This window comes from Cryobacterium sp. Hb1 (assembly GCF_004403585.1).
In the GTDB taxonomy this organism is placed as follows: domain Bacteria; phylum Actinomycetota; class Actinomycetes; order Actinomycetales; family Microbacteriaceae; genus Cryobacterium; species Cryobacterium lyxosi.
On record NZ_SOHI01000024.1, the window covers coordinates 226,357 to 284,027 of the forward strand.

The 57,671-nt window shown below is 65.2% G+C and carries 51 protein-coding genes and 1 pseudogene (1 of these 52 running past the window's edge); 32 read left to right on the forward strand and 20 right to left on the reverse strand.

Features of this window, described 5'->3' with window-relative positions:
• On the forward strand, positions 1 to 2,414 hold the end of the coding sequence (locus tag E3T38_RS08525) for a peroxidase family protein (protein WP_134547843.1). Its footprint begins 3,490 nt before the window's first position; only the last 2,414 of its 5,904 coding nucleotides appear in the window; the start codon falls outside the window, past its left edge; the stop codon is at positions 2,412 to 2,414.
• A gap of 320 nt (positions 2,415 to 2,734) precedes the next feature.
• Here E3T38_RS08525 and E3T38_RS08530 read toward each other — a convergent pair whose 3' ends face one another.
• From E3T38_RS08530 to E3T38_RS08550, 6 genes and pseudogenes are all read right to left on the reverse strand, one after another.
• On the reverse strand, positions 2,735 to 4,090 hold the full coding sequence (locus E3T38_RS08530) for a sensor histidine kinase (protein ID WP_134547844.1): 1,356 nt from the start codon (positions 4,088 to 4,090) through the stop codon (positions 2,735 to 2,737).
• Positions 4,083 to 4,826 (reverse strand): response regulator transcription factor, encoded by a 744-nt coding sequence (locus E3T38_RS08535; RefSeq protein ID WP_134547845.1) that lies wholly within the window; start codon positions 4,824 to 4,826, stop codon positions 4,083 to 4,085. The genes E3T38_RS08530 and E3T38_RS08535 overlap by 8 nt, the downstream gene beginning before the upstream one ends.
• 159 nt (positions 4,827 to 4,985) lie before the next feature.
• Positions 4,986 to 5,978: a BTAD domain-containing putative transcriptional regulator gene (locus E3T38_RS08540; protein WP_134547846.1), complete on the reverse strand. Its 993-nt coding sequence runs from the start codon at positions 5,976 to 5,978 to the stop codon at positions 4,986 to 4,988.
• A gap of 204 nt (positions 5,979 to 6,182) precedes the next feature.
• Positions 6,183 to 6,729, reverse strand: a pseudogene (locus tag E3T38_RS08545) (phosphomethylpyrimidine synthase ThiC); the annotation flags it as partial.
• 34 nt (positions 6,730 to 6,763) lie between these two features.
• Complete coding sequence (locus tag E3T38_RS17480; RefSeq protein WP_198417330.1) at positions 6,764 to 6,919, reverse strand: hypothetical protein; 156 nt, start codon at positions 6,917 to 6,919, stop codon at positions 6,764 to 6,766.
• A 94-nt stretch (positions 6,920 to 7,013) separates the two neighbouring features.
• On the reverse strand, positions 7,014 to 7,880 hold the full coding sequence (locus E3T38_RS08550; protein WP_134547847.1) for a response regulator transcription factor family protein: 867 nt from the start codon (positions 7,878 to 7,880) through the stop codon (positions 7,014 to 7,016).
• 113 nt (positions 7,881 to 7,993) lie between these two features.
• Between E3T38_RS08550 and hxlB the strand changes: the two genes are divergently transcribed.
• The 3 genes from hxlB (at position 7,994) to E3T38_RS08565 (ending at position 10,060) form a co-directional block, all read left to right on the forward strand.
• Positions 7,994 to 8,578: a 6-phospho-3-hexuloisomerase gene (gene hxlB / locus E3T38_RS08555; RefSeq protein ID WP_370449010.1), complete on the forward strand. Its 585-nt coding sequence runs from the start codon at positions 7,994 to 7,996 to the stop codon at positions 8,576 to 8,578.
• Positions 8,579 to 8,635: 57 nt separating this feature from the next.
• Complete coding sequence (hxlA, locus tag E3T38_RS08560) at positions 8,636 to 9,259, forward strand: 3-hexulose-6-phosphate synthase (RefSeq protein ID WP_104197223.1); 624 nt, start codon at positions 8,636 to 8,638, stop codon at positions 9,257 to 9,259.
• 147 nt (positions 9,260 to 9,406) lie between these two features.
• Positions 9,407 to 10,060, forward strand: coding sequence for a hypothetical protein (locus E3T38_RS08565; protein WP_134547848.1), 654 nt, complete (start codon positions 9,407 to 9,409; stop codon positions 10,058 to 10,060).
• Here E3T38_RS08565 and E3T38_RS08570 read toward each other — a convergent pair.
• The 4 genes from E3T38_RS08570 to E3T38_RS08585 form a co-directional block, all read right to left on the reverse strand.
• Entirely contained in the window at positions 10,046 to 10,714 is a 669-nt protein-coding gene (locus E3T38_RS08570) for an HAD hydrolase-like protein (protein WP_134547849.1), read from the reverse strand. The genes E3T38_RS08565 and E3T38_RS08570 overlap by 15 nt on opposite strands.
• A gap of 99 nt (positions 10,715 to 10,813) precedes the next feature.
• Positions 10,814 to 11,509 (reverse strand): endonuclease NucS, encoded by a 696-nt coding sequence (nucS, locus tag E3T38_RS08575; protein WP_104197220.1) that lies wholly within the window; start codon positions 11,507 to 11,509, stop codon positions 10,814 to 10,816.
• A gap of 109 nt (positions 11,510 to 11,618) precedes the next feature.
• Complete coding sequence (locus E3T38_RS08580) at positions 11,619 to 12,860, reverse strand: MFS transporter (RefSeq protein ID WP_241984372.1); 1,242 nt, start codon at positions 12,858 to 12,860, stop codon at positions 11,619 to 11,621.
• A gap of 95 nt (positions 12,861 to 12,955) precedes the next feature.
• Complete coding sequence (locus tag E3T38_RS08585; protein WP_166805477.1) at positions 12,956 to 13,765, reverse strand: SDR family oxidoreductase; 810 nt, start codon at positions 13,763 to 13,765, stop codon at positions 12,956 to 12,958.
• Positions 13,766 to 14,011: 246 nt separating this feature from the next.
• On the opposite strand from E3T38_RS08585, the gene E3T38_RS08590 reads away from it, so the two are divergent.
• The 4 genes from E3T38_RS08590 to E3T38_RS08605 all read left to right on the forward strand — a co-directional run bounded on the left by E3T38_RS08590 (position 14,012) and on the right by E3T38_RS08605 (position 19,625).
• Positions 14,012 to 15,043, forward strand: a complete 1,032-nt coding sequence (locus E3T38_RS08590) for an extracellular solute-binding protein (protein ID WP_134547851.1) — start codon at positions 14,012 to 14,014, stop codon at positions 15,041 to 15,043.
• 72 nt (positions 15,044 to 15,115) lie between these two features.
• On the forward strand, positions 15,116 to 16,696 hold the full coding sequence (locus E3T38_RS16950; protein WP_198417331.1) for an iron ABC transporter permease: 1,581 nt from the start codon (positions 15,116 to 15,118) through the stop codon (positions 16,694 to 16,696).
• Entirely contained in the window at positions 16,696 to 17,931 is a 1,236-nt protein-coding gene (locus E3T38_RS08600) for an ABC transporter ATP-binding protein (protein WP_198417332.1), read from the forward strand. Before E3T38_RS16950 ends, E3T38_RS08600 begins: the two co-directional genes overlap by 1 nt.
• Before the next feature lie 242 nt (positions 17,932 to 18,173).
• Complete coding sequence (locus E3T38_RS08605) at positions 18,174 to 19,625, forward strand: amino acid permease (RefSeq protein ID WP_134547853.1); 1,452 nt, start codon at positions 18,174 to 18,176, stop codon at positions 19,623 to 19,625.
• Between the two features lie 56 nt (positions 19,626 to 19,681).
• On the opposite strand, the gene E3T38_RS08610 is transcribed toward E3T38_RS08605, so the two are convergent.
• Entirely contained in the window at positions 19,682 to 21,004 is a 1,323-nt protein-coding gene (locus E3T38_RS08610; protein ID WP_134547854.1) for an MATE family efflux transporter, read from the reverse strand.
• A 358-nt stretch (positions 21,005 to 21,362) separates the two neighbouring features.
• Here E3T38_RS08610 and E3T38_RS08615 point away from each other — a divergent pair, with 358 nt between their 5' ends.
• A complete protein-coding gene (locus tag E3T38_RS08615) occupies positions 21,363 to 22,394 on the forward strand; it encodes a bile acid:sodium symporter family protein (RefSeq protein WP_241984373.1) in 1,032 nt (343 codons plus the stop codon).
• A 116-nt stretch (positions 22,395 to 22,510) separates the two neighbouring features.
• Here E3T38_RS08615 and E3T38_RS08620 read toward each other — a convergent pair whose 3' ends face one another.
• On the reverse strand, positions 22,511 to 23,071 hold the full coding sequence (locus tag E3T38_RS08620) for a TetR/AcrR family transcriptional regulator (protein WP_134547855.1): 561 nt from the start codon (positions 23,069 to 23,071) through the stop codon (positions 22,511 to 22,513).
• 71 nt (positions 23,072 to 23,142) lie between these two features.
• On the opposite strand from E3T38_RS08620, the gene E3T38_RS08625 reads away from it, so the two are divergent.
• The 7 genes from E3T38_RS08625 (at position 23,143) to xylB (ending at position 30,054) form a co-directional block, all read left to right on the forward strand.
• On the forward strand, positions 23,143 to 23,499 hold the full coding sequence (locus E3T38_RS08625) for a DsrE family protein (protein WP_134547856.1): 357 nt from the start codon (positions 23,143 to 23,145) through the stop codon (positions 23,497 to 23,499).
• Positions 23,500 to 23,542: 43 nt separating this feature from the next.
• Positions 23,543 to 23,836: a putative quinol monooxygenase gene (locus E3T38_RS08630; protein ID WP_104197212.1), complete on the forward strand. Its 294-nt coding sequence runs from the start codon at positions 23,543 to 23,545 to the stop codon at positions 23,834 to 23,836.
• Between the two features lie 221 nt (positions 23,837 to 24,057).
• On the forward strand, positions 24,058 to 26,022 hold the full coding sequence (locus tag E3T38_RS08635) for a M13 family metallopeptidase (RefSeq protein ID WP_134547857.1): 1,965 nt from the start codon (positions 24,058 to 24,060) through the stop codon (positions 26,020 to 26,022).
• 98 nt (positions 26,023 to 26,120) lie between these two features.
• The gene (locus E3T38_RS08640) at positions 26,121 to 27,068 is read left to right on the forward strand and encodes a serine hydrolase (RefSeq protein WP_241984374.1); all 948 of its coding nucleotides are present in this window, start codon (positions 26,121 to 26,123) and stop codon (positions 27,066 to 27,068) included.
• A 71-nt stretch (positions 27,069 to 27,139) separates the two neighbouring features.
• Positions 27,140 to 28,033 carry a 3-hydroxyisobutyrate dehydrogenase gene (gene mmsB, locus E3T38_RS08645; RefSeq protein WP_134547858.1) on the forward strand — a complete coding sequence of 298 codons (894 nt, stop codon included), beginning with the start codon at positions 27,140 to 27,142 and terminating at the stop codon, positions 28,031 to 28,033.
• Positions 28,034 to 28,106: 73 nt separating this feature from the next.
• Positions 28,107 to 28,451, forward strand: coding sequence for a PadR family transcriptional regulator (locus tag E3T38_RS08650; protein WP_134547859.1), 345 nt, complete (start codon positions 28,107 to 28,109; stop codon positions 28,449 to 28,451).
• A gap of 193 nt (positions 28,452 to 28,644) precedes the next feature.
• Positions 28,645 to 30,054 carry a xylulokinase gene (gene xylB, locus E3T38_RS08655; protein ID WP_241984375.1) on the forward strand — a complete coding sequence of 470 codons (1,410 nt, stop codon included), beginning with the start codon at positions 28,645 to 28,647 and terminating at the stop codon, positions 30,052 to 30,054.
• A gap of 293 nt (positions 30,055 to 30,347) precedes the next feature.
• Here the strand turns inward: xylB and E3T38_RS08660 are convergent, their stop codons facing one another.
• Positions 30,348 to 30,575 carry a YbdD/YjiX family protein gene (locus E3T38_RS08660; protein WP_134547860.1) on the reverse strand — a complete coding sequence of 76 codons (228 nt, stop codon included), beginning with the start codon at positions 30,573 to 30,575 and terminating at the stop codon, positions 30,348 to 30,350.
• A complete protein-coding gene (locus E3T38_RS08665) occupies positions 30,575 to 32,860 on the reverse strand; it encodes a carbon starvation CstA family protein (protein ID WP_134547861.1) in 2,286 nt (761 codons plus the stop codon). Before E3T38_RS08665 ends, E3T38_RS08660 begins: the two co-directional genes overlap by 1 nt.
• A gap of 163 nt (positions 32,861 to 33,023) precedes the next feature.
• Between E3T38_RS08665 and E3T38_RS08670 the strand changes: the two genes are divergently transcribed.
• Both E3T38_RS08670 and E3T38_RS08675 read left to right on the forward strand, forming a co-directional pair.
• Positions 33,024 to 34,409, forward strand: a complete 1,386-nt coding sequence (locus E3T38_RS08670; RefSeq protein WP_104197206.1) for a glycine--tRNA ligase — start codon at positions 33,024 to 33,026, stop codon at positions 34,407 to 34,409.
• Between the two features lie 46 nt (positions 34,410 to 34,455).
• Complete coding sequence (locus tag E3T38_RS08675) at positions 34,456 to 35,496, forward strand: alcohol dehydrogenase catalytic domain-containing protein (RefSeq protein ID WP_134547862.1); 1,041 nt, start codon at positions 34,456 to 34,458, stop codon at positions 35,494 to 35,496.
• On the opposite strand, the gene E3T38_RS08680 is transcribed toward E3T38_RS08675, so the two are convergent.
• Complete coding sequence (locus E3T38_RS08680) at positions 35,493 to 36,866, reverse strand: glutamyl-tRNA reductase (protein WP_134547863.1); 1,374 nt, start codon at positions 36,864 to 36,866, stop codon at positions 35,493 to 35,495. The genes E3T38_RS08675 and E3T38_RS08680 overlap by 4 nt on opposite strands.
• A 72-nt stretch (positions 36,867 to 36,938) precedes the next feature.
• Between E3T38_RS08680 and hemE the strand changes: the two genes are divergently transcribed.
• From hemE to E3T38_RS08740, 12 genes are all read left to right on the forward strand, one after another.
• Entirely contained in the window at positions 36,939 to 38,060 is a 1,122-nt protein-coding gene (hemE, locus tag E3T38_RS08685) for a uroporphyrinogen decarboxylase (protein WP_134547959.1), read from the forward strand.
• A 10-nt stretch (positions 38,061 to 38,070) separates the two neighbouring features.
• Positions 38,071 to 39,630 (forward strand): NAD(P)/FAD-dependent oxidoreductase, encoded by a 1,560-nt coding sequence (locus E3T38_RS08690; protein ID WP_134547864.1) that lies wholly within the window; start codon positions 38,071 to 38,073, stop codon positions 39,628 to 39,630.
• Positions 39,631 to 39,744: 114 nt separating this feature from the next.
• Positions 39,745 to 40,119 (forward strand): hypothetical protein, encoded by a 375-nt coding sequence (locus tag E3T38_RS08695; protein WP_134547865.1) that lies wholly within the window; start codon positions 39,745 to 39,747, stop codon positions 40,117 to 40,119.
• 66 nt (positions 40,120 to 40,185) lie between these two features.
• Entirely contained in the window at positions 40,186 to 40,605 is a 420-nt protein-coding gene (locus E3T38_RS08700) for a phage holin family protein (protein WP_104197202.1), read from the forward strand.
• Positions 40,592 to 40,885: a DUF3618 domain-containing protein gene (locus E3T38_RS08705; protein WP_241984376.1), complete on the forward strand. Its 294-nt coding sequence runs from the start codon at positions 40,592 to 40,594 to the stop codon at positions 40,883 to 40,885. The genes E3T38_RS08700 and E3T38_RS08705 overlap by 14 nt, the downstream gene beginning before the upstream one ends.
• An 84-nt stretch (positions 40,886 to 40,969) precedes the next feature.
• Positions 40,970 to 41,722: a hydrogen peroxide-dependent heme synthase gene (hemQ, locus tag E3T38_RS08710; protein WP_134547866.1), complete on the forward strand. Its 753-nt coding sequence runs from the start codon at positions 40,970 to 40,972 to the stop codon at positions 41,720 to 41,722.
• Positions 41,722 to 42,846 carry a ferrochelatase gene (locus tag E3T38_RS08715; protein ID WP_134547867.1) on the forward strand — a complete coding sequence of 375 codons (1,125 nt, stop codon included), beginning with the start codon at positions 41,722 to 41,724 and terminating at the stop codon, positions 42,844 to 42,846. Before hemQ ends, E3T38_RS08715 begins: the two co-directional genes overlap by 1 nt.
• Entirely contained in the window at positions 42,843 to 43,796 is a 954-nt protein-coding gene (hemC, locus tag E3T38_RS08720) for a hydroxymethylbilane synthase (protein ID WP_134547868.1), read from the forward strand. Before E3T38_RS08715 ends, hemC begins: the two co-directional genes overlap by 4 nt.
• A 4-nt stretch (positions 43,797 to 43,800) precedes the next feature.
• Positions 43,801 to 44,589, forward strand: coding sequence for a uroporphyrinogen-III synthase (locus tag E3T38_RS08725; RefSeq protein WP_104197198.1), 789 nt, complete (start codon positions 43,801 to 43,803; stop codon positions 44,587 to 44,589).
• A gap of 57 nt (positions 44,590 to 44,646) precedes the next feature.
• Positions 44,647 to 45,630 (forward strand): porphobilinogen synthase, encoded by a 984-nt coding sequence (hemB, locus tag E3T38_RS08730; RefSeq protein WP_134547869.1) that lies wholly within the window; start codon positions 44,647 to 44,649, stop codon positions 45,628 to 45,630.
• Complete coding sequence (gene hemL, locus E3T38_RS08735; protein WP_241984377.1) at positions 45,627 to 47,000, forward strand: glutamate-1-semialdehyde 2,1-aminomutase; 1,374 nt, start codon at positions 45,627 to 45,629, stop codon at positions 46,998 to 47,000. Before hemB ends, hemL begins: the two co-directional genes overlap by 4 nt.
• A 129-nt stretch (positions 47,001 to 47,129) precedes the next feature.
• Positions 47,130 to 47,480 (forward strand): hypothetical protein, encoded by a 351-nt coding sequence (locus tag E3T38_RS08740; RefSeq protein WP_104128816.1) that lies wholly within the window; start codon positions 47,130 to 47,132, stop codon positions 47,478 to 47,480.
• A 32-nt stretch (positions 47,481 to 47,512) separates the two neighbouring features.
• Here E3T38_RS08740 and E3T38_RS08745 read toward each other — a convergent pair whose 3' ends face one another.
• From E3T38_RS08745 to E3T38_RS08765, 5 genes are all read right to left on the reverse strand, one after another.
• A complete protein-coding gene (locus tag E3T38_RS08745) occupies positions 47,513 to 51,457 on the reverse strand; it encodes a LamG-like jellyroll fold domain-containing protein (protein WP_174775224.1) in 3,945 nt (1,314 codons plus the stop codon).
• A 132-nt stretch (positions 51,458 to 51,589) separates the two neighbouring features.
• A complete protein-coding gene (locus E3T38_RS08750) occupies positions 51,590 to 52,423 on the reverse strand; it encodes an ABC transporter permease (protein WP_241984378.1) in 834 nt (277 codons plus the stop codon).
• Positions 52,420 to 53,322: an ATP-binding cassette domain-containing protein gene (locus E3T38_RS08755; RefSeq protein ID WP_134547870.1), complete on the reverse strand. Its 903-nt coding sequence runs from the start codon at positions 53,320 to 53,322 to the stop codon at positions 52,420 to 52,422. Before E3T38_RS08755 ends, E3T38_RS08750 begins: the two co-directional genes overlap by 4 nt.
• A gap of 82 nt (positions 53,323 to 53,404) precedes the next feature.
• Positions 53,405 to 54,628 carry a cysteine desulfurase-like protein gene (locus tag E3T38_RS08760; RefSeq protein ID WP_134547871.1) on the reverse strand — a complete coding sequence of 408 codons (1,224 nt, stop codon included), beginning with the start codon at positions 54,626 to 54,628 and terminating at the stop codon, positions 53,405 to 53,407.
• Positions 54,629 to 54,711: 83 nt separating this feature from the next.
• Positions 54,712 to 55,641 (reverse strand): rhodanese-related sulfurtransferase, encoded by a 930-nt coding sequence (locus E3T38_RS08765; RefSeq protein WP_134547872.1) that lies wholly within the window; start codon positions 55,639 to 55,641, stop codon positions 54,712 to 54,714.
• Positions 55,642 to 55,839: 198 nt separating this feature from the next.
• Here E3T38_RS08765 and E3T38_RS08770 point away from each other — a divergent pair, with 198 nt between their 5' ends.
• Both E3T38_RS08770 and E3T38_RS08775 read left to right on the forward strand, forming a co-directional pair.
• A complete protein-coding gene (locus tag E3T38_RS08770; RefSeq protein WP_134547873.1) occupies positions 55,840 to 56,364 on the forward strand; it encodes a YbhB/YbcL family Raf kinase inhibitor-like protein in 525 nt (174 codons plus the stop codon).
• 93 nt (positions 56,365 to 56,457) lie between these two features.
• Entirely contained in the window at positions 56,458 to 57,600 is a 1,143-nt protein-coding gene (locus E3T38_RS08775) for an alpha/beta hydrolase (RefSeq protein ID WP_241984379.1), read from the forward strand.
• Positions 57,601 to 57,671 lie beyond the last annotated feature (71 nt).

The window sequence follows — 57,671 nt, forward strand, 5'->3', positions numbered from 1 at the left end:
AGGGCGGCGACGACATTGGCGTCGGTGGCCCCGGCATTGAAAAGGTTGCCGGCGGTTCCGGCTACGACTGGATGATCGGCCAGGGTGACCCCCAGGCGCAGGACTCCGATCTGTCTCTACCGATCGCTCCGCTGGACATCCTGCAGGTCGGCGTACGCGACAAGTACAACGAAGTCGAGGCACTCTCGGGCTGGAAGCTGAATGACACTCTCCGCGGTGACGACCTGGTTCCCAGCGCCGTGGGCGGCGGCGGCTTTATCGGCTGTGACGTTGTGGACCAAGCCGGAGTAGACCGCATCGCGGGCCTCGACGCGCTGATTCCAGAATTCACGACCACGCTGGCATCGGTAGTCGCACAGTCGGCACAGGGCGACTGCCCGATCCTGACCGGCCCGAACGTCTGGGGCGCCGGCAACGTGCTCCTCGGCGGCGCGGGCAGCGACCTGATCGAGGGACGAGGAGCCGATGACATCATTGACGGTGACGCGTACCTCAGCCTGCGACTGAGCGTTCGGACCAACCCGAGCGACCCGGCGACGGAGATCGGCAGTGCCAGCATCACCGGCACGAACCAGAGTGCAATGGCCAGCCAGTACCTCTCCGACGGCGCCGGGGGATTCTTCGGTCCGACCCTGCAGCAAGCTGTCTTCGCTGGCTCGGTCGACCCGGGTGACATCGTGGCGGTACGCGAGATCCTCTATGGATCTGGGGGCATCGACACGGCACGGTTCTCTGGACTGACCAGCGACTATGCGATCACCACCACCGGTGGCGATGGCACGCTCGGCTCGGCCGGATCGACCACGACCGTGCTCGACAACCGCGGCACCGACGGTACCGACACCCTGCGCAACATCGAACGCCTGCAGTTCAGTGACACCGTGGCCCCGGGAACCCCCACCACAGTCTCTGCGGTCGCCGGAAACGGTCAGGCGACTGTCGACTGGGTACCCGCCACGACCGGCATCCCCACCAGCTTCTCGGTGAAGGTGCTCGATTCGGCCGGAGTCCAGGTGGACGCGCTGCGTCCCGCACCGGGAACCGCCATCAACCTTGTTGTCACCGGGTTGACCAACGGTTCCAGCTACACCTTCCAGGTATCGGCGACCAACGCGGAAGGAACAAGCGCATTCTCGGCTTCGTCCAACGCGGTGACACCGTCGGCGCCGGTCGTGCAGGTCGTGCCCGGCGCACCAACGATCGGTACCTCGGTCGCTGGCAATGCCCAGGTCACCGTGAACTGGCTGGCACCGGGCGCGGTTCCCAACGCCCCGCCGGTCACCGGCTACGTCGTTCGCACCTTCATCGGAGCGGGCGCGACGGCTACCGGTACCACGACGGTGGCTGATGTCACGAGCACGGTGATCGGGTCGCTAATCAACGGAACCGGCTACACCTTCGATGTCGCCGCGATCAACGAGGTCGGGACCGGAGCGCCCTCGGCTCGGTCGGTGGTCGTCACACCGACCGCGCCGGTTGTACAGGTGGTCGCGGGAGCTCCGACGATCGGAAGTTCGGTCGCGGGGAATGCGTCGGTCACCGTGAACTGGGCTGCCCCGGCACCGGTCGCCAATGTGGCACCGATCACGGGCTACCAGGTTCGCACCTTCATCGGTGCCGGCGCCACGGCCACGGGCACCACAACGGTGGCGAACGTGACCGCCGCGGTGATCGGGTCACTGACGAACGGAACCGGGTACACCTTCGATGTCGCTGCGATCAACGAGGTCGGTACCGGAGCAGCCTCGGCTCGCTCGATTGTCGTCACGCCACGCACGGAGTTCGTGCTGCCGACCGTGACAACGCGCACCCCGGCATCGGGTACTCGTTCGGTCAGCCAGACCGGCAACCTGACGGCAACGTTCAGCGAACCGGTCACGGGCGTCAGCCGCACGACGTTCGTGCTCCGGCTGGGTACCACGGCGGTCTCTGCTTCGGTGTCGTACAACGCCACGACTCAGGTCGCGACGCTGAACCCGAGCGCGACCCTGCTCGCCGATCGCACCTACACGGCCACCCTCTCGGGTATCCGTGACGTGGCGGGCAACACGATGGTGGCTAGCTCGTGGACCTTCATCACAGGCCCGGCTCCGAGGATCCTTAATAGGACTCCCGCACCCGGAGCTGTCGCGGTACGCCGAAACGCCAACGTCATCACAACCTTCAGTGAAGACATCACCGGAGTCAACGCCACCACGGTTCGTATTACGCGGGTCTCCACCGGGGCGGTCGTCACATCGGCGGCAGCGTTCAATGCCACCACCAACGTGTTGACCATCAATCCCTCGGTGAGCCTCAGCTCCAACGTTCAATACCGGGTAACAATTACCGGCGGCAACACGGGCGTTCGGGACCTGGCGGGTAACCCCCTGGTGACGAGTACGTGGACCTTCACGACCGGCGCAGCGCTCTAACCGACCACCAGCAACAACTCGAAGCCGGCCGGCGATTGGATCTCAGTCGCCGGCCGGCTTTCTCCATGTTCTGCAGTACAACGAACATCAGTGGAAAGCCTTGAGGAGATGTCATGACATCAGGCAGGGACGCTCTCCAGCGGGGCGCATTCCGTATGCTTGGTCTGGTCGGAATGGATGATCTCGGTGACTATGGCAGTTTGATCGGTGCCGGAACGCCGGGTGGAGGCGGCGTGGACATGGCCACAGAGCCCGAGCCGCTCGAGGTAGCCGTCGCTGGTCGGGGTCACGCTTTCTACGAGCCAGCGCCGGGCAGTCGACTAACGCGCGCGAACCGGAACTGCACGATCGAGAGTAGCCATGACGGAGGTACCGCGGCCTGCCCAGGAGCGAACCTCAAGCGAGCCGCCGGCAACATGGACGGTGTCGCGCATGATGCGCAGGCCCAGATGGTTGCCTGGGGGATCGGCACTCAAATCAAAGCCGCAGCCGTTGTCATGAATGAGCAAGATGGTGCGATCATCGTCTTGCATCAGGGTGAGCTCGAGAATGCCGGCCTTGGCATGTTTAACAGTGTTGGCGAGCACCTCCCTGGCCACCCGATAGAACATCGCTGACCGGTCGCGGTCAAGGTTACAACTGGAGGGCACGTGTAGCTTCACCTGAATTCCCTGCTCGAGCAGCGGGGCGGTGAGGCGGGCCAGTGCTTCGGGCAGCCCAAGTTCTTCCAGGTCGGGGGGATAAAGTTCGGTCGTCATGGCCCGGAGGGTGCGCACGTTCTTCTGGAGGATGGCTCTAGCCTGGCTGAACAATGGACGATTCTCGGGCGAGCAGTGCATTTCCTCGGCCTCGAGGGCATAAGACAAACCGGCCAGATCTTGGATGACTTCGTCGTGCAGGTCGCGCGCGATACGCTGGCGTTCGAGATCGGAAGCGTCGATCGCGTGCTGCAACAATTCACGCTTGGTCGATTGATGCTTTTGGATGCGGCGAGCCAGTTGCACCGCCGGAACGAGCTGGGCAAGTTGCAGGGCACCCAGCGCAAGCAGGAACGCCGGGATGAGCCCGAACAGAACGGAATCCTGTTCCTGACGCACGCCATCGTCGTTGAAGTAAGCCTCAAGAATGAACGTTTCGCCGGTGGCGGCGATTGTCCGCACGTAGACCTCGACGAGTTCGCCCGAATTGGATTCATACCGGTCATCGGGAGCTGTCTGCGTCTCCAGAGTGGCCCGCCCCTTGCCATCGGCCAGCAATTCGGGGGCCCAGCTGGGCAGGGAGAAGGTCTGACCGATCAACAACGGCAGATCGGAGTAGACGATGGTGCCGCTGGTATTCCACACCTTGACGCGCACCATAGAACCGTCGGCGATGCGCGGAGCCAGCCGTTCGTCGAGCTGCCGACGCGCACCGGGGTCGCCGGCAATGACGGCATCGGTGATGAGCGGCCCGATCGAATAGTCGGCCAGCCGCTGGGTGAGCAGCACCGCATTGGCCATGGCATTGTGTGCGGACTGCGCGCGCACCCAGAGCGCCACCGGCACGGCGACCAGCACCATCGCGATGAGTCCCATGAGTAGAAATCGCTGCACCGCGGCGCGAACCCCGGAGTATTCGGCGGCCTGAGCGTCGTCGTGCCAATTGGGCAGTGACGAGCCCGGCCGCCGTTTAGACATGCTGGGCCGGTACCAAGCCGAGTCTGGTCGCGATCACGACGGCCTCCAATTGCGAGTGTGCGCCGAGCTTGCCCAGGATTGCCTTGACATAGCCACGGCAGGTGTTCTCCGAGATGCCTAGAACTTTGGCGTTGGCGCGCACGTCGGAGCCCTCGCCCATGAGCCGAAGCACGGCGAGCTCGCGCTTGGTCAGCTCGGGAAAGGGGATCTCTTCGCTGCGCTTACGGTGCCGGGCGCTGAGCAGCCCGACGAGGGATGGGTGCACGATGAAGCCACCGTTGCGCGCGTGCCGCAGGGTGTCAAGCACCGTCGCGAGCGATCCGTCCTTGGGCAGGAACGCGCACACTCCGATTGCGGCGGCCTGTTCAAGCGCCTCGAGGGCAGGGTCGCCTGTGAGGATGACAATTCGCGTGTGAGGCGCTCGGGCGAGGATCGCCGCGGCCGCGACGAGGCCGCTGCCGTCGGGCAGGTGGTAGTCCATGACGACAACGTCGGGGACCAGCTCTAAACAGGCGGCGATGCCGCTGGCCACGCTGTTGGCCGAACCTACGCTGCACAAATCGGCTTCGCGATTGAGGGACCCGGTGAGCAGTTCGGCGAACGTCGTGTGGTCATCGACGATGAGTATGCGGATTTGTCCCGTCGTCGTTTCAACCACAGGGATGGCACCGGTCAGGGATGCGGTAGCGGTAGTCCCCTGCGCGCTGGGTTCGATCGGAGACATCTGCGCGGTCATTTGCGGGGACCTCTCTGCCCGTTCGTGAGCTTGCGTGCCGTGGGAGAACGAAGTGCTTTTCCACTCGACGCAGTTAGTATCAGGAGAAGCGCAGTTTTTGTCGAGGGCTTACTCTTTGCCCCCCCATATGGTAGGTCGGCGCGCGCAGGTGCGGCCAGCTCAAGCGTGAGCGACGACGCGTCGCAGAAATGACGTGACAACATCAGTAGCCTCCCGGAGGGAATCCTCGACCGGTTCTGGGCGAGGATGATTGGTGGCGGCACGGCGCAAGGCCGAGCCGCTGGTGGATGACACTCGGAGTTGGTCGTGCAGCGTGATCAGGGCGGAGAGCACGTCGGCCAGGTCGCCGTGCTCATCAGCTGTCGCATGCAGTAGCCGCAGCTGGGCGGCGCGCAGAATCGGGCCGGGAGCGCAGCCCAACTCGTCTTGCATGGCACGACGACACCGGTGATAGGCCTGAAGCCCTTCGGCGTGACGCCCGCTGGTCTCTAATCCCAGGATGAGGGCCGTCCATGCCCGCTCGTTCAGTGGTTCGTCGATCAGCGCGAGATTCGCGAAGACGAGGGCGTCATCGATGCGGTGCAAGACGGCGGCGATTTCCGAGGTGAGAATGCGAGCGCTGGTTAAGCGAGCGGCGTGTAGGTTTCGGGCTTCTGACGCCCAGGCCGGAATGAGCTCGTCGCCGAGAAGCGGTGCGTCGGCGAGGTCCAACGCCCGCAACAATAGAGGGTAGGCGAGGGTGGGTTCGGTCCTCTGCGCTCGCTGCAACAGTGCGTCGAACTGGTCCAGGTCGACGTCGACCAGGTCACGGTCCAGTACGTAGCCGCCAGTGGTGGTTTTTAGCGGACCGAATTTTCCCGCGCCCGGCTGCAGATGCCGGCGCAGAACGCTCACGTAGCTTTCGAGGGTGGGCAGTGCCTCGACCGGAGCATTCGCGCCCCAGAGCATTTCAATGAGGCGGTCTTTGGAAACGGGCAGCCCGAGGTGAACGAGCAGAATTTCGAAGATCTGGCGGGGTTTGGGTCCGCCTAGCTGGTGAGCGTGCAGTACGGTCGGCCCCCGTCGAACGCTGAGGTTTCCAAACACATGCACGTTCAGGTGGATCATGGTTGTCGCGGTTGGCTTTTTTCGTATGTCGAATCCGGTTGTCATTACGACCTCCACTGTTGGAATACGACCATGGTGCCCGCTTGCCGATGGGCGGGGTAGCCGCGTGTGGAGTAGACGTTTACCCCCAATTTGAGGGAGGTTTTCTCAGAGCGCCGTGTGGTTCCCGGTTCCACGAGATAACTGTGCCCCGATGAGCCCGAGCAGCATGCGCACGCGGAGGCGGAGGCGGATGCACGTGCTCTTGCAAAGAAAGCTTGCTTGGTGGTGGGCCAGGCACCAGGCGACCATGATCGGGCCGCCGCGCGAGACGATTCCGGTGACCCGGTCGGCGGTGAGTGGCATTTAGCGCAGCAACACGCCGGCGTGCACGGTCATGTAGTCGACGCCCTCCTCGCACTGCTCGATCACGGTGTCGCGGTAGATCTCCCAGGTCAGCAGTGCCGGGTCGCCGTTGACCTTCTCGACCGCTTGGTAAAGCGGAACGGTACCCACCGGAATAGGCGAGTTGCGCAGAATCCACTTTCGCGTGAGGTGGATGTCCTTTCCCATCGAGAGATCCATCAGGGTGTCAGCACCCCAGCGGGCGGCCCAGACCATCTTCTCTACCTCTTCGGCGATTGACGAGGTAACGGCCGAATTACCGATGTTGGCGTTGATTTTCACGGTGAAGGCCTTGCCGATGATCATCGGCTCGCTTTCGGGATTCTTACGGTTGGCCGGAAATGACCACCCGACCGCACGCCACTTCGTCGCGCACGAGCTCGACTGAAACGCCCTCGCGGGCGGCGATGTAGGCGCGCCGCCCCATCGATGGGCACCGGATGCTCCTACCCGACCCGCGTCGGCGGCAGTCCCTTCTCGAGATCAATGGTGGCCGTGTCGTCGGTGTACAGGCCTGAAGTACGGTCGACGGCCCTGGCCGTCCTCCCAACTCGCTGGTGCGCGCTTCCGTGGTGGTGTGTGTCTTCCGGCTCGATCACCATAATGCTGATCGCGGCGCCAGATACGGGTGGGCGCGCCAGTTTCAGAGCGCGCGAGGAGCGATAGCTGGCGCGGTGAACGAGCGCGGGGTACCGCTCATCGAGCGAGAGCGGCCAACTCGGCGCGGGTCGAGGCGCCCACCTTACGCAGCAGATTGGCCACGTGAAACTTCACGGTATTCTCGCTAATAGTCAGCGCCTCGGCGATCGCTTTGTTGCGTGCGCCAGACGCCACGAGCTCGAGCACGCCGCGTTCGCGCGGGCTGAGCCCCCAGGTCGCAGCGGCAGAAACGGATGCCGTGGGCGCGTCGAGCGGAAGTGACACGGCCAGCTCGGACCCCCAGCCGGCGGTCCCCTCGACGTTCAAGGTGCCGCTGAGCGCGACGACACGGGCGGCGAGCTGACGCACACTGGGAACCTCCCCGTTGAGATCGCCCGGTCCGTCGTCGCGAATGCGAATGAGCAGGTTGCTGCCGTCGCAGTCCCATTGCACACGAACCCGGGCGACCCCGGCCTGCTCGACCAGGGCGAGCACGGCGCCGCGCACGATGGCGCGGGCTTCGTGGGCGACCTCACCGGGAAGGGCGCGCCCATTCACCGGTGGCTCGATGAACTGTACGTCGAGGTCGCCGAAACGTACGAGCGGGCGTAGATCGTCGCGCAGGCGTTCGAAGGCCTGGGCGACGGGTTCCTCGGTAAGGCTGCGATCGAGGTCACTCACCGCGCGCAGTGCGACCATCGCCGCGGCGGCCAGCTCGGTGGCTTTCTGGCGGGCGGCCGTGTCACTCGTGCTTTTCGAGCGCAGCACGGCTAGCAGGGTTTCCAGCGTGGTTGCGTGCGCGTCGGTTAGGTCGGCGATGAGTTTGGAGCGTTCGGCCGCCGCGGTGCGCGAGGTCTGCGCGGTCTGCCCGGAGGAACCGGCAGCGGGGGTGCCGGGCTCTCGGGAGGTTGCGAGGATCGTCATAGGCCCAGCCTACCCGGGCCATCACTGATGCCCGCCCATAGCTATCCGTTTGGATAGTTAAACCGTCCTTTTGGTGGGCAGCACTCCCGCTCGAAGGAGTGGAGTATTGACCCATGACCGAAATGACAACCACCCCCTCTGCAGCGGATGCTCTTGGCCTCATTTTTGCCGAGAACAGTCACGTCGTGAACGCGCTGCGGTCTGCATCCGCTTCCTCGCTCGACGAGGCGGCCACCGCACTCGCTGCGGCTCCCCGCATATTCGTGCTGGGTGCCGGTCGCTCCGGACTCGCGCTGAAGATGACCGCCATGCGGCTGATGCATCTCGGACTCGACGTGCACGTTGTCGGCGAGGTGACCAGCCCGGCGATCGCTTCTGGCGACCTGTTGCTGGTCGCGAGTGGCTCCGGGACGACGGGCGCCATTGTGCGGGCCGCCGAGACGGCGCAGAGTGTGGGCGCGAACATTCTCGCGCTCACCACGGCTCCCGAGTCGCCGCTCGGGCGCCTCGCTGCGGTGACCGTGGTCATTCCGGCCGCGGCCAAGCAGGACCATGGCGGACAGGTGTCGGCCCAGTATTCGGGCGGTTTGTTCGAGCAGGCCGTGTTGCTTGTTGGCGATGCCCTGTTTCACACGCTCTGGCAAGCGAGCGGGGCCACGGCCGAACAGCTCTGGCCGCGTCACGCCAACCTCGAATAGGGCGCGAACCCTTCCAAAAACTTTCCACTCTTCGTCACTAAAAGAAAGCAGAAACCCATGAAGCTCCAGGTAGCAATGGACGTATTGACCACCGAAGCAGCACTCAAGCTGGCTGCCCAGGTTGCCCCGCACGTCGACATCATCGAGCTCGGCACCCCGCTGATCAAGGCAGAGGGCCTGCGCGCCGTCACCGCGATCAAGGCTGCGCACCCCGACAAGATCGTCTTCGCCGACCTCAAGACGATGGATGCCGGCGAGCTCGAAGCCGACATCGCGTTCGCCGCCGGCGCCGACCTCGTGACCGTGCTCGGCACGGCTGGTGACAGCACCATCATCGGAGCCGTCGCCGCCGCGACCAAGCACGGCAAGGGCATCGTCGTCGACCTCATCGGCGTCGCCGACAAGGTCACCCGTGCCCGCGAGGTCACCGCGCTCGGCGCGCAGTTCGTAGAGATGCACGCCGGTCTCGACGAGCAGGCCGAGCCCGGCTTCTCGCTCGCAACACTGCTCAACCAGGGCGAGACCGCCAAGGTTCCCTTCTCCCTCGCGGGTGGCGTGAACCTGTCGACCATCTCTTCGGTACAGCGCGCCGGAGCAACGGTCGCCGTTGCCGGCGGAGCAATCTATGGCGCCGAGGACCCGGCCGCTGCTGCTGCCGCCCTGCGCGCCGCGATCATCTAGTCCCAGCGTTTAATCTGGTGCCGTCCCGCGTCTGCGGGGCGGCACTGCCGCGTTAAGCGGAGGTCCACACCCGCCTTCAAACCCGGACGGGGCCCGGGCCCCGTCCGGAGACGAACCGGCGCACCGACGAACCGGCGCAATGCACTCGTGCGCAACACGCGCGGTGAAGCGAACGGGCGCCGCCGTTGGCCGCAGGAGATCGACCCGCTGATCGAACTCGGTCAGGAAAACCTCGACGACATTGAGCTGGCGGTGGCCGACCTCGGACTTGACTGCCAGTTTGAACGCACCGGAACCATCGAGCTGGCGATCGAGGAACACCAGGTTCAGTGGCTGCACGAGGAGAACACCGACGAGAATACGGTGTTTCTCGATGCGACGGCCGTGCAGGCTGAGGTAGCCTCGTCGACCTATCTGGCCGGGGTACGGTTCCGCCACAAATGCGCCGGTGCCATCGACACCTCAACCCGGTTTTGCGCCTTTTTCGGGCAAAATCGTGGCGGGCGCATCAGCTACGCCGCGGGATTCACCGGTCTTGGCGGCGGCGCGGCGCACTTCGCCGCCCGGGTAGTACTCGACCAGCTGGCCGGCCGCACCAGAGAACGCACTGAACTGGCTATGGTGCGGGGGCGTCCTTTTTCGTTTCCGCCAAGCCGATCGCATCCGCTGGAATTCAGGCCACCCGGTGGGCGCTCAACCGCACCGACCACAACCGGGGAAAACGTAATTCGCTACTCAAGAGCTTCGACGCGCGGAGGCTCGGCTTCGACTCCTAGGCGCGAGGTCTCAGCCCAGCAGTAACCGACCCAGCTGGTCGGACGAATACACCACAGCTGTCGCGGCTGCGGCTTCGGCGGGAGAGCCGTAGCCCCACTCCACGAGAATGGCGGGAATGCCGTTGGCCTGGGCGCCGATGGCGTCGTAGCTGCGGTCGCCGACCATGACGGCGCCGCTGGTGTCGACGCCGGCCGCAGCGAGACGGGTCAGGGCCTCGGCGACGATGTCGGACTTGTGGCTGCGGGTCTCGTCAGCGGAGGCACCGACCGTTGCCGTGAAGTACTTCGCAAGATCGAAGTGCGTGAGAATGGCGATCGCACTCAGCTCGGGCTTGCTGGTGGCCAGGGCGAGGGGGATGCCCGCCGCGTGGATGCGCTCGAGCAGGCCCGCGATGCCGGGAAAGACAGCTGTATCCAGTGCGGCGGCACCGTGGTACTCGGCCCGGTAGACCGCGATGGCCTCGTGGGCTTCGTCTGGGGTCATGCCCGCGTATTCTTGGAAGGCGTCGAGCATGGGCGGGCCCACGTAGGCGAGCAGTTCGGCAGCCGAGGGAACGGGGCGGCCGAGCAACGTGAAGGTGCGGGCCAGAGAGCTGGTGATAGCCGGGGCGGAATCGGTGATGGTTCCGTCGAGGTCGAAGAGGATGGCGCTCCAGGTGCGCGTTAGAGTGGGATTCACTTAAAATAGCCTAGGTGATCACCGCGTAGTTACCCCATTTACCCATTTTTTCTCAGCTTTTGCCCGGTTAGTGTGTGTCGGCTGGGGCTGCGCGGCGAGTTAGAAGAGCTTCGAGGCCGTGTCGTCGAGTCCACGCATGGCGTCGTAGTCGAGCAGCAGGCAGCGAATACCGCGATCTTCGGCCAGCCTGCGGGCCTGCGGCTTGATCGTCTGCGCGGCGAAAACCCCGCTGACCGGCGCCAAATGCGGGTCACGGTTCATCAATTCGAGGTAGCGGGTGAGCTGTTCGACGCCGTCGATGTCACCGTTGCGCTTGAGTTCGACTGCGACCGATCGGCCGCTCGCGTCCTGCGCGAGAATATCGACGGGCCCGATCGCTGTCATGTATTCGCGGCGCACACAGGTGAAGCCCTCACCGAGGAGATGGATATGCTCGGCCAGCAACTTCTGCAGGTGCGATTCAGCGCCGTCCTTGATCAGGCCGGGGTCGATGCCAAGCTCGTGCGCGGAGTCGTGCTGAACGTCGTAGACACTGACCACGAGTTGGTCGGCGGTCTTGGCGTGGGTGACCGTCCAGAGGGCGGTGATGCCGGCATCCGCTTGATCACTGTCGGGTTCGGAGATGGTGACCGAACAGGGCGGGCTCATCCAGTTGAGCGGCTTGTAGGAGCCGCCGTCGGAGTGCACGAGCACACTCCCGTCGGACTTGATCATCAGCAGGCGGGTGGCCAGCGGCAGATGCGCACTGAGGCGCCCGGCATAGTCAACGGAGCATTTCGCAATTACAAGGCGCACTGAACGAGTTTACGGCCTCAGGTCGTTCGTGACAGTCCGGGTCTGGTCATCGGTCCAGCTTGGTGACCCGCACGCGCGGCCGCCAGTTGGTTTATTGGGAGACGCTCGGTCAAACCGGGGCGGATGCCGCCGGCCGCGCAGCCGGAGCCGCCAGCCCGGCCAGTACCATCAGCGCCAAGATCAGGTATAGGGCATTGAGGATACCCCAGGCCTCGCCGAGCAGGCCGAGCACGGGAGGCCCGACCAGGAAGGCGAAGTAGCCGATGATGGCAACGGCACTCACCCGGGCCGCGGCGTTCTTGGTGTCGTCGGCGGCCGCGGACATGCCCACCGGAAAGCCGAGGGACGCGCCGATGCCCCAGAGAATCGTGCCCGCGATCACGAGCGGAGTGTTCGGCGCGAGGATGAACAGCGCGAGCCCCGCAATGCCGATTCCCGCGCAGGCTCGCAATACGAGAACCCGGCCAAAGCGATCGAGCACGGGCCCGCCAATGACGCGCCCCACGGTCATCGCGGCCACGAACACGCCGAAGACGATTGCACCGTCGGTGTTGCTGAGGCCGTGACCATCGACCGAGGCGAGGGCGAGCCAGTCGTTGGCCGAGCCCTCGGCAAAGGTCATGCCGAGCACGATGACGCCGATCAGAAGCAGTTTACGGTCGCGCCAAACGGCGAGACTATCCTGCAGGCGGTTGCGCCAGGCTGGTGTGGGGGCATCCGCTTCAGTGTTGTTGACGGGCGCCGGAAGAAAACGCACGGCCACGACGATCGTGCTCAGAACGAGCACCGCCACGATCATCAGGTGCCAGAACACCGAAACCTGCCAAGCGGATGCGGCGGCGCCACCGAGTGCGCCGACCACCGTGCCGAGGCTGAAGCAGGCGTGCATGAGCGGCATGAGCGTGCGGCCGATGGCACGTTCAGCTGCGGCGCCCTCGACGTTCATCATGACGTCGACGGACCCCATGCCGATTCCGAAGACGGCGAGGGCGGCGAACACGAACGGGGCCGAGGGCACGACGCTGACACCGACGCCCATGAGCACGAGCCCGGAGGCCGACAACGAGACGCTGAGCAGCATGGACCGGCGGGCGCCGAGGCGATTGAGCAGGCCCGAGGCGATCAACAGGCCGATGACCGAGCCGGCGGAGAGTCCAAAGATGAGCAGGCCGACCTGAGCGGTGTCGAGCCCGAGGCCGTCGCGCACGGCGGGAACCCGCGACATCCAGCTGGCGAGGCCGAGGCCCGACACAAAGAACGCCGCGAATACGGCATTTCGCCAACCGAGCAGGGCGGGGCGCACAACGCCGACGGCGTCAAGAGCGACGCTGGAATCAACGGGGTTAGCCACACTAGGCCTCACGGTTCCTGAACGGGGGCGGACGGCCTCGACTCGAGACGGACGGACAGGTCAAAGGTACAACGAGTGCCACCCGAACGATTTGCCTAGATGCTGCGGTGGTCTCGTACCGCGGATTCCAAATCTGCGAGTCCGGGGGCCATCGCAGCGTCGACGGCCATGGGGTCTGAGATGTTGAGCTCCTGCATGCCGCGCCGGTCGTCGGGGACCGTGTTGATTTCGTGGTCGCCAGCCTCCAGTCCGGCCAGCACATCGGCAATGACGTCGTCGAGGGATCGACGCTCCCAGCCCAAGTCGGCCCCAGCGTTCTGAGATGACATCATGTCGGTATCCGTCGCGCCCGGGTAGACGGTCGTCACGTGCACTTTCGATCCGGTCAATTCGCGCCGCAGGGATTCTCCGAAACGAGCGAGGCCGGCCTTAGTAGCGGCATAGACCGAATAAAATGGCATGCCGACGAGGGCGATTCCGCTGGAAATGTTCAAGACAATACTGTCTCGGTCGGCGCCGGCACGAAGACGCGGCAACAGAGCCCGGGTCAGAAGCACGGGGGCAACGAGGTTGAGTTCGATCATGGATCGAATGTCGGCCTCGCTGGTCAATTCGAGCCGCCCGGCGCGCACGTTGCCGGCATTGTTCACGAGCAGGTCCACGGTGTCCCACGACTCTACGGCCTCAGCAACGCGGTCAACACTATTGGGCAGGGTGAGATCCTGCGTAAAAACTTCGGCCGTGCCGCCGGCGGCTTCGACCAGCTGAGCTGTCGCGACGAGCGTTGACTCTTTTCGGCCGACCAGGAGCAGGTGGGCGCCTCTCGATCCGAATTCGACAGCCAAGGCACGCCCTATTCCCTGCCCTGCTCCGGTGATAATGCCGTATCGGTTGGTTAGATCCACAATAGTCATTCCTTCGAATTAGGCGAGACGTGCAGCGAGCACTCGACTCGCATTGATCATTGGGGCCAACGGTCTGCTGACGCGGGCTATTCCCCACGCGCTCCGCCAAGCATCGGGCATCGGGCATCGGGCATCGCAGCCAGCCGGGCATCGGCTTGTCCTTGTCGAATGGACACACGATTCGCCCCGTCGACAAAGTTAGCGTAGCCTTACCTTAGCAACCGTTCGTCACGTCTCTGGAGTCCCATGCGCATCCCCTTTTCTGTCGCCGCACTCGTTGCCGGCGCCACTGTTTTCGCCCTCGCCGGATGCACGCAGGCCGCAGAGCCGGCAGCAAGCTCCGCAGACGGCGCCTTCACCCTCTACTCGGGGCGCGACGAAGCGCTCATCCAGCCGCTCATCGACCAGTTCGAGGAGCAAAGCGGCATCAGCGTCGAGGTGCGCTACGGCAACACCGCCGAGCTCGGCGCGCTGCTGCTCGAAGAAGGCGAGGCCACTCCAGCCCAGGTGTTTCTCGCGCAAGACGCCGGAGCGCTCGGAGCCCTGAGCAACGCCGACCTGTTCGCGACGTTGCCAGCAACAACCACCGACAAGGTCCCAGCCGGATTCACCTCGACGGACGATACCTGGGTTGGCGTCACCGGCCGTGCTCGCGTGATCACCTATGACAGCGAGGTGATGAGTGCGGACGAGGTGCCTTCAAGCGTTGATGCATTCACCGACCCCGCCTGGGCTGGAAAGTTCGGCATCGCGCCGGCCAACGCGAGCTTTCAAGCCTTTGTCACCGCCTATCGGGTGCTGAACGGCGAAGAGGCCGCAGACAAGTGGGTCGCCGCCGTCGCGGCCAATGACCCGGTCATCTTCGACAACAACCGCGCGATCCTCGCCGCCGTCAACGACGGGGTCATCGAGGCCGGACTCATAAACCACTATTACTGGTTCGCCCAAGCCGCCGAAACCGGCGAGGCCAACATGCGCGCGCAGCTCTCCTATCCCGAAGCTGGCGATGCCGGATCGATCGTGAATGTCACGGGGGCCGGCTTACTCGCAGGTGCCACAGCGGACGCCGACGCGCTCGAGTTCATCGACTATCTCGTCGGCACCGATGCCCAGCAGTATTTCGTCGATGAGACCTACGAGTACCCGCTCATCGCCGGTATCGACGCCCCGGCCGGATTGCCCGCGCTCGACTCACTCGTCAACCCCGACCTCGACCTGGCCGACCTGGACACCCTCGCTGACACCCAGGCCCTGCTCGGCAAGCACGGCCTGATCTAACATTGCAGTAGTGAAGGCGCGGTTGTGGGCTCGGGTCGATGGCCGTGCCCTACCCTGCGCCGGGAGTCTCTCGTGACCGAGCTGCTCATTCCACCGCCCGAAACGGATGCCCCGCTACCACCGCGCGCGCCCGGCCGACATCGTTTCGGCGCGCCGCCCTGGCTGCTGGTGCTCGCCGCGCTCTGCGCGGCGACTGCCGCCATACCGCTGGTCTACCTCGTGGCGCGTACGACCGAGGCGGGGCTCACCGAATTGCTCGATACCCTGATGCGCCAGCGCGTGCTGCAGCTCACGATCAACACGGTGCTGCTCGCTTCGACCGTCACCCTGTCGTGCCTCGTGCTCGGCACGGTCTGCGCCTGGGTTCTCACGCGCATCCGCCTACCTCTTCAGCGCACGTTATTGCTGGTCTCCGCGCTGCCACTGGCGGTTCCAAGCTACCTGGCCGCTTACGGATGGCTGGTCTGGTTTCCCCACCTCAACGGGTTTTGGGCCAGCTGGTTCGTCATGACCGTCGTCTGCACCCCCTACGTGACGCTGCCGGTCGCGGCGGCGCTGCGCGGCGCATCCGCAGATCTGGAATCGGTAGCCCGCACCCTCGGTCGTGGCCCGTTTCGCGCGTTCGCGGCCGCGACCTGGCCCCAGATTCGCCCGGCGGCGATCGCCGGGGCGCTACTGGTATGCCTCTACTCGCTGAGCGATTTCGGGCTCGTCGCGATGCTACGGTTTCAGACGCTCACCTGGGGAATCAATGCCGCGTATGGTGCGAGTTTCGACCGCAACCAGGCAGCGCTGCTCGCCCTCGTGCTTGTCGTGCTCGCCCTCGTGGTCGTGGCCGGCGAGCGTCGCAGCCGCCGCCAAGTCTCCAGTGTTCCCGGTCGCAGTACCATGCCGATGCGCACGCCCGGCCGTACCTGGCCCGTCTATGTCGCGCTGCTCCTCGCCGCGCCGCTCGCTGGGGTCGTAGTTCCGGTGGTCGGATTGCTCAGTCGCCTGCTCGAGGCTGAAACCCTGCGCGCAATCGACGTGTCGCGTTTGGTCGAGGCGATCGGCGCGACCCTCGGACTGGCCCTGGCGGCCGCCGTGATCGCGGTGTTCGTGGCACTGCCGATCGCCGCGCTCGCCGCCCGGTACCGCGGAAGGCTCGTCGCGGCAATCGAGGCCGTCGGCTTTCTCGGCCATGCCCTGCCCGGTATCGTCGTGGGTCTCTCACTCGTGTTCTTCGCGCTCGCTGCGGTTCCGATGTTCTACCAAACCTCGCTCGTGCTCGTTTTCGCCTACGTTGTTCTGTTCATGCCGCGCGCCATCGGCAGCGTGCGCAGCGGCATCGCTGCGGTACCAACGAGCCTCGGCGACGTGTCGCGCATGCTCGGCCTGTCACCGTTTCAGGCCTGGTGGCGGGTGACCGCACGCCTCGCCCTGCCCGGCATCGCGATCGGCGCACTGCTCGTGGCCATCTCAGCCATGAAAGAATTGCCAGCGACGCTGCTGCTGCGGCCCACGGGCATTTCGACGCTCGCGACCGAGTTGTGGAGTCGCACGGCCCTGTTCGAGTTCGGCGCTGCGGCGCCGTACGCGGCGGCGCTCGTGCTCGTGGCGATGGTGCCCGCGGTGCTGCTGTCCGGCATTCGCGGCACGGCAAGGGAGAACTAGTGGGCTGGGTAACGATCGAGGCGCTGAGCGTCTCCTATGGTGACACGCGTGTGCTTGACGACGTCAGCCTGCACATTCCGCGCGGCTCGCTCGTGGCTGTTCTCGGTCCCAGCGGATGCGGCAAGACCACGCTCCTGCGCGCGGTTGCGGGTCTGTTGCCGGTCGACTCGGGCACGATCACCGTCGGTGGGCGCCTCGTTACCGGCCCCGGCGTGCTACGGGCTCCGGAGAAGCGCGGCATGGGCTGGGTTCCGCAAGATGCCTCCCTGTTTCCGCACCTGTCGGTGGGGGAAAACATCGGCTTTGGTCTGCCGCGCTCGAAGCAGAACGACGACCTCTACTGCGAACCCGGCGAGACTTCCGGCGGAGTCGGCGGACTGCTGGCCGGACTCACCCGGCGTGGTCGCGCCAACCGCGCCCGACCGGTGTCCGTTCTGGCCGGTACAGCGGCGCACGCGAACCCCCTCACTGCAGTACCGATCAGCCCCGACCGCGGCCGCCAGACCAGCCGGGCGGCCCGCATCGCGGAGCTCGCTACCCTCGTGGGCCTGGCCGAACTCGTGGATCGCGCCCCCTCGCAGCTCTCCGGTGGCCAGGCCCAGCGGGTGTCGCTGGCCCGGGCGCTCGCTCCTCGCCCCGATCTCATACTGCTCGACGAACCGTTCGCGGCCCTCGACCCGTTGCTGCGTTCGGCCCTGCGCACCGAGGTCGCTGCCCTGCTGCGTGGCCAGCACAACACGAGCGTGATCGTGACGCACGACCAGGAAGAGGCGCTCTCCCTTGCCGATTTCGTAGCCGTGATGCGCGGCGGGAAGATTTTGCAATTCGGCACCCCAGCGGATGTCTATGAGCGCCCGGTCGACCCCTGGGTCGCTGGATTCGTCGGCGACACCGTCGAACTTGACGGCCAGTGGCGGGACGGCCGGGTGGAGTGCGCCCTCGGCTCTCTCCCGGCGGATTGGATGGGCGCGGCATCCGCCCCCGCCGACGGAACGCCGGTGTTCGTCTTGCTCCGCCCGGAATGGCTGACCCTGGCTATGCCATCGACCGAGCAACAAACTGATGCCGTCACCACCGCCATCGCCTACGCCGGCCATGACGCCCTGGTGAGCTTCGCCCTCCCGGCAGGCCTCATCGTACGCGCCCGAGTGGCGGCCCCCGACCTGCCCCGCATCGGTGACCGGCTAACCCTCGGGGTGCGCCAGAATGCTCTCGCCTACCCGCTGGGCGAGTGATTTGGCCGCGGCCCCGGGTTCCTGCCGGTAGGGGGAAAGCCTCTCACTCGCCGCACCGCCGCATCCGCTGACCCGTGCGGCATTCAGCCCGAAAAGCCACTCTTTCAGCGAGTTGCATGACGTTAGCTCACGCATGTGCCACCCTTAGGTCTGGTGAGAGCTCCGGGCCGTGCGCACGGAGCCCGCCCGAAACTAGGCGCAAGCGCGCATAAAACGGTCGAAGCCAAGCCAATGGAGGCTAAATGAACGAGCGCAATTCCAATTCGGTCATGAGGCGCAAACCCATTACCGACATCGGCGACGAGACCGCCAAGAACGGTCTCTTCAAGAGCCTCGGACTCTGGCAACTCACCGCGATCGGCGTCGGCGGCATCATCGGAATCGGTATTTTCACTCTCGCTGGACTCGTTGCAAACGGCGGTCCGGACGGTGAAGGCGCCGGTCCGGCCGTGCTCATCTCCTTTCTCATCGCCGGACTCGCGAGCGCGGCCGCCGCCCTCAGCTACGCAGAGTTCGCCGGGATGATCCCCCGCGCGGGTTCGGCGTACACCTACGGTTATGTCGCCCTCGGTGAGATTATTGGCTGGTTCATCGGCTGGGACCTGCTGCTCGAGTACATCGCGATCGTCGCCGTTGTCGCGATCGGCATCTCGGGGTACTTCACCGAGTTCATGAGCGGCATCGGCATCGACGTTCCGACCTGGATGCAGGGCACCCCCGACACTCTCGACGGTGGCCTGATCAACCTGCCCGCCATCGTGGTCTGTGTGCTCGTGACCTTCATCCTCAGCCGCGGAACGCAGACCTTCGGCCGCTTTGAGCTCGTCGCCGTCGGGCTCAAGGTGTTGCTGATCCTCGCAATCATCGTTCTGGGGTTCTTTTACATCAACACCCAGAACTACGTTCCATTCGTGCCGAATGGGTTCGGCGCGGTCTTCACCGGCGCGGCCACGGTCTTCTTCGCCGTCTTTGGTTATGACGCTATGAGCACCGCCGCCGAAGAGGCCAAAGATGGCAAGAAGCACATGCCGAAGGCGATTTTGCTCTCGCTCGCCATCGCCATGGTGCTCTACGTGCTGGCCACTCTCGTGCTCACCGGCATGCAGAATTGGCAGGATATCGACCCGACCGCCGCCTTCGCCGTCGCATTCCAGTCCGTCGGGCTTCCGATCGTCGCGACCGTGCTCTCGGCCTTCGCCGTTATCTCGATCCTCACCGTTATGCTGACATTTCTCCTCGGCGTCAGCCGGGTCTGGTTTTCGATGAGCCGCGACGGTCTGCTTCCCAAGTGGTTCTCCGGCACCGACCGGAAGGGAACTCCCGCCCGAGTCACGTGGATTGCCGGCCTTGCCGCGGCGCTACTGGCCGGGGTCTTCCCGATCCGGCTGATTGCAGACCTCACCAATATCGGAATTCTCGCCGCCTTCGTCGTGGTGTGCGTCGCCGTGATTGTGTTGCGACGCACCCGCCCCGATGTTCCCCGCACCTTCAAGCTGCCCTTCATGCCCTGGGTGCCCGTGTTCGGGGTTCTGTCTTCTGCCTTTCTTATCACGCAGCTGCACTGGGAGACCTGGCTGCGCTTTGGCATCTGGCTCGTCATCGGCCTGGTCATCTACTTCTTCTACGGTCGTCGCAACTCCGTCATGAACCCGAAAAGCCCGCGCTACATCGAGCATCCGGTCGATCCGCACTAGCGCCGTTCAGGCAGCGGATGCCGATGCGCGGCCGGCCCTGTTTCTGCGGCGCGAAGTCAGCGCGCGCCGACGATCATCCAGGCCAGACTGCGGGCGCGCAAACTCAACGTTAGGGCACGGGCGCCAAGGTAGCCGAGGGCGAACGCCGCCATGAGCAGTGCGAGACCAACTGGGCCCGCCGGCGCAAAGACCAACACGGCGGCGGCCAATGGCACGAAGGCTGCGAAGTTGAGCAGCCCGGTCAGGGCTAGGTAACGAGCGTCGCCGGCGCCGATGAGCACGCCGTCGAGTACGAACACCACCGCGCCGAGGGGGACGGATGCCCCCAGCACGATCATCGTCAGCGGCAGCAGTGAGATTACCGCGTCAGAGTTCGTGAACGCGTGCCCGAGCACGCCGCTCGTGCCGATCACGACCGCGGCGAGCACGAGGCCGGCCAGTACGCCCCATTCCAGGCAGCGGCGCAGCACGGCGCGCACGTGCGCCACGTCTCCGGCGCCGAGGCCGCGACCGACGAGGGCCTGGGCGGCGATCGCGAGGGCGTCGAGGGCAAAGGCGAGCGTCGCGAACAGGGTCATGGCGATCTGAAAGGCTGCGAGCTCGGGGGAGCCGAGCTGGGCGGCGACGAACACGGCGAGCAGCATGGCAGCGCGCAGGCTGAGCGTGCGCACAAACAGCCAGCCTCCGCTGCGGGCGCCGAGTAGTAATCCGGCTCGGTGCGGGCGCAGCGGAGCGCTCTGGCGCCTGGCATGCGTGGCGACCACCACGAGGTAGACCAGGGCCATGCCCCACTGCGCCACGACCGTGCCGATGGCCGATCCGGCAATGCCCCAGCCGAGCAGGTAGATGAAGACATAGTTGAGCGCGATGTTCGCACCGAAGCCGATTCCGGCGACGTAGAGCGGCGTACGGGTGTCCTGCAGGCCGCGCAGCAGTCCGGTGGCGGCGAATACCAGCAGCATGGCGGGCAGGCCGAACATTGAGATACTGAGGTAGGTGGCGGCATCCGCTGTCACGTCCGGTTCGGCGCCGAACGCGCCGACGAGCACCGGAACGGCCAGCAGGCCACCGGCCGCGAGAACGATTCCGAGACCGACGGCGAGCCAGAGCCCGTCAATGCCGACGGAGACTGCCTTGCGCGTATCGCCGGCGCCGAGCCAGCGGGCCACAGCCGGGGTGGTGCTGTAGGCGAGAAACACCATGAGGCCGATGATGGTTTGCAGCACCGCGCTCGCCAGGCCGAGTCCGGCCAGCGGGGTGGTGCCGAGGTGGCCGACCATGGCCGAATCCGCCAGCAGAAACAGCGGTTCGGCCATGAGGGCACCGAGCGCGGGCACGGCGAGCCGCAGAATGTCGTGGTCGATGGGCTGTGCCCGCAAAATATTGATGGTTCGACTCTACGGGGGGCCGCCGGTCAGTTCTGAGCCGCGCTGCTGCCTGACTTATTGAGCGTTGCGTTGAGCCGGAGACTGGCAGCGTTCATGTGCGTTCGCGCCGATTCCGGGAGTTGGTGGATCTGGGGGTGTTGAATCCGGAGAATCGGTGGCAGCACCTTGGAGACGCCGCCTAACCAGCAGGTGCCGTCCAGCAGGTGCCGTCCAGCAGGTGCCGTCCAGCAGGGCGCGAACTTGCGTATGTGCGGGGTCCAGGTGCTGGCTGTGAGACGTGAGGTTGTGTACGCGGCATGTTCGTCGTGATGGAATTGGTCAGAGTCGTGGCTTATCCGTTCGCGCGCTCTTGCTCACCGTCGAGCCTGCCGGCCATGAGGTTTCTGTTCATTGTGGGTATGGTTTCATCATGTATCGCATCAGAATTGTCAGCGCATTCGTCGGTCGTTGGTTTGCCGTTATTGTTTTGGCTGCGGGGGCGTTGGCGCTTGCTGTCCCCAACGCATTTTCAGGCCTGACCGTGGCGATCCCGTGGTTACTTGCCGTGATCATGCTGGGAATGGGTATGACGCTGCGTCCCGTTGACTTCGCGATTATTGCCAGGCGGCCGTGGGCCCTTCTGCTCGGCGTTGCGGTCCAGTTTTTTGTGATGCCGTTGCTTGGCTTTGGGATTGCCGTCGCGTTCGGGCTTTCGCCGATGCTGACGGCCGGCATGATCTTGGTCGGTTCGGTGCCTGGAGGTACAGCGTCCAACGTGATGGTTTACCTCTCTAAGGGCGATACCGCGTTGTCTGTGGCGATGACGTCCGTTTCGACGTTGTTGGCGCCTGTGCTGACGCCGCTGCTGGTCTTGGTGCTCGTGGGAGAGTCCTTGCCCGTTAATGCTGGCGCCTTGTTCGTGTCGATTGTGCAGATCGTGCTGGTTCCGGTGGTGCTCGGGCTCGTGCTGCGCATGATCGTGCCGCGCCTGGTGGAGCGGTTTCTCGATGTTTTGCCGCTGCTGTCGGTGGCCGGCATCACCGTAGTGGTCGCGGCCGTCATCGCCGCGAGTGCCTCTACGCTGTTATCAATTGGCGTGCTCGTGGTCGTCGCCGTGATCTTGCACAACTCCCTCGGGCTGACGCTGGGGTACTACATCGGGCGCCTGTTCGGGCTTCCAGTCGCTAGTCGCCGAGCTCTCAGCTTTGAGGTGGGTATGCAGAACTCCGGCCTGGCCGCAGCCCTGGCCGTGGCGCATTTCAACCCGGTGGCCGCGCTGCCAGCGGCGATTTTCTCGGTCTGGCACAACGTCTCGGGTTCGGTGCTCGCCAGCTACTGGGCGCGCAAGGGTCTGCCTTCCGATGAGGTTTCCGAATCTTTGCCGGTCACCACCCGAGCCTGATCTGACCGGTAGTCAGAAGGCAGTGACCAAGCGCTGACCACCGCCGGCTAACGGGCAGCTTTGTCACGTTTCGTAAGTTCTCCCTTGGTGGCGAGCGGGTGCGTATCCTCAGGTTTCTAAGCGTCGACGAGTTCTTGTGCCATGGTGCTTGCTTCGCGAACGAGAGCAGCGTCGCGGCCGACTTTCGCTGCGGTGATAGCCGCGTCGTAGAGCAAGACGAGGCGGGATGCTGCCGTGGAAATAGTGTCTGCACCAAGGAGGTTGGCCAGGTGTGTGCGAACGACGGCGCGGTAGTCTCGCGCGACCGTGCGTACCGCAGCGCATTCCGGCAGTTCGATCACGGCGTTGGTGAATGGGCAGCCGTGGAACGTGTTCAATTCGACTGAGCGGGCGAGGGGCTCAAATAGGGCGGCGACCCGCTCCCGGCGTGGTGAGAGCGGATTGTCCAGTGCGTGGGCGTTTCGGATCCAGCCGTCTAGTTCCTGCTCCAGGTAGGCCACGACGAGAGCTTCTTTGTTGGCAAAGTTGTTATAGAGGCTGGCTTTGGCGACGCCCGCGTTACGCACGACGAGGTCGATTCCCGTTGCATTGATGCCGTGTTCGTGGAACAGGCGGCCCGCGGACGCGAGTAGGCGCTCTTTGGCGCTCACTATCGGGGTGATGGTCGACGAATGCATACTTTGATATTACCAGACCGATCGGTATAGTTAGTGGTGGCCAGATCGGTCTAACTAGGAGGTAGATATTCATGTCTGAATCTAAGATCGCCGTCGTCATTTATGAGCCCATCGGCTCCGACACCTCACGCGTCTATCGCGGTCTCAAAACCGCCCTCGAGTTCAAGGATGCTGGCGATGACGTTGTCGTCGTTTTCGACGGATCGGGTGTCGAATCCCTCGCCGCCATCTCAGACCCTAAGCACAAGATGAACCCGCTCGCCGTCGCCCTGCGCGACAACATCCGGGGCGCCTGCGCATTCTGCGTCGCATCCCACGGGGTTACCGACGCTGTCGAGTCCGGCGGCTGGCCGCTACTTGCTGAGTACAAAGGCGAAGCGAGTATCCGTTCTCTCGTCGTCGAGGGCTACCAGATCCTCAACTTCTAAGCACCACGTCCGCCCCCGTTCCCTTGCATGAATTGGAGTTTTCATGGCCCTGACAGTACTTCTTGACCTTCGCTTGAAACCGGAAGCCGTTCTTGGTGCGCCGGCCATGCTGCGAGACATCCTTACCGGGACCCGAGCATTTGAGGGGTGTTTGGGTGTTGACGTGTTGCTTGATTGTGACGACCCCGCCCACATGATCTTGCTGGAACGGTGGGCGTCGGCCGACGCTGACGCGGCCTATCGTGAGTGGCGGGCGGGTGCGGGTGCGACCGAACTGGGCTCATTGCTAGCCAGCGCCCCCCAGGTCTCAATGTTTGAGACTGCCAGCGACATCTGACTGAGCACGACAGCACGCACCCGAGATCATGTTCCCGTTCTCGGGTGCGCGCCGTGGGTCGTTGCGACGCCGGTGGTGGTGTCGGTTCGGCTGTCCCGTTCGCAACAATCGAACCCAGATACTTGTTCGAAGTGATGCTGCGTTGGCGGGCAACGTTTTTAGTATCGAATATTGATTCGTACACTCGGCTTCCACCGACTCCGCCCAGATAGGCTGGGGCCATGACTGAGCTGGCGAGTGCATCCGGAATCAACCAGAACGAACTTGACCCGGAGGTGCGCCCACAAGACGATCTCTTTCGGCACGTGAACGGCAAATGGATCGCACGTAGCGAGATCCCCGCCGACAAGGCCCGCTGGGGTTCCTTCACGATGCTTGCCGAAGACGCCGAGAAGGCCGTGCGTGAGATTATCGTCGAGGCGCAGGCCGCGTCAGAGGGCAGCCTGGAGCGCAAGTTCGGCGACCTCTACACGAGCTTTCTCGACGAAGAGCGCATCGAAGCGCTCGGGTCCACCCCGCTGCGCGACGACCTTGCCGCGGTCGACGCGGTCACCAGCATCTCCGAACTCCTCTCGACCCTCGGCCGCCTCGAGCGCGGTGGCGTCGCCGGAGCCTTCCACCTCTACGTCGACAACGACCCGGGCAACCCTGAGCGCTACCTGGTCTTCATCGCGCAGGGTGGTATCGGCTTGCCAGACGAGTCCTATTACCGTGAAGAAAAGTTTGCCGAGATTCGCACCAAGTATCAGGAATTTCTCGAGCGGATGTTCACCCTCGCCGGCTTCGACGGTGCCGCCGATCGCGCAGCGCGCGTCTTCGACCTCGAAACCGAACTCGCCTCGCACCACTGGGACAAGGTGGCTACCCGCGACAGTGAGAAAACCTACAACCTGCGCACCTGGGGCCAGGTCTCCGCGCTCGCAGCGGGTGCCGACGTCGACCTCTGGCTGGCGGGCCTCGACGCCCCGGCCGGCGGCTTCGAAGAGGTCGTCGTGCGTGAACCCAGCTTCATTGCGGGGCTCGCGACCGCCCTGTCAGACGACCGTCTCGAATCGTGGCAGGACTGGCTGCGCTGGCAGGTCATCCGCTCGAGTGCTGCGTACCTGTCGGGTGAATTCGTGGAGGCGAACTTCGACTTCTACGGGCGTACCCTGAGCGGCACCCCGCAGCTGCGTGACCGCTGGAAGCGCGGCGTCTCACTCGTGGAGGGCGCTCTCGGCGAGGCCGTGGGCCGCATCTACGTGGAGCGTCACTTCAAGCCAAGCGCCAAGGAGAGCATGGACGTGCTCGTGGCCAACCTCGTGCAAGCCTACGAAAACAGCATCAGCACCCTCGACTGGATGACCGAGGAGACACGCACGAGAGCCCTCGAAAAGCTGCGCAAATTCACGCCGAAGATCGGCTACCCGGTGAAGTGGCGCGACTATTCCAGCCTCGAGATCGCAGCTGACGACCTCATCAGCAACGTCAAGGCCGCTGGCGAGTTCGAGTTTCAGCGCGAGCTCGGCAAGATCGGCAAGCCGCTCGACCGCGACGAATGGTTCATGACGCCGCAGACCATCAACGCCTACTACAACCCCGGATTCAACGAAATCGTCTTTCCGGCCGCCATCTTGCAGTTTCCGTTCTTCGACGATGCGCGTGACCCGGCCGCCAATTACGGCGCGATCGGTGCGGTCATCGGCCACGAGATCGGACACGGCTTCGACGACCAGGGCTCCAAGTACGATGGCGATGGCCGCCTCACCGACTGGTGGACCGCCGAGGACAAGGCCGCGTTCGAGCTGCGCACGACCGCGCTCATCGCGCAATTCGAGGGCCTTACGCCGCAGGCCATCCCCGGCCACACCGTCAACGGCGCACTCACGATCGGCGAGAACATCGGTGACCTCGGCGGGCTCTCCATCGCCTGGAAGGCCTATCTGCTCTCGCTGAACGGTGCAGAAAGCCCCGTCATCGACGGACTCACCGGTGCCGAACGATTCTTTCTCTCCTGGGCCCAGGCCTGGCAGATGAAACTGCGCGACGCTGAGGCCATCCGCTTGCTGGCTATCGACCCGCACTCCCCGAACGAGTTTCGCTGCAACCAGATCGTCAGCAACATTCCCGCGTTCTATGAGGCGTTCGAGGTCGGCGAAGCGGATGCCCTCTACCTCGCCCCCGACCAGCGCGTCACCATCTGGTAGCGCGATCGTCCCCCCGTCCGGGTTACTGTAGGAACAAGTTCTTCTGAGCTGGGGATGAGGCAGGCGCTGGGCGTAAGCCGCGGAAAGGATCGAACCGAGTGATCGTTTCCGGGCGCGACGCCGACGGCGCCAGTGCTGCTTCCAGCCGAGCGGATGCCGTGCCTGGCCGTTCCCGCCACGCGGCGCTGCCTGGCGGCAAACACCGCACAACAGACTCGCCCGAGAATTTCGCCCGTGGCTTTGCGTGCCTCGGCGAACTGGCCCTCAACGGTGTGCAGGTCTCGGCCCGGGCAACCGATCTTTCGACCGGACGCGTGCTCTTCTCGGTCGACGACCACGTGTCGATGCCAACGGCGAGCGTTGGCAAGGTGCTGCTGCTGATCGAGGTGGCAGCGCGCCTGAACGACGCCGAATTCGGGCTGGCCACGATGCTCGAACGGTCCGGCGCGGATGCCGTGAGTGATTCCGGTGTCTGGCAGCATCTGCAGACTTCACGACTCGGTGTCGCTGATCTTGCCGCCCTCGTTGGCGCGACGAGTGACAACCTCGCCACGAACGTGCTCATTCGTGCCGTAGGGCTGCACTCGGTGCGCGCCCGTACCGAACAGCTCGGACTCAGCCGCACGGCGCTGCTCGATCTGGTGCGACACACACGCGGCCCCGACGACGCGCCGCAGCTCTCGGTGGGCAGCGCGAAGGAGCTCACCTGGCTGTTCACGGCGCTCGCCCGCGGCGAGATCGTAAATGCTGAGACCAGCGCGCGGGTGATTGGCTGGCTGTCGCTCAACACCGACCTGTCGCTCGTGGCCAGTGCCTTCGGCCTGGATCCGCTCGCGCACCGGGAGAGCGACCACGGTTTGCTCATGGTCAACAAGACGGGAACGACTACGGGCGTTCGCAGCGAGGTGGGCATCCTCCGCGGTCCGCGGGCCGGAGTGACGTACGCGGTGTCGATGGTGTTCGACGATGCTCGGCATATGACCCGGCTCGCGGTGCTCGACGGCATGCGCTCGGTGGGGGCCGACCTGCTGGAGTACGTGCACTAACTGGCGGTAAGTTGTGCCATCGTGGAGGTGACGGGCAGTGACGCCCGTCACCGACGCGAAGGAGCTACGCCATGGCGGTCATCGGATGGATTGGATTGGGCCACATGGGCGGCCCCATGACGGCAAACCTGGTGAAGGCCGGGCACAGCGTGCGCGGCTTCGACCTGAGCGTCGAAGCCCTCGACGCTGCGGTGGCCGCCGGCGTCACGCGCGCGACGAGCATCCAAGAGGCCGTAGAAGGCGCCGACGTGGTTTTCACCATACTGCCCAAGGGCGAGCATGCCCGCGCGGTGTACTTCGGTGACGAAGGAGTGTTCGCCCACGCCGACCCGAAAACCCTGCTCGTGGAGTCCTCGACGATCGACATTGAATCGTCCCAGGTCCTGCACGATGCCGCGGCGGCGGCGGGCTTTCGCCTGGTAGACGCCCCGGTATCTGGCGGCATCACCGGTGCAGAGAAAGGCACGCTCACCTTCATGATCGGAGGCGCTGCGGATGCCGTCGGCGACGCCACCGAATACATCAAGCCGATGGCCGCGAATATCATTCCGACCGGTGGTGCGACGACCGGCCAGGCCGCGAAGATCTGCAATAACCTGATGCTGTTCATCAGCCTCGCCGCGACCGCCGAAGGGGCGGTTCTGGCGGATCGGTTGGGGCTGGACGCGCAGGTGTTCTGGGATATCGCATCTGTTTCGTCGGGCGATAGCTGGGCGCTGCGCACCTGGTATCCAATTGCGGGCGTCGTACCATCGGCGGCCGTGAACCGCGACTTCGCGCCGACCTTTACGACCGACCTCGCCAATAAGGACATCGGCCTGGCGGTCGCCGCTGCCGCTGCCACCGACACGCCGCTGGAGATCGGCCAGCACGTGCAGCAGCTGTTCCAGCGCCTGATCGACCAGGGCCACGGCGGTAAGGACTGCTCCATGATCGTGAAACTGGTCGACGGTACCCTGGCCTGACGCGGCTGGATTCGACGAGTCCGGGATGAAATCCCAAGTAGACAGTTTGTCTAACTAGTGAGACTATGTAGTCATGCAATCAAAACCCTGGCCAGCTGATTGGATGCGCGCGGCCCTGAGCCTGTGCGTGCTGCGCGCGCTCGCGCCGGGCCCGACCTACGGCTATGCGATCGCGTCGGCGCTCGAGGCGGCGGGCTTGGGTGCCATCAAGGGTGGCACGCTCTATCCGCTGCTCACCCGCTTCGAGGCGGCCGGCTGGATCGCCGGCGAATGGCGACCGGGCGCCGGGGGACCGGGGCGCAAATACTTCTCGCTCACCGACGATGGGCAACGCGAACTGGCTGACCAGGTCGCCCACTGGCAACTTTTTTCCATCACCGTGCACGACCACTTACAGAAAGGCCCGGTCGAATCATGATGACCAGCAACCCGCATGATCACGACACCAGCGATTTCCGCCTGTCCGGTTTGGGCGGCGCTACTGCCGGCAGCGTCAACTCGGTGAGCCGCTCGGGGGCTAGCTGTACAAAGCTGCGCGGATAGCCGACCTCGGGGGTAGAGGATGCTGCTGACGATTAGGCTGATCACACGTAAGTTTCAAAGGAGATCCGTTGGCACTGAATCGTCGCGTGGTTGTCGGAGTAGATTCCTCGACCCAAAGTTGCAAGGTAGTCAGTGTCGACGCCGACACCGGAGAGCTGTTGCAGCTGCGCAGCGCACCCCACCCCGATGGCACGAGCATCAACCCCGAGCGCTGGCGGGAGGCCTTCGAGCAAGCCGGCGGTACCGCAGCCGCTGAGGGTGCAGGCAATGTGCTCGCCCTCGGCGTGAGCGCGCAGCAGCACGGCATGGTCGCCCTCGACCGCGAAGACACGCCCGTTCATGACGCCCTGCTCTGGAATGATGTGCGCAGCGCCCCGCAGGCTGCAGCGCTCACCGAAAAATATGGCGCCTCGATGTGGGCCGAGGAGGTCGGCGTGGTGCCGGTCGCCTCGTTCACCATTACGAAGCTGGCCTGGCTGCACGAGCACCGGCCCGAACTCGCCGCGCGCGTCGAGCAGGTGATGTTGCCGCACGACTGGCTCACCTGGAATATTCTCGGGCGGTCCGCCGAAGCCACGACCGACCGCAGCGACGCCTCCGGCACCGGGTATTTCTCGGTGCAGAGCAATGAGTACCGTCTCGATCTGCTTGAGGCCGCCCTCGGCCGTGCCACCCGGGTGCCGCGCGTGCTCGGGCCGTCGGAGCGAGCTGGACTGACTCAAAGCGGCGTCATCGTGTCGGCCGGCGCCGGCGACAACGCAGCCGCAGCCCTCGGCCTCGGCGCCGAGGAGGGCGACATTGTTGTATCGATCGGTACGAGCGGCACCGTATTCGCCAGCACTGCTGCCCGCATAGTGGATCCCTCCGGCTCGGTCGCCGGGTTCGCCGACGCTGCCGGCGGCCAGCTGCCCCTGCTCGCGACCATCAACGGTGCCCGCACCCTCGTGGCGACGGCCGGCCTGCTCGGCGTCGACATCGAGCGGTTCGGCGCGCTCGCCCTCGCCGCCCCGACCGACGCCGACGGCCTGCTCATGCTGCCCTACCTCGATGGCGAACGCACCCCGAACCTGCCGGATGCCACCGGTTCGCTCACCGGAATGCGCCGAGCCAATATGCGCCCCGAAAACCTGGCCCAGGCATCCGTTCTGGGTCTGGTCTGCAGCCTCGCTGACGCGCTCGACTCGTTGCGCGGCCAGGGCGTGCCCGTGCGGCAGGTCATTCTGATCGGTGGTGGTTCGCAATCGCCCGCCGTGCAGAAAATCGCCGCGGATGTTTTCGGTGTTCCGGTCGTGCTGCCAGCCCCCGGCGAATACGTGGCTCTCGGGGCTGCCCGGCAGGCCGCCTGGGCGCTCGACGGTAACTTCCCGCTGTGGAAACGCGAGATCGCCACCGAACTCGAGCCCTCGACCACGAGAGACTGGGCCATCGACGTACGCGCACGCTATGCGGAGCAACGCGGACTCATCTACGGGGTCTGAGAGACCCACTTCACGGGCCGCCTGCAAAATGAACGACAACGGCTCGAAGCAGAACAGGGCGACCGCTCACAGCGCCGAGTGAACACCCACCCGAGGTACCAGCAGGCGGTACAGCGCGAGGGCGGCCAGAGCGCCGAGCAGGGTCGTCGTGAGCAGTCGAGACACCGCTCAGATCACAAGCACCAGGCCCCACGGCGGCAGGCGGTCGAGGTGAGAGCGGAGCGCGGAGCGCGCTCAACCGTTCCGCCCCGCCCCCGTTCGTCATCGCCCCAGACAAATTGCCCGTGACGGAGCTAGCAGCAGCGCCCCTGCGGGTTCTTATCCTGGCGGTCGGTCTGGTCCCGCCAGAATTCGCGCTCGGTGAGTAGCGGATGCGGCGCGCGGTCGAGGCCGGTAGCATCCGTTTCGTAGGAGGCGGCGTGGTGCGCCACGTACTTCTCGTAGGCATCCTCGCCGAGGAGGCCTTTGAGGTACCAGATCACGCCGCGGGCGCCCGCGCGGACGCCCGCCCACAGGGTCATTAGTGGCCCGTGACCTTGATTTTTTTCTCGGCCGGCAGGGCATCCCACTGCGCCTGCAGCACCTTTTCGGGCGGGGTCATGATGAATCCGGCCGGGGCATAGGTCTGCGACTGCACGGCGTCATCCTCGCTCGTGGCGTTCGAGCGCTGGCGGTACGCGCGCACGGTGGCCTGGATCGCGGTCAGGATAACGATGATCGAGAGCACGACGAAAATGATCGACAGCACACCCTGCACCATCGTGTTGCGCACGACCGCCTCCATCGCCAGCACGTTCGGCGCGGTGCCGAAGCTCGTTTCGCCGGCGGCCAGCGCGTTGGCGAACGCACGGTTCTGGGCGAAGTAGCCGATTCCGGGCGTGGTCGAGAAGATCTTCAGGAACGAGGCCGAAATGGTGACCACGGATGCGAAACCCAGCGGCAGCGCCACCACCCAGAGGTATTTGAACAAACCACGTTTGGCGACAATGGCCATACACACGGCCAGGGCGATGGCCGCGAGCAGTTGGTTGGCGATGCCGAACAGCGGGAACAGAGTGTTGATGCCCCCGAGCGGATCGGTCACTCCCATCAGCAGCACGGCTCCCCAGGCCGCGACCATGATGGCCGTGGCAGCCCAGGCGCCCGGGCGCCAGGAGGTGTTCTTGAACTTTGGGAAGAAGTTGCCGAGGCTGTCCTGCAGCATGAAGCGGGCGACGCGGGTGCCGGCATCCACTGCGGTGAGGATGAACAGCGCCTCGAACATGATGGCGAAGTGATACCAGAAGCTCATCATCGACGTACCGCCGATGAGCTGCTGCATGATGTGCGAGAGCCCGACGGCCAGCGTGGGAGCGCCGCCGGTGCGGGAAACGATCGACTCTTCACCGACGTTGGTGGCCATGTCGGTCAACATGCTCGGGGTGAGGTTGACGCCGGTGAGGCCGAGGCCGTTCACGAACGCGACAGCGCCCTGCACGGTGCCGCCGGTGAGGGCGGGGGAGGCGTTCATGGCGAAGTAGATACCACGATCGATCGACAGCGCAGCAACGAGGGCCATGATCGCCACGAGCGACTCCATCAGCATGCCGCCGTAGCCGATGAACCGGGTCTGGCGTTCCTTCTGAATGAGCTTGGGAGTGGTACCCGAGGCGATGAGGGCGTGGAAGCCGCTGAGGGCGCCGCAGGCGATCGTGACGAACAGGAACGGAAACAGCGTTCCGGCGACGACGGGGCCGGTGCCGGTGGTGGCGAAGCCGCTGACTGCCGGCACGTTGATCTCGGGGCGGATGATGACGATCGCCACGGCGAGCATGCCGATCGTGCCGATCTTCATGAAGGTCGACAGGTAGTCGCGCGGTGCCAGCAGTAGCCACACGGGCAGGATCGCGGCGATGAAACCATAGATGATGATGCCCCAGGCGATGGTCACCTTGTCGAGCAGCAGGTAGGTCTGGCCCCATTCGGAGCCGTTGACCATGCCGCCGCCGACGATGGCGGCGATGAGCAGAACAAAGCCGATGATGGAGATCTCGGTGATCTTGCCCGGGCGGAAGAAACGCAGATAGCAGCCCATGAACAGCGCGATCGGGATGGTCATTCCGACCGAGAAGACACCCCACGGGCTTTCGGCGAGGGCGTTCGTGACGACGAGGGCCAGGATGGCCACGATGATCACCATGATCACCAGGGTCGCGATGAGGGCGGCAGTGCCACCGATCACGCCGAGTTCATCGCGAGCCATCTGGCCGAGCGAGCGACCGCCGCGCCGCATGGAGAAGTGCAGCACGAGGTAGTCCTGCACGGCGCCAGCGAGTACGACACCGACGATGATCCAAATGGTGCCGGGCAGGTAGCCCAGCTGGGCGGCCAGTACGGGGCCGACCAGTGGCCCGGCGCCGGCAATAGCGGCGAAGTGATGGCCGAACAAGACGCGGCGATCGGTGGCGGCAAAGTCCTTGCCGTCTGCCTTGTACTCGGCCGGCGTGGCCCGCCGGTCATCGGGGCGAACAATGTGCTTCTCGATGAATTTCGAGTAGAAGCGGTAGCCGATGAGGTAGGTGCAAATCGCAGCGAAGACGAACCAGATGGCGTTGACGGTCTCGCCGCGCACCACGGCGAGCATGACCCAGCTGAGGCCACCGAGCAGCGAAATAACAGACCAGATGATGATTTTGAGGGGTGTCCACTGGCGATCGTGGGCGTCACGCGCCTCCGGATCCAGGGCGACCGCGAGGTCGTGCGGAATCCGTTTCAGAGCGGTCGGTTCTTGGGTTGTGCCTTCTGACATGGTGGACGCGGCGCCCATTTCTCCTCCTTGAGCCAAGGCAGATGCTGTGAACCTGCTTCTGTACGTTACCGCGACGCGAGAATGGCTCAAACCCCGAGCGGGAACTGGGCATGAATCGAGCACGTAAAATAGACAATCGGGCACTCGCCCAAATTTTGCGCCCTCGACCATTGGAGCCACCGTGGCGACGCCCACTCATCTCGATTCCGTCATCGCCCTCGCCCGTCATCGCGGCTTCGTCTTTCAGGCCGGTGAGATCTACGGCGGTTCCCGCTCCGCCTGGGACTACGGCCCCCTCGGTGTCGAGCTCAAAGAGAACATCAAAAAGCAGTGGTGGCGTTCCATGGTCACGAGCCGCGACGACGTCGTGGGCCTCGACTCGTCCGTGATTCTGCCTCGCCAGGTCTGGGAGGCATCCGGTCACGTCGAGGTCTTCAGCGACCCGCTGATCGAGTGCACGAGCTGCCACAAGCGTTTTCGCGCCGACCACCTCGAAGAGCAATATGAGGAGAAGAAGGGCCGCCCGCCCGAAAACGGGCTCGATGACATCGCGTGCCCCAACTGTGGTAACCGCCACATCTGGACCGAGCCGCGCGCCTTCTCCGGCCTGCTCAAGACCTACCTCGGCCCGGTCGACGACGAGGCCGGCATGCATTACCTGCGCCCCGAAACCGCCCAGGGCATCTTCGTCAACTTCGCCAACGTGCTGCAGGCGTCGCGCTCGAAGCCGCCGTTCGGCATCGGCCAGATCGGCAAGAGCTTTCGCAACGAGATCACGCCGGGCAATTTCATCTTTCGCACCCGCGAGTTCGAGCAGATGGAGATGGAATTCTTCGTCGAACCGGGCACCGACGAGACCTGGCACCAGTACTGGATCGACACCCGCATGAAGTGGTACACCGACCTCGGCATCAACCCCGAGAACCTGCGCCTGTTCGAGCACCCGGCCGAAAAGCTCTCGCACTACTCCAAGCGCACCGTCGACATCGAATACCGCTTCGGCTTCACCGGCACCGAGTTCGGTGAGCTCGAGGGCGTGGCGAACCGTGGTGACTTCGACCTGTCAACGCACGCCAAGGCATCCGGTAAAGACCTGACGTATTTCGACCAGACCAAGAACGAGCGCTGGACGCCCTGGGTGATCGAGCCCGCCGCCGGCCTGACCCGTTCACTCATGGCCTTCTTGGTTGACGCCTACGTCGAAGAAGAAGTTCCGAACGCCAAGGGTGGTGTCGACAAGCGCACCGTGCTCAAGCTCGACCCGCGCCTGTCGCCGGTGAAGGCCGCGATCCTGCCCCTCTCGCGCAACGAGAAGTTGTCCCCGATGGCGCGCGAGCTCGCTGCGACCCTGCGCCAGCTGTGGAACGTCGACTTCGACGACGCTGGAGCCATCGGCCGTCGTTACCGCCGCCAGGACGAAATTGGTACCCCGTTCTGCATCACGGTCGACTTCGACTCCCTCGACGATCAGGCTGTCACCGTGCGCGACCGCGACACGATGGCGCAGGAGCGTGTGCCGCTCGTCGACCTCGAGGCCTACCTCGCGGTGCGCTTGCGCGGGGCCTAACGGCAGAAAAACGCCTGCCCGGGCGTGCGTCGTGCAGACTGTGACCATGAAAGCGGTCTATTTCGAAGAGTTCGGTGTTCTTCCGGTGCTGCGCGAGGTGCCCGAGCCGCAGCTCAGCGCGGCCGGTGTGATCGTGCGGGTGGAGGCCACCGGTCTCTGCCGCAGCGACTGGCACGGTTGGCAGGGCCATGACGCCGACATCGCCCTGCCACACGTTCCCGGTCACGAACTGGTCGGCGTGATTGATGCGGTCGGGCCGCTGGTTCGCCGGTTTCGGGTGGGCCAGCGGGTGACCGTGCCGTTTGTCTGCGCCTGTGGAGACTGTGCGGAATGTGACGCCGGCAACGGACAGGTCTGCCGCAACCAGACCCAGCCCGGCTTCACCCACTGGGGCTCCTACGCCGAACGGGTGGCGTTGCACAACGCCGACGTGAACCTCATCGCCATCGGCGACGACCTCGACGCGGGCGCCGCGGCGCTGCTCGGCTGTCGTTTTGCGACCTCGTATCGCGGGCTCGTACACCAGGCCGGCCTTCAGGCCGGCGAAACGCTCGTGGTCGTCGGCTGCGGTGGAGTAGGCCTCAGCGCGGTGATGATCGGGCAGGCGCTCGGCGCCACGGTCATCGCCGTCGATATCAGCGCGGACGCGCTCGATGCAGCGACCCGCGTCGGGGCGGCGCACGTGGTCAACTCAGCCGGGCTCGGCGACGCCGAGGTGGTCGAACACATTCGGGCCCTGACAACCGATGGCGCCCAGGTGAGTCTCGAGGCGCTCGGCCGGGAGAACACGGTGGCCATCGGCATCCGCTCGCTGGCTACCCGTGGGCGACACGTGCAGATCGGCTTGCTGGCCGACGACCCGCGGGTGCCGCTGGGCACGGTGATTGCGCGGGAACTGACCGTACTCGGCAGCCACGGCATGCCCGCTCACGACTATCCGGCCCTGCTCGACTTGGTGTTGAGGGGTCGACTGCGCCCGCAAGACCTGATTAGCCGCCGCATCACCCTGGCCGAAGCGCCCGCCGCCCTTGCCGCTATGTCGACTTCCGGCGCACCCGCCGGCGTCACCCTGATCGAGCTGGGCTAAGAGGCGATCGCACCGGTGCCGGCGGCATCCGCCGCGCCAGCAGCGGGCAGCGTCACGTCGATACCGAACAGGGCGTCCAGCCCGGTGAGGTAGGCATCCTGCTCGCCGGCGCGGGCCAGTTCGCGGGCACGAACCATGGGGGCGTGCAGCAGTACACCGGCCAGGTGACGCAGGGCTGCCTCGGTGGCTTCGCTCGAGTCGCCGCGGCTGCGAGCCCGGGCGATCTCGGCGTCGCGCAGCTCAAACACGTAGCTACGCAGAGCGACGACGGCCGGGGTGAGGCTTTGCTCTTCGGCGACGTCGGAGAACTTGCGGGCGGCCTTGCCCACGATCTCGCGGGCATCGGATGTGGCATTGAGCTCTTCGAGCGGCGCATGGATGCTGATCGTCTCGAGGTCGAGCAGTTCGACACCGGGTACCAAGGTGACATCGGGTGCCACGTTACGGGGCAGGCCCAGGTCGATGATGAGCTGTGGCGGCGCTGCAGGGCCGGCATCGGCCGGGCACAGGCGGGCCGGGGCATCGGCGGTAGCGCCGGCGATCTCGAACGGGTCCATTCCAATTTCGTTGCGCCCGCCGGTGATCAGGGCTGCATCGATGACATGGTCATCGCGCAGGGTGCAGGTGACGACCACGTCGGCGCGGGCGACCTCCGCGGCGAAATCCTCGGTGGGAACGGCTTCGATACCGTGTGACGTTGCGAATCCGACGGCGCGACCGGAGGGCGAGTAGACCCGCACGTTCTCGGCTCCGCGGTCACGCAGGGCGGCGAGGGAGGCCCCGGCATAACGGCCGGTGCCGACCAAAAGCACGCGGGCGGTCGACCAGTCACTGACCCGGCTTTCGGCCAGTTCGAGGGCAAGGCGCACGATCGAGCGACCGGCCGAGCCGATTCCGGTGCGGTTTTTCACACCGCGCGATGTCTGCGAAGCCCGCTGAAAGAGGCGCTCGAGCTCGGGGCTCGTGGTGCCGTTGGCGCGAGCCTGTTCGAGCGCGCGGCGCACCTGGCCGGCAATTTCGACCTCACCGACGACGACGGATTCGAGGCCGCTCGTCACGGCGAACAGGTGTTCGGCGACGCCGTTGCCGTGCACGAGGGTGAGATTGTCGCGCAGGAGGTCTGCGTCGAGACCGCTGCTGGCGCTCACGGCCTCAATGGCGGCGTAGACGGCGGGAAGAGGCGACACGCCGTAGGGCTCGTTGAGGTCAAGGTAGGCCTCGAATCGGTTGCAGGTCGCAACGACGACGGCACCGCTGAGCGGTCCGTGCTGTGCCACCATGCGGGTAGCCGAAGAGCCCCCGCCCACAGACAATTTCTCCAGCACATCGAAGGTGGAGTTTTTATGACTTGCGGACAAAAGAATTAGCACTACGCAATTCTACGACTCAATGCTGTACGCTCCCGGCGCGCGACGCCAGAGATGTTTGAGAGAATGATCGAGATGATCCTCGACGCGCAGCATCCACTCTCCTCCGGCCTCACCGCCGACTCCCGCCTGATCCAGGCCTATCAGGGCACCCGGCCCGCCGTGACGCCGGTGTGGTTCATGCGTCAGGCCGGCCGATCGCTACCCGAATACCGCGAGTTGCGCGTCGGAACGCGCATGCTCGACGTGTGTCTCGACCCCGAATTAGCGAGCGAAATCTCGCTGCAGCCGGTGCGTCGGCACCAGGTCGACGCCGGAATCTTCTTCAGCGACATCGTCGTGCCGTTGAAGCTCGTCGGGGTCGACGTGTCGATTGTGGCCGGTAAGGGCCCCGTTCTCGGTAAGGCCGTACGCACGCCAGCGGATGTCGACGAACTCACCGCCCTCGATCCCGCCCTGCTCGATACGGCCCTCGCACCGATCAGCGCGGCCGTGGGGCTGGCGGTTTCCCAGCTGGGATCGACCCCGCTGATCGGTTTCGCCGGTGCTCCTTTTACGCTCGCCGCGTACCTGGTCGAGGGCGGTCCGTCGAAGGATCACATCCACGCCCGTACCCTCATGCATGCCGAACCGGAAGCTTGGGCCAAGCTCATGGCCTGGACCGCCGACGTCACCGGCCGATTCCTGCGCGCGCAGGTGCTCGCCGGGGCGAGTGCTGCCCAACTGTTCGACTCGTGGGCCGGAGCGCTCTCGTTAGTCGACTATGCGGCATCCGTTGCCCCGGCGTCGATCGCGGCGATCGCCCACGTGCGCGACCTGACCTACACCGTGCCGGGCCAAGGAGAAGAACCGACTCACCGTAACGTGCCCATCGTGCACTTCGGCGTGGGAACCGGCGAACTGCTCAAAGAAATGCACAACATCGGCGCCGACGTCGTAGGCGTGGACTACCGTGTGCCGCTCGACGAGGCCAACCGCCGGCTGGGCGGTGCCGTCCCGCTGCAAGGCAACGTGGACCCCGCGCTGCTCGCGGCGCCGTGGCCGGTGCTCGAAGCGCACGTGCGCGACGTGCTCGAACGTGGACGCACCGCGCCGGCGCACGTACTCAACCTTGGCCACGGCGTTCCGCCCGACACCAACCCCGATGTGTTGACCCGGCTGGTCAGCCTCGTGCATGACGTGAGCGCGGCCGAGTAGGAGCAGCAACATGACCACACCGATCGACGTACTCGTGATTGGCGCCGGAGTGGCCGGTCTGGTCGCCGCCCGTGAATGTGCGCAGGTGGGGCTGAGCGTCACTATCATTGAGGCCACTGACGCTGTCGGCGGCCCGGTCGCCGGCCACGTTCTCGACGGACTCAGCCTCGACAGCGGAGCCGAAAGCTTCGCCGTGCGCGGCGGTACCGTGGCCTCATTCATCGAGGACCTCGGCCTCACCGACCAGGTCGTTGCTCCGAACGTCGCCGGTGCCTGGTTGCACCTTCCCGCTCTCAAACCGGGTTCCGCAGTGCAGTCCCACAGCAAAGGGGATGCCTCGGTCAGCGTTCCGCTGCCCAAGGCCGGCGTGCTCGGAATTCCCGGCTCCCCGCTCGCCGACGACGTGCGCCGCGTCATCGGCTGGAAGGGGTCGCTGCGCGCCTACCTCGACCGGCTCATGCCCGTCCTCACTATCGGCCGAGAGCACAGCCTCGGCGACCTCGTGAAGAAGCGCATGGGTCAGCGTGTGCTGGACCGCCTCGTCGAACCCGTCGCCTCCGGCGTCTACACGACGAGCGCCATCGACCTCGAAATCGACGTTGTCGCCCCCGGACTCAACCGAGCCCTCACCACGGCCGGCTCGCTGTCCGGGGCCGTCTCGGCCCTGCGATCCGGCGCACCCGCCGGTTCCAACGTGGGCGGATTGCTCGGCGGTATGGCCAGCCTGCCCGCCGCCATCGTTGCCGCCCTCGAACACCACAACGTGACCATTGTCACCGGCACCACGGCCCGGAGCCTGGCTCATTCCGGCACCGACGACGAGCCCACCTGGACCGTCACCGTGACCCGGCGAGCGGATGCCGACCCCGCCGACCCCACTCCCGCCGGCCAAGACGCTGCACAGGCTGAGCCCACGACCGACACCCTCACCGCCCGGTATGTCATCGTCGCGACCCAGGGAGCGCAGGCCCTGCGACTGGTCAATTCGCTCGGTACCCAGTTCGACGCGCTCGCCGAACTCGACTGGCCGGCCCCGACCGCCGTCACCCTCACCTCGCTCGTGCTCGACGCACCTGCACTCGATGTGAACCCGCGCGGCACCGGTGTGCTCGTGTCGATTGATGCTCCCGACGTCACCGCGAAGGCACTCACCCATGTCACAGCGAAATGGGCCTGGGTCGCCGAAGCCGCCGGCCCCGGCCGCCATGTCGTGCGCCTCTCCTACGGGCGGGCAGGAGCGCCCAACCCGACCGACGACCTGACCGACGATGAACTTCAGGCCCTCGCGCTACACGACGCATCTGCGCTGCTCGGCGTTCCTCTGCCGGCCGGCTGCGTGCGAGCCTTTGCCCGCACCGAGTGGCGCGACGCCCTGTCGCCTGCCACTCTCGGTGCGCCCGAACGTACGCAGCGGGTGCGCGAGGCCGTCGCCGCAACCCCCGGGCTGGAGATCACCGGAGCCTGGTTGGCCGGAACCGGACTTGCCTCCGTCATCCCGCATGCACTCCAGGCCGGCGACCGTATTCGGCACGCCGCCCTCGGCCTCACCATCACCGCTCCCGACCTCTAACCGAAACTGTGCACTTCCTGTATTGATACGATCGCACGGGGACATGCCCGAGCGCCTGAGACCGAAACGGCGAACCGGGTTACTCTGGGGGGACCTTACGAAAGTGGAGACTCAATGCGCGGAAAGCTTCTGTTCATCACGGGCGGACTCGTCGGCTATGTCCTCGGTGCACGCGCTGGCCGTAATCGCTATGACCAGATCGCCGCCGCTGCCAATGACCTCTGGAACGCCAAACCCGTGCAACGCCGGGTGACGCAGGTGCGCGATGCCGCCCTCGAGCTGGTCGGCGATATTCCCGCCAACCTGTACAAGGTCGGTAAAAAAGCTGCCTCGCAAGCTGCGGCGAAAAAGAAGCAGGCCGCGAGCAAAACGGATACCGCCGCCGCGACGCCGGCCGCGAAGGCCAGCACCACCACGAGCCGCACGAGCGCAACGCAGCCCAAGCCCAAGCCGGCCCCCGCGACGGGCGACGATTTCACGGCGCAGTAAGCACGCAACAGCTCGTAGAATTCAGACATCTGAAACACCGATACCCGAGCACAGGGAAGGCAATCCGTGACTAGCAGTGGATTCAACCCGAAGAGCAAGCGCCCATTGCTCGCACTGATCGGGGAGCTGCCCGGTCAGATCAGCGCCCTCGTCAAAGCCGAACTGGACGCCTTCAAGGCCGAGTTCGCCGCCAAGGCCAAGAACTTCGGGGTCGGTGCCGCCCTCTTCATCGTGGCCGCTGCTATCCTCTTTTTCGCCCTCGGGGTATTCGTCGCCCTGGCCGTGATCGCCCTGGCCCTGGTGCTGCCGCTGTGGCTCGCCACACTCATCGTGGCGGTCGCTCTGGTGCTCATCGCCGTCATCCTTCTGCTCATCGGAGTCAACCGGGTAAAGGCGGCTACGAAACCCGATCCGGAGGGTGTGCACGCGAGCATCCGTCACGACGTTGATGCGTTCAAGGGAGTTGGCGAATATGACCACAAATAACCTCGAGCTCACCGGGGCTGGCGGCGACAAGCGCGGCATCGGTGATCTGCGGGCCGAAGCGCGGCACGCGCGCGCCGAGCTCGCTTCGACCCTCGATGCTATCGAGTACAAGTTCAATGTGCCCAAGCAGCTGCGCATCAGTCGCCGTCGCCTGACCCATGCCCTGCGCCAGCTCGGCGAGGACAGCCCGGCCGCCCTCGTGGGAATTGCGCTGGGTGCGGCGACCGTTGTCGGCGTTATCGTCTGGTTCGGTGCTTCCGCGGTGGTTAAGAACCGCTAGTTCCGATCAAACCGAGCCGGGTCGGTTCTCAGGAACCACAGGGTTCATTTTGGTGCCGGGCGCAATAAAGAGCACACTAGAGCCATGACTCACCCGGCTGCCGGAGAGGCAGTAACCAGCGTTCAGCCCACCACTCCCACCGATCCCGAGGTACCCGCGGCCTCGCCGCAAGGTTTCACTCTCTTTACCGTTCTGCGAAAAGATCCGCAAAACCCAGATGACCTCGATGGCCGCGATGTTCCGCACGCGGTCAACGAGCTCGATGACGTGGTTGCCCTGATCGAAGCCGAGGGCGTCACCGTACGCGGTTTCTACGACGTCTCCGGCCTGAAAGCCGACGCCGACGTCATGATCTGGACCCACGCCGACGAGGCTGAGACGCTGCAATGGGCCAACCGTGAGCTGCGCCGTAGCCGTCTGCTCAAAAGCCTGCTGCCCACCTGGAACGCCATGGGCGTGCACCGCGACGCCGAGTTCAACAAGAGCCACGTGCCTGGATTCCTCCGCGGCGTAGAGCCCAAGGCCTGGCTCACGATTTACCCCTTCGTGCGCAGCTTTGAGTGGTACCTGTTGCCCGACGAGGAGCGCAGCAAGATGCTCGCCGACCACGGCCGCAAGGGCGCCGCCTACCGCGGAGCCCTCGCCAACACCGTCTCGGCCTTCGCCCTCGGCGACTACGAGTGGCTGCTGCCGATCGAGAGTGACGAACTCACCGAGTTGGTCGACCTGATGCGGGGCCTGCGTGAGACCGAAGCGCGCCGCCACGTACGCGAGGAGATCCCGTTCTACACCGGACGCCGAATCTCGACCGCCGAGGTCGTCGAGGTGCTGCAGTAATGGCACAGTACGACGCCGTTCTGCTGGCTGGTTTCGGCGGACCAGAGGGCCAGGACGACGTGATTCCGTTTCTGCGCAATGTGACCGGAGGCCGCGGAATCCCCGAGGAACGCCTCGAGGAGGTCGCGACCCACTATCGCCACTTCGGCGGCGTCAGCCCGATCAACGACCAGAACCGCGTGCTGAAAGCTGCGCTTCAGGTCGAACTCACCCGTCGTGGCATCGACCTGCCCGTGATCTGGGGCAACCGCAACTGGGCACCGTACCTGAAAGATACAATTTCGGACGCTCATGACGCCGGCCAAAATCGTCTGCTCGCGATCGCGACAAGCGCCTACAGTTCCTACAGCGGATGCCGCCAGTACCGTGAGGACTTCGCTGCGGCGCTGACCGCCACCGGCCTGAACGACACGGTGCACATCGACAAAATTCGCCAGTTCTTCGACCACCCCGGCTTCGTCACCCCCTTCATCACCGGTGTGACCAAGGGCCTGCAAGACGTTCAACGAGCCATCCCCGGCATCGATGTGGACACCGAGGTCGAGATTCTGTTCTCAACCCACTCGATCCCCATGACGGATGCCAACAAGAGTGGCCCGGCAGACCGTGGTTTCGGCGAGGGTGGCGCCTACGAAGCGCAGCACCGCGCCGTCGCCCAGGTCATCATGGACTCCCTCGTGGAACCAAACGCAACCGAGGCGCCGCTGAAGACCCAGTGGCAGCTCGTCTACCAGTCCCGCAGCGGCCCACCCACCATGCCGTGGCTCGAGCCTGACATCAACGATGCGATCGCCCTGCTGCCAGCCCGCGGCATCCGTGCCGTCATCATCGTGCCGCTCGGTTTCGTGAGCGATCACATGGAGGTCATGTGGGACCTCGACAACGAGGCGATGGAGACCAGCGAGAAGTTCGGGATCCACGCCGTGCGGGTGCCGACCCCCGGGGTCTCGCCCGATTTCGTGAACGGCCTCGTCGACCTGATCGAGGAACGCCTGAACGATACCCCGGTTGAAGATCGCCCGGCGAAGACCACGCTCGGCCCCTGGTACGACGTGTGCCGCCCCGGCTGCTGCGAAAACGTGCGCCTGGGCTTCAAGCCGGCCGTCGCGGGAATGGCGCCATGACCGTGATCCGCGTGGGTACCCGCGCGAGCGCCCTTGCGCTCGCGCAGACCCAGACGATCGTCAACCGCATCGCGGCCTCGGCCGGCGTCGAGGTGGAAATCGTGCGCGTCACGACGCACGGCGACACCTCGACCGAGCCGCTCTCGAGCCTCGGCGGCACCGGTGTCTTCGCGAGCGCCCTGCGCGAAGCCCTGCTGAACGACGAGTGCGACGTCATCGTGCACTCCTTCAAGGACCTCCCTACCGCGCCTCACCCTGGCCTGCGCATCGGTGCAACGCCCAAGAGAGCGGATGCCCGGGACGTGCTGGTGGCACGAGCCGGTTTCACTCTGGACACCCTGCCCGAGGGTGCCCGGGTCGGCACCGGTTCGCCTCGTCGGGTCGCGCAGCTGCGTGAGCGTCGGCCCGACCTCACGATCGTTGACATTCGCGGCAACATCGACACCCGCGTCGGGCGCGTCGCCGAGGGGAACCTCGACGCCGTCGTTCTGGCTGCTGCCGGCCTCGGACGCCTCGGCCGGCTCGATTCCCTGGCGCCCGAATTTCTCGATCTGTCCGGCTGGCCGACCGCACCCGGCCAGGGCGCGCTCGCGATCGAAGTGCGCGATGGCAAACCCGATCGTCTGCTCGGCGTGGCGCTGGCGACCATGAACCATTCCTCGACCGAGGCGACGACCACCGCCGAACGCACGGTACTGGCCCGCCTCGAGGCCGGCTGCGCCGCACCGATCGGTGCGACCGCAGTCGTCGACGATGGCTTGCTGTTTCTCACCGCCACCGTGTACAGCCCGGACGGCTCGCGCAGGATCACCAGCTCGCACGCGGCAACGCCCGATTCCCACTCCGCCCTCCACCTCACCCAAGCTGCGCTCGACGTGGCCGAACGAGTATCCATAGATCTTCTGGCCGGTGGCGCGGCCGAGTTCGCTCCCCTGAAAGTGACTGAGTGACCACGTGATCAATCGACTGACCAAGCCCCTCGCGGGCTGGCGAGTTCTCGTTCCGCGCGGCGGACCCTGGGGTGACCAGGTGGCAGCCAACCTGCGCGCCAAGGGCGCGCATCCAATCGTCGCCCCCATGATCAACTTCGCCGCAACCGACGACGCCCCGGCCCTCGACGCGGCGCTGGCCCGTCTCGCCGCCGGCGATTTCGACTGGATGACCATCACGAGCGCGACGACCGTCGACGTCTTGTCATCGCACCGCGCTGTGGTGGCGCCGGGAACCCGCATCGCAGCGGTCGGTGAAACCACCGCTGCCGCGCTCGTCGCGGCCGGCTACCACGTAGACATCATTCCCTCCGAAGACAATTCAGCCCGCGGCCTGCTGGAGGAATGGGAGACGGCGACCGCTGGCGTCATCCCGCTGCGCGTACTCACACTACGCAGTGAGATCGCCAAGCCGTTGCTTAGTGAGGGACTGCGCCGCATTGGCCACGACGTGGAGTCGGTCGTCGCCTACCGCACCATCGGAGTTCCGGTCAGCGACCAGGTTGTCGCCGACGTCAAAGCCGGTCTCGTACACGCCGTGCTCGTGACCAGCGGCAGCGTTGCACGTCAGGTGCGCGAACAGTTTGGAGACATTCCCGAACGCACCCTGGTGGCGTGCATCGGCCCGCAGACCGCCAAGGACTCCCGGGCTCTCGGACTGCGCGTTGACGTGGTCGCCTCCGAGCGCAGCGCCGAGTCCCTCATCGAGGCGCTCGTCGATACAGCACTGGCCGGAGCGGCACCGGCGCTCTGATCGCGCAGGTCACGACCGGATAACAAAACGCACAGCCGAGCGGCGTAGGGTACAGGAGTGACCAACCCCGTTATTCGCCCACGACGCTTGCGCACCAGCGGCGCGCTCCGTCGTCTGGCCAGTGAAATTCGTGTCCACCCGGCCGAGCTCGTGCTCCCCATGTTCGTGCGCGAAGGCGATGATGCCCGCCCGATTACGTCGATGCCCGGCGTTGTGCAGCACAGCATCGACAGTGCACGCCGGGCCGTCGTGGAGGCGGCGGAGGCCGGCATCGGAGGCATCATGCTGTTCGGGGTACCCGAGGTGCGTGATGCGATCGGAACCGGAGCGACCGACCCCGCGGGCATTCTCAACGTCGCCACTCGCGCTCTCGTCGACGAGATCGGCGACGCACTCGTCGTGCAGACCGACCTGTGCCTCGACGAATTCACCGACCACGGCCACTGCGGCGTGCTCGCGGCCGATGGCCACGTCGACAACGACGCGACCCTCGAACGCTACCGCGATATGGCCCTCGCCCAAGCCACGGCCGGTTCCGCGCTGCTTGGTCTTTCAGGCATGATGGACGGCCAGGTCGCTGCCGTGCGCGAAACCCTCGACGTCAACGGTTTCGAAGACACCGCAGTGCTCGCCTACTCAGCCAAGTACGCCTCCGCTTTTTACGGTCCGTTCCGTGAGGCCGTCGCCTCAACCCTGGTCGGCGACCGCCGTACCTACCAGCTCGACCCGGCCAACCGGCGTGAGGGCGTGCGTGAAGCGCAGCTCGATATCGACGAGGGCGCTGACATCGTCATGGTCAAGCCGGCTGGCGGCTACCTCGACGTGCTCGCCGAAGTTGCCGCCATGAGTGATATTCCCGTTTGGGCATACCAAGTATCCGGCGAATATGCCATGATCGAAGCCGCCGCCGCGCAGGGCTGGATTGACCGTCGCCGTGCCGTCGAAGAGTCGGTGTTGAGCATCCGCCGGGCCGGCGCCGATGCCGTACTGACCTATTGGGCCGTTGAGCTGGCCGCCTGGCTCAAGGAGGAGCGCGCATGACCGGCACGATGTCAACTTCGGTGGAGCACGTCGCCACCCACAATGATGAACTCTTCGACCGTGCCCGCCGGGTGATTCCCGGGGGCGTCAACTCGCCGGTGCGTGCCTTCGGCTCAGTCGGCGGCACTCCGCTGTTTCTCGTCAAGGCTGCTGGCGCCTATGTCACGGACTCCGACGGCCGAGAGTATGTCGACCTCGTCAATTCCTGGGGCCCGGCAATTCTGGGCCACGCTCATCCCGAGGTCGTGAAGGCCGTGCAGGATGCTGCCGCGCTCGGGCTGTCCTTTGGCGCCTCGACTCCCGCCGAGACCGAACTGGCCGAACTCGTCGCAGAACGGGTCGGCGCGGTAGAAAAGCTGCGCCTCGTGTCGACCGGCACAGAGGCGACCATGACCGCCATTCGCCTGGCCCGCGGCTTCACCAATCGTGACCTGCTGATCAAGTTCGCCGGACACTACCACGGCCACTCCGACGGCCTGCTCGCCCAAGCTGGCTCCGGGCTCGCCACGCTTGCCCTGCCCGGTTCGGCCGGCGTCACCGCGGCTACCGCCGCGCAAACCCTCGTGCTGCCCTATAACGATCTGGAGGCCGTGCGGGCTGCCTTCGAGGCTCACCCTGGCCGTATCGCCGCCATTATCACCGAGGCCGCGGCCGCCAACATGGGAGTTGTCGCCCCGGATGCCGGCTTTAACGCGGCCTTGGCCTCGATCGCGCACGCGAACGGCGCCCTGCTCATCCTCGACGAGGTGCTCACCGGTTTTCGGGTGAGCCGCGCGGGTTTCTGGGGGCTGGAGACCAGAAGCCTGGAGTCGGCCGGTGAAGAGTTCTACTCGCCCGACCTGCTCACCTTCGGCAAGATCATCGGTGGCGGACTGCCCGTCGCCGCCCTCGGCGGCCGCGCCGACGTGATGGACTTTCTCGCACCGACCGGCCCGGTCTACCAGGCGGGCACACTGTCGGGGAACCCGGTCGCCGTCGCGGCGGGCATCGCAACCCTCAACCTGCTCGACGCGGGCGTGTATGACCGTCTCAACGCCACCGCCATAATCCTCTCCGAGGCCGTTTCCGCCTCGCTCACCGCTGAGGGCGTCGCCCACCGGGTGCAACGAGCCGGCAACCTGTTCAGCTTCGTGTTCGGCGACGAGGCACAGGGGTCGGCCCCGCGCACCTACGCCGACGTGCAACGCCAGGAGGCTTTTCGCTACGCACCGTTCTTCCACGCCATGCTCGATGGTGGCGTGTCGCTGCCGCCGAGTGTGTTCGAGGCCTGGTTCGTCTCCGACGCGCACGACCAGAGCGCCATCGGACGCATCTTCGAGGCACTGCCCGCTGCGGCGAAGGCCGCGGCTGCCGCGACGCCGCGGGGCTGACCCGGGCGAGTGGATGAGCGTGGCCGACTGGGCACATCCGCTGCCGTTGGAGAGATCCTGCGCTGGGACGTTATTGCTTTGTGAGATTCAAACAACAGATTTGCGGCCCTAACCGGGCAGACTGGAACAATGGCTTCCCTGAGCGTGCATTCCGACCGGCTCGAGATCCACCTGACGCGCGCAGAAAGAACCCTCGCGCTGCGAAGGGAGTCGATCGTGGTGCAGCGGGAGAACATCCGCTCGGTGATCATCACCGAAGATCCCTGGATCTGGCTGCGCGGAATTCGTGCCCTCGGTTCGATCGTTCCGCTCGTCTTGGCAGCGGGAACCTGGAAATTTCATGGCGGCAAGGATTTCGTGTCGATCAAACGTCACCGCCCTGCCGTAGTGATCGACCTCGTCGACGAAGAATTCGCCCGCGTCATTCTCACCAGCCAGCACGCGACCGATCTCATCGACTCGCTCAAGCTGCCGGCCTGATTCGGCAGCCGACGCTGCGGCTGCGGCTGCGGCTACGGCTCCGTCACCGCGATTGCAGAGAGATCATCGAAGGAGACCGTCATCGGTGTCGTGGCTGATCCGCTGGTATACGCGGCGAGCCCAATCGATCCGGCCTGCTGCAGGGCGGCTGTTGCGTCTGTGCGGCTCAGTGGCCAGGTCGTGGGTTCCGCGGTGCCTGCAGCCCACACTTTGGCCCGGATCGTCGTCGGTGCCGTTCCGAAAACCTGCAACCGCACGTGCAACTGATCATTGGTGGCGTAGCTCAGCCCGGCGATAGTGCTCGCTTGCAAGGTGGTGCTGCCGCGCATGAGCTGCAGCTGCACGGCGCCCGTTGCGAGAACTTTGACCCGCGCCCGGTAGTCATCGGTGCCAACACGTCGGCCGATCAGTGAAACGTAGGTGCCGGCTCCCGTCGTCGCCTGTTGCAGTGACGTGGTGACCGTGACATCGGTGCTCTCCGACGAGACGCCGACCAGATAGCCGTTCGCCGTCCCTCCGGCGGCCACGCTCATGTGAGCGGCGCCAGCGGTCACCGCATAGTTGCTGACTCTGCCGGTCGTGGTCCACGCGCCTCCGACATCGGCCGAGCCGAGTCCTGAGCTGACGTCGCGAGTGAAGGCATCCGTCGCGATGCCCGTTGGCACCGGCATCGGGGCTGAGACGGTGACGGATCGAGTAGTCGTGTTGGTGGCGCCGTCGTTGTCGGTGACGGTCAAGCCGATCGAATAGGTTCCGGCTTCGGCATAGGTGTGCTGCCCGGTGGCGCCGTCACTGACGCTATCGTCACCCCACGACCAGGCGAATCCGGTGATGGTCCCATCGGAATCTGCCGATGACGAAGCATCCGCTGAGACCGCCAGCTGATCGGTGGCGACGGTGAATGCAGCGGTCGGTGCTTCGTTCTGGGGGACGGCTGTGGCGGAGCCCAGTGAGTAGTGCTGCGAGATCACGTCACCGCTGAGTGGACGGGGATAAACGGCGACATCGTCGATCGTGCCGACGAACCACGGGCTCGACGAGTTCCACGTGTTGTCCCCACCGATGCGCCAGTAGCCGAAATACGCCTGGGCGCCCGCTTGCGGATTCGTGCCGATGAGAGCGCCATCAACGTAGAGCGCCAGTCCATCAGCTGACTGCTGCGCGAGCACATGGTGCGCGGCTCCATCGTTATAGGACAACCCGGTCACGATGGTGTTGGCCTGCCCGGTCCAGGTACCGAATACCAGGCGACCATCGTCTTGCAGGTAGACGTGCCGGTCATAACTGTCCGACAATCCAGTCGAAGCGCTGCCGAAGCCGATGATTTTTCCACCCTGCGTTGTCGTCGTGCTGAACCAGGCCTCCAGCGCATAGGTGCCGGGAGCCTCAATCAGGGTGTCACTGCTGACGATTCCGCCGCTAAACGACGCGGCCGTGTTGCTCGTGCCGCTCAGCAGCCCGGCAGCGCCCAGAGTGACCGGGCCGGAGTAGGTTCCGGGCTGCTCGGAGGCCGATGAGTCGTTCGCTTTCGTGCCGGTGTCTTCACCCAGACGCCAATACAAATCAGGTTCAGCGCTGTAGACGGCCGCGCCATAGGCGTCGGTCGGAGCTGAGGTGACGGGACTCGTGCGGCCGGAGGCGACAAAGTGTGCCACGATCTGCTTCTGCGTGAGGGGAGCGGAGTAGACGGCGACCTGGGCGATGTCGGCGGCGATGAACGCGCTCGTGGGCTGGCTGGGCCAGCCAGTGACGTTGTCTCCTCCTACGCGCCAGAAGCCCTGGTAGTCCTGACCCGAGGTGATGCTCGCGCGCTGCGCGACCTTCTTGCCGTCAATTGACAGCGACATGCCGGAGCTGCCGAGACTGGCGACTATGTGGTGCCACTGGCCATCGTTGTACGACGTGGGCGATGCGATCGTCTGCACTCCGCCGGGGTGGACACCGAACCAGACACGACCGCTCGTGTCCATGTACACATGCCGGTCATAATCGGTGCTTTGGCCGGTATCACTGTTGCCGAACCCGATAATCTTGCCGCCCTGTGTGGTCTCGGTTTTCACCCAGGTCTCGACACTGAAAGAATTTGAGGAGCTCTGGGCGTTGTTGGTCGCGGCGAATCCGGTCGCCGTGCCGTCGAAACGGCTTGCCGTGATGGCAGCGTCCACGATTGCTCCGGGAACGCCGGGGCTGACCCCGGCGTTTCGGGTCAGGTCTGCGCCGCCGGTCCAGTCGAAAGCCGGGGCGCCGGATGCCTCATTCAGTGGCCAATACGACTCGGGGGAGTCTGCAAAAACGCTCGCGGAATAGTCGCTGAGGGTGTCGGATGTGATGGTGACACTGGCCGTACCACCCGTTTGCGTATTGCCGAACGGGTCGGTGACCCGAATTCGGTAGGAGTAGCTCTGTCCCGGGGTGAGTCCAGTGTCGGTAAAGGACAGTGCCGGCCGGTTCCAGTCGGAGGAGAGCCCCTGAACGCTGGTGACGGAGACGCCGTCGCGCAGCACCTCATAGGTGAGGCTCTCGTTGTCGCGATCGTAAGCCGACTTCCAGCTCAAACGCGCTGTTCCGCTCGCGAACGAGATGACCGACGGCAGGAACGCCGATGGAGCGAACGAGGCGTTGGCAACACGCGGTCCTTCGTTATTCGGGGCTATGCTCGGCACGGCGAACCGGGCGAGGCCCTGTTGACGTTTGTTGTTCACCGTCGTGAACTCTCCGCCGTAGAGCAGATACTGGGTATCAGCCGTCACGTGCCACGGACCCTGGCCTTGCCCGGTGAAGCTACCGGTGTTGATGTCGGGATAAAACGCCAGCAGGTCGGGTCGAGGCATGCCCTCGAAGTTGTAGTAGCCGTGCGTGTCGGCAGTGATGACGCCGCCGACATCCATGCTGAAGGCAAGGGTGCGATGGTAGGTCCACGGCGAGGTTTGTTCGAAGCCGCCGATGTTGCCGCAATAGTGCGCATGCTCGGTCGTGTAGACCTTGTCTCCAGCCGGCACCGCAGAATAGGTGTCCCCATGGCAATCTTCGACCCAAATCAGACTGCCGTCCTCCCAGCTGGCACGGAATGTCCCTTCGAGGTTGCCGCCGTCCCCGAACACGTAGCCGGTGCCGAACACCCCTTCGGCCGATCCGGTCAGGCTGAGGATGGCCGCCTGGCTGCCGGCGTTTCGAATCAGGCCGTTGACTTTCCACGGCAGTGACGCGCCGGTTGTAGCATCCGTTGCGGCCATGCCGTATCCAGGGTTGGAACTATCGTTATAGGTCGTGAAGGACCCGCCAATGACGACCTTGCTGCCGTCGGGTGAGGCGACGAGGGCGTTGACGGTGCCGCCGGCCGGCGTGCCCGACCAGGGCAGCAGAGCGCCGGTGGAGCCGTTGAAGGCTGCCATCCTGGCGCGAGACTGACCGCTAGCCGACGTGAACGTGCCGCCGACGTATACGCTATCGCCTGCGAAGGTGAGTGCCTTGACGCCCGCGTTGAGAACCGGCGCCCAGCCGGGAATAAGAGCGCCACTCTGTACGTCGAAAGCGGCAACGCGATAGCGGTTGACGCCGCCGATGTTCGTGAAAGAGCCTCCGGCGAACAGCCGCGACCCGTCGTTAGAAACGGTCAGGGCGCGGACAGCGCCGTTGACATCGGGATTGAAGGAGGCCACAAGAACGCCGGTGGTGAGGTTGTAGGCCAACAGGTTGTTGCGCACGACCTCATTGACGCCGGCGGCAGAGCCGGCGGGTCGCGAGCGGGTGAATTCCCCCCCGACGTAAACGGTGTCGCCCACAATGAGTTGTGCCCAGACGACCCCATTGATCTGCGCGGTGGGGAGCGAGTCGGCCGATACTGTCACGGGAGTAGTGGCATCCGTGGGGCGACTGTCGGCGACGGCGGTCAGTGGCACTGCGAGAGCGCCCACAACGAGCGCCGCAGAAGCAACCAGGGCTAAGAGCCAATTGCGGGTATTCGTTATTGCGCGCACCAGAGAGGCCTCACTTCGACTTTCTTTGCAGCCGCAGGGTAGCCACCGCACAAATCGGAGCTTAGTGAGAGATTCTCAGGGGCAAACTCCCCCATGCGGGGGTGGAACGGTCCCCCGAATGAGGGAGCCTGACTAGGTAACGTCTTTTTTCCAGCTCACGGCATAGCCGATCACGGTCGCGACCAGGGCGTAGCCGAGCAGCACGAGACCGCCCTGCCACCAATCCAGGGGCAGTGAAGCAGACGGATTCGCGAGGTTCAGAAAGCTCGATCCGACCAGCGCATCACTCGCGGCTCCGGGCAGAAAGTTACCGATTTTTGCGGTGACCTCGAGAAAAGATGCCGCCAGCCGCAGCAGCGGTTCAACGAACTGGGTGAAGGCCAGCACGGTCACGATCGACGCGACCTGGTTCGGCACGAGCACCCCGAGGCCCACGCCGATCGCTGCCCACAGGCCCATGGCGAGCAGGGTGCGGGTGACGAGCAGCCAGGTCTCCGAGTCAAACAGCAGCGCATCCACCCCGAACGCGCTCAACACCCCGCCACCGAGACCAACGGATGCCGCCAGCGCGACGACCCCGAAGCCCGCGCCAACCAAAATCAGCGTCACGGTCTTCGCGCCGAGCACGAGGCCGCGGCGGGGTGTGGCCAGGAAGGTGGGGGTGAGGGTCTGGTGGCGAAATTCACCGGTCGTCGCAAGGGTACCGAGCAGTACTGGAAAGACATAGCCAACCGAAGAAGCAAAGCTGTAGATCAGCGACGGGAGGTCGCCGAGATCGGTGGATCCGCCACCGGTGTTCACGGCATCCGGGCTGATGACACCGGTCTGGATTCCGGCGAACAGCGCCGCGAGGCTGCCGGCCAGCAGGCCGATGTAGCAAAACAGGACGATAGCGAGAATCCACCACAAGCGAGTCGTGAAAATCTTGGAGAATTCGGCCGAAACGCACCGCAGGAACATGGTCATAGTGAGTGGCCTCCGCCGACGAGGGCGAGAAAAGAGTCTTCGAGACCGGCTTTCTGCCGATGAAGCACGCTCAGTTCGATCCCGGCTTCGAAGGCGAGGTGGCCGAGCAGGGCCGGGTCGCCCGTCGAGGCGAGTAGCCCGGTGCGGCCGATCGAGAAGCTGATGCCGGCCGCAGTGAGGGTTGCGGCGAGGTCCTCGCGGTCGGGAGAATCCACGATCGTTTGTGGTGCGGCATCTGTGTCGAGGCTCGACAGCGGGCCGAGATGCACGAGTTCACCGCGGGCGATGATGACGACGTCATCGACGCTCTGCGCAACCTCGGACAGCAGATGGGAGCTGACCAGAACGGTTCGGCCCCCGGCGGCCATGTCACGGAGAAACCCGCGGATCCAGCGGATACCCTCGGGGTCCAGCCCGTTGATCGGCTCGTCCAGCACGAGCACACCCGGGTCCCCGAGCAGGGCATAGGCCAGGCCGAGGCGCTGGCGCATACCGAGCGAGTAGCCGCCGACGCGCTGGTCGGCGTGGGCGGCAAGGCCCACCTGGGTGAGCACCTCCATAACGCGGGTGCGCGGCAGTCCGGCGGCGATCGCATAGACGCCGAGGTGGCTTCGGGCGCTACGTCCCGGGTGAAAGCTCGCGGCTTCGAGGGCTGCGCCCACTGTTTTGAGCGGATGCGGCAGGTCGCGGTAGCGCACGCCGTCGAACGTGGCCGTGCCACTGCTGGCGGCGACCAGCCCGAGCAGAATGCGCAGGCTCGTGGTCTTACCGGCGCCGTTCGGCCCGAGAAACCCGGTGACCCGACCCGGCTCAACAGTGAACGAGAGATCGTGGACTGCGGCGACACCGCCAAAGCGTTTGCTGATGTTGTGGAATTCGATAACAGCGCCGGCAGGCATCCGACTCCTCTCTGTGGTGAGACCAGCCTAGGGCCGGCAGAGCCCGGCTTCCGCTGCAAAAGCGAGCCTTCCGGCACAATAGCTACGGCCGGAGAAAGTCGTCGAGCGCGTCGAGTATCCGCTCGACTTCGTGCGCGGTGGTGTACGGGGCGAGGCCGATGCGCAGTCCGCCATCATCGCCCAGACCGAGGTGCCGACTCGCCTCTCGGGCATAGAACGAACCGGCCGGAGCCAGAATCCCCCGCTCGATGAGAAACGCGGAGGCGGCAGCGGCCGAATGGGTGGCGAAGGTCACCAGAACGGTGGGGGTGCGCTCGGCGGCACGGGAATGCACGAGTACGTCGGGCAGCGCGGCGAGCCCCGCTTCAAGCCGGGCACGCAACATCGCTTCGTAGGTTTCGAGTGCGTGCGATGACGCCACGAGGCGTTCCCGTCGGGTTGGGGCGGTGGCGCCAACGTTGGGCGAGCCCGGCACGAGCGCGGCGAGAAAATCAATGGCCGCCGTTACGCCGGCAAGCTGTTCGTAAGGGAGGGTGCCGAACTCGAATCGCTCGGGCACGCGATCGCTCGACGTTGCGAGCTTGTCGGGCCGGATGCCTTCCAAGAGTTCCGGCGCGGCGGCGAGCACGCCGCAATGCGGGCCGAGAAACTTGTACGGGGAGCACACGAAAAAATCGGCGCCGAGTGCCTTGACGTCGACGAGGGCGTGCGGTGTGTAGTGCACACCGTCAACGTAGAGCAGCGCGCCGGCCGCATGCGCCACGTCGGCGATCGCCGCGATCGGTGGGCGGGTACCAATCAGGTTCGATGCGGCTGTGACGGCAACGAGGCGCGTCCCTGGACCAACGACAGCGGCGAACGCGTCGGCGGACAATTCGCCGGTCGATGGGTCGAAGTCTACCCAGCGCACGGTTGCGCCCGTGCGCTCGGCCGCCTGCACCCACGGCCGGATGTTCGAGTCATGGTCTAGGCGGGAGACCACGACCTCGTCGCCAGGACCCCACGCGCGGGAGAGATGATGGGAGAAATCGTAGGTGAGTGCGGTGGCGCTGCGCCCGTAGACGATGCCATCGGGCTCTGCGCCGAGCAGATCTGCTGCGGCGGTCCGAAACCCGGTCACCGCGTCGTCCGCGTTGCGCTCGGGCAGGCTGCCCGTGCCGCGGTTCGAGAGCGGGCGAGTGAGGGTCAGCGCGATTGCCGCGCCGACCTGCCGCGGGGTCTGTGTGCCGCCCGGTCCGTCGAAATGGGCGATGCCGGTGGAGAGGGCGGGAAAATGGGTGCGAACAGCCAGCGCGTCGTAGGTCACACCACGATCCAATCACAGCGTGTGCCAGCACCGGAACTCTCTGGCGGTGTTTCAGCTGCTGATCGTCGCCGTATCCCGGCCGTTCAGCTTGTCGGCACTGGCGCCTGGTTCGCTTGCGTGGAATGAGTGGCGCAGGCCGGAGCCGTAGCTGCCACGCACTCGGGGCAGACCACGAGTTGTTCCCGGCAGGAGACGTCGCGGCAGTTGAGCATGTTCGTGGTCGGTGCGGCACAGATCTGGCAACTGCCGAGCACGGCAGCGTCGGGGGCAAAATCAATGGACATCCGCTGGTCGAAGACATAGAGCGAGCCGGACCACAGGCCTTCGTTGCCGAAGGCCTCGCCGTAACGCACGATTCCACCGTCAAGTTGATACACCTCGCCGAATCCGCGCGACTTCATCAGGCCGCTGAGCACCTCACACCGGATGCCGCCGGTGCAGTAGGTCACCACCGGCTTGCCCTTGAGATGGTCGTATTTGCCGCTGTCCAGTTCGGCCACAAACTCGCGCGTGTTCTCCACGTCGGGCACGACCGCATCTCGAAAGTGGCCGATTTCGGCCTCGAACCGATTACGCCCGTCGAAGAAGACCACCTCGTCGCCGCGCTCGGCGACCAGTGCGTTGAGTTCGGCCGGCTGCAGCTTGGTGCCGCCCCCCATGACTCCCGCCCGGTCGACGCGCAACTCGCCGGGCGCGCCAAAGCTCACGATCTCGTCGCGCACCTTGACCACGAGTTTTGGAAAGTCCAGACTTTGGCCGCTCTGGTCGAGGCCGGTGCCCTCGCTCCACTTGAAATCGATGTTCTTGAACGCGGGGTAGTCACGGGTCTTACGGATGTACTTCTTGATCGCCGGCAGGTCGCCGCCCACCGTACCGTTCAGGCCATCCTTCGAGATGAGGATGCGCCCGCGCAGGCCGAGCCCGGCACACAGGTCGCGTTGCCAGAGACGCACCGCATCGGGGTCGGCCAGCGGGGTGAAGATGTAAAAGAGCAGAATCTTCGGAATGGCCATGGGCTTATTTTACGAGAGTGCACGCATCGTGTGAGCGCACGGCAGAGGCGCCACGCTTCGCTAGAGTCGTTCCCAGTGGTGCCTGCTCGGAAGGTTTTCCGGTTTCGTCCCTCGCTAACGGCATTCTTGAGCGCGCGCCGGAACCGGCGGCGTAGGCTGACGGAGCGCCACAACCAGACGCGCATTCAGGAGGCCATTGTGACCAACGACCCGCTCGCCCGCTTCGGCGAAGTGCCCCAGTTTTCACTCACCAGCAGCGACATGACCGATGGCAGTCCGTTGCGGTCGGCGCAGTACGCTGCCGATGCCGGGGGAGCGGATGTTTCCCCCCAGCTCTCCTGGCGGGGTTTTCCAGCCGAGACCCAGAGTTTCGCTCTCACCGTTTTCGACCCCGACGCGCCGACCGGTTCCGGGTTTTGGCACTGGGCTGTAGCCAACCTACCGGTCTCCGTCACCGAGCTTTCCGCTGGAGTTCAATCGTTGCCGACCGGCTCGCTCGTACTGCCGAATGAGCTGCGACTCACCTCATTTTCCGGCGCCGCACCGCCGCCGGAAACCGGGACCCACCGCTACCAGTTCATCGTTCACGCGCTCGACGTGCCAACGCTTGACCTCGACCCGCAGTCCACACCGGGCGTCCTGGGCTTCAACCTGCACTTTCACACGCTGGCGCGTGCGGTATTGGAGGCGACCGGGGTCGCGGGTGGGGCATCCGCTGCCTGAACGCCCGGCGTTCGACCCACGTGAAACCGGAAATCAACCCCAAATGGGATTGTTCCCAGCGAGGATTCGGGGGAGTCGACTTATCCTCAATCAATGAGTCAAGTCACCACCACGTTCGACCGGGATAGTCGCATCCCCCCGCACCGTTCCCCATCATTGCCAGAACGCACCACGCCGAACCGCAGCAGCCCAAACCGCACCACACCAGAACGTGCCGCGCCGGTACCGGCCTGGCTGCACGGTATCCGTTTACACACTGATGGCGTCACTGTCGACCGGTCGGCTCATCGGGAGACCGGGATTCGCCGCCTGCCGGTCTGGGCGTGGCGCGCGCTCATGCTGCGACGGGCGGCTCCGGTGCATAAGTTCAACCTGCACCCGATCGATTCTGTCGAGTACGACCTCGATCTGGACTACATAGGTGACGGCCAGAAGATTCACCGGCTCGACGTACTCGCTCCCAAACGCGCGGATGGTGCGGAACCGCTGCCCGTCTACGTGTACTTCCACGGCGGCGGCTGGACCTCGGGTGACAAAGATCCGCTCACCAAGTACTGCGCGAGTCAGGCCGCCGAAGGCATGATCGTCGTCAACGCCAACTATCGTATGGCGACGCGGTTTCAACTCAAGCACATGTTGCAGGACGGCAACGCCGTGCTCGACTGGGTGGCCCGCAACATCGCCGCCTACGGGGGTGACCCGACACGCATCGTGCTCGGTGGCGATTCCGCCGGCGGCCACATTGCAGCGCTGCTCACCGCGGCGGCGTTCGAGCCAGAACTCGCCACACACTATGACATCGCACCGCCGGTCGCCCCGCGAAACCTGCGCGGCCTGGTGCAGCACTGCAGCATCGCCGATTTCTCGGTGCTGTTCGACCGCGGGTTTGTACTGAGCCTCAATTTCGTCAGGATGCTGTTGCCCGATCGGGGGCGAGGGCTGCACCTGCGCACGGCCGCACGTTTTATGTCGCCGATCGAGTGGCTCAACCGCGGGTTTCCGCCGGTCTTTGTCACGACATCGGAGCGCGATTACTTTTACCGCGCCAACCTCAACTTCATCGAGGCGCTGCGGGCGCGCAAGATTCGGGTCGATACCTTGATCTACGGCCGACAGAGCGTCAACACCAAGCACACCTGGCAGCAGGACGACACGCATCCGGAATCGCAGGAGGTCTACCGCCGCCTCGGAGCGTTCGTACGTGCTGTCGCGCCGCGCACGGCCGCTGCACTCTAGGTCGGGACCCGAACGGGTCGCCGCGATCACCCCGCCTGGTCTAAGAGCTCACGAACTACGGCAGTACCGCA

Bases quoted from the DNA above. Each gene is read 5' to 3' on its own strand.
- E3T38_RS08625 (WP_134547856.1), top strand. From the start codon at position 23,143: ATGTCTGAATCTAAGATCGCCGTCGTCATTTATGAGCCCATCGGCTCC.
- E3T38_RS08695 (WP_134547865.1), top strand. From the start codon at position 39,745: ATGCGCGGAAAGCTTCTGTTCATCACGGGCGGACTCGTCGGCTATGTC.
- E3T38_RS08635 (WP_134547857.1), top strand. From the start codon at position 24,058: ATGACTGAGCTGGCGAGTGCATCCGGAATCAACCAGAACGAACTTGAC.
- E3T38_RS08665 (WP_134547861.1), bottom strand. From the start codon at position 32,860: ATGGGCGCCGCGTCCACCATGTCAGAAGGCACAACCCAAGAACCGACC.
- E3T38_RS08620 (WP_134547855.1), bottom strand. From the start codon at position 23,071: ATGCATTCGTCGACCATCACCCCGATAGTGAGCGCCAAAGAGCGCCTA.
- E3T38_RS08715 (WP_134547867.1), top strand. From the start codon at position 41,722: ATGGCACAGTACGACGCCGTTCTGCTGGCTGGTTTCGGCGGACCAGAG.
- hxlB (WP_370449010.1), top strand. From the start codon at position 7,994: ATGACCGAAATGACAACCACCCCCTCTGCAGCGGATGCTCTTGGCCTC.
- hemC (WP_134547868.1), top strand. From the start codon at position 42,843: ATGACCGTGATCCGCGTGGGTACCCGCGCGAGCGCCCTTGCGCTCGCG.
- E3T38_RS08630 (WP_104197212.1), top strand. From the start codon at position 23,543: ATGGCCCTGACAGTACTTCTTGACCTTCGCTTGAAACCGGAAGCCGTT.
- mmsB (WP_134547858.1), top strand. From the start codon at position 27,140: ATGGCGGTCATCGGATGGATTGGATTGGGCCACATGGGCGGCCCCATG.
- E3T38_RS08775 (WP_241984379.1), top strand. From the start codon at position 56,458: ATGAGTCAAGTCACCACCACGTTCGACCGGGATAGTCGCATCCCCCCG.
- E3T38_RS08650 (WP_134547859.1), top strand. From the start codon at position 28,107: ATGCAATCAAAACCCTGGCCAGCTGATTGGATGCGCGCGGCCCTGAGC.
- hemE (WP_134547959.1), top strand. From the start codon at position 36,939: ATGATCCTCGACGCGCAGCATCCACTCTCCTCCGGCCTCACCGCCGAC.
- E3T38_RS08660 (WP_134547860.1), bottom strand. From the start codon at position 30,575: ATGACCCTGTGGGCGGGCGTCCGCGCGGGCGCCCGCGGCGTGATCTGG.
- E3T38_RS08675 (WP_134547862.1), top strand. From the start codon at position 34,456: ATGAAAGCGGTCTATTTCGAAGAGTTCGGTGTTCTTCCGGTGCTGCGC.
- E3T38_RS08690 (WP_134547864.1), top strand. From the start codon at position 38,071: ATGACCACACCGATCGACGTACTCGTGATTGGCGCCGGAGTGGCCGGT.
- E3T38_RS08765 (WP_134547872.1), bottom strand. From the start codon at position 55,641: ATGGCCATTCCGAAGATTCTGCTCTTTTACATCTTCACCCCGCTGGCC.
- E3T38_RS08605 (WP_134547853.1), top strand. From the start codon at position 18,174: ATGAACGAGCGCAATTCCAATTCGGTCATGAGGCGCAAACCCATTACC.
- E3T38_RS08705 (WP_241984376.1), top strand. From the start codon at position 40,592: ATGACCACAAATAACCTCGAGCTCACCGGGGCTGGCGGCGACAAGCGC.
- E3T38_RS08540 (WP_134547846.1), bottom strand. From the start codon at position 5,978: ATGACAACCGGATTCGACATACGAAAAAAGCCAACCGCGACAACCATG.
- E3T38_RS08755 (WP_134547870.1), bottom strand. From the start codon at position 53,322: ATGCCTGCCGGCGCTGTTATCGAATTCCACAACATCAGCAAACGCTTT.
- E3T38_RS08590 (WP_134547851.1), top strand. From the start codon at position 14,012: ATGCGCATCCCCTTTTCTGTCGCCGCACTCGTTGCCGGCGCCACTGTT.
- hxlA (WP_104197223.1), top strand. From the start codon at position 8,636: ATGAAGCTCCAGGTAGCAATGGACGTATTGACCACCGAAGCAGCACTC.
- E3T38_RS08550 (WP_134547847.1), bottom strand. From the start codon at position 7,880: ATGACGATCCTCGCAACCTCCCGAGAGCCCGGCACCCCCGCTGCCGGT.
- E3T38_RS08535 (WP_134547845.1), bottom strand. From the start codon at position 4,826: ATGACCGCGCAGATGTCTCCGATCGAACCCAGCGCGCAGGGGACTACC.
- hemQ (WP_134547866.1), top strand. From the start codon at position 40,970: ATGACTCACCCGGCTGCCGGAGAGGCAGTAACCAGCGTTCAGCCCACC.
- hemL (WP_241984377.1), top strand. From the start codon at position 45,627: ATGACCGGCACGATGTCAACTTCGGTGGAGCACGTCGCCACCCACAAT.
- E3T38_RS08740 (WP_104128816.1), top strand. From the start codon at position 47,130: ATGGCTTCCCTGAGCGTGCATTCCGACCGGCTCGAGATCCACCTGACG.
- E3T38_RS08530 (WP_134547844.1), bottom strand. From the start codon at position 4,090: ATGTCTAAACGGCGGCCGGGCTCGTCACTGCCCAATTGGCACGACGAC.
- E3T38_RS17480 (WP_198417330.1), bottom strand. From the start codon at position 6,919: ATGGTGATCGAGCCGGAAGACACACACCACCACGGAAGCGCGCACCAG.
- E3T38_RS08750 (WP_241984378.1), bottom strand. From the start codon at position 52,423: ATGACCATGTTCCTGCGGTGCGTTTCGGCCGAATTCTCCAAGATTTTC.